Annotated in this window: 44 protein-coding genes and 1 pseudogene (1 of these 45 running past the window's edge); 23 read left to right on the forward strand and 22 right to left on the reverse strand. The window is 70.6% G+C overall.

Features of this window, described 5'->3' with window-relative positions; all coding sequences use genetic code 11:
* The 10 genes from ACH4YP_RS37950 to ACH4YP_RS37995 form a co-directional block, all read left to right on the forward strand.
* On the forward strand, nucleotides 1–287 hold the 3' portion of the coding sequence (locus ACH4YP_RS37950; protein ID WP_361059040.1) for a tripartite tricarboxylate transporter permease. The gene continues 1,207 nt to the left of window position 1, outside the view; the window shows 287 of its 1,494 coding nt (coding positions 1,208–1,494); its start codon lies beyond the left edge, outside the window; it ends in the stop codon at nucleotides 285–287.
* Nucleotides 288–494: 207 nt separating this feature from the next.
* Entirely contained in the window at nucleotides 495–1,262 is a 768-nt protein-coding gene (locus tag ACH4YP_RS37955; protein ID WP_398495521.1) for a class I SAM-dependent methyltransferase, read from the forward strand.
* An 81-nt stretch (nucleotides 1,263–1,343) separates the two neighbouring features.
* Nucleotides 1,344–2,489 carry a FecCD family ABC transporter permease gene (locus ACH4YP_RS37960; RefSeq protein WP_398495523.1) on the forward strand — a complete coding sequence of 382 codons (1,146 nt, stop codon included), beginning with the start codon at nucleotides 1,344–1,346 and terminating at the stop codon, nucleotides 2,487–2,489.
* A complete protein-coding gene (locus ACH4YP_RS37965) occupies nucleotides 2,490–3,272 on the forward strand; it encodes an ABC transporter ATP-binding protein (RefSeq protein ID WP_398495524.1) in 783 nt (260 codons plus the stop codon).
* 52 nt (nucleotides 3,273–3,324) lie between these two features.
* Complete coding sequence (locus ACH4YP_RS37970; protein WP_398495526.1) at nucleotides 3,325–4,332, forward strand: ABC transporter substrate-binding protein; 1,008 nt, start codon at nucleotides 3,325–3,327, stop codon at nucleotides 4,330–4,332.
* Nucleotides 4,333–4,397: 65 nt separating this feature from the next.
* Nucleotides 4,398–5,519 (forward strand): pyridoxal-phosphate dependent enzyme, encoded by a 1,122-nt coding sequence (locus tag ACH4YP_RS37975; RefSeq protein ID WP_361059070.1) that lies wholly within the window; start codon nucleotides 4,398–4,400, stop codon nucleotides 5,517–5,519.
* The gene (locus tag ACH4YP_RS37980) at nucleotides 5,516–6,787 is read left to right on the forward strand and encodes an argininosuccinate lyase (RefSeq protein ID WP_398495528.1); all 1,272 of its coding nucleotides are present in this window, start codon (nucleotides 5,516–5,518) and stop codon (nucleotides 6,785–6,787) included. Before ACH4YP_RS37975 ends, ACH4YP_RS37980 begins: the two co-directional genes overlap by 4 nt.
* The gene (locus tag ACH4YP_RS37985) at nucleotides 6,784–8,010 is read left to right on the forward strand and encodes an MFS transporter (RefSeq protein WP_398495530.1); all 1,227 of its coding nucleotides are present in this window, start codon (nucleotides 6,784–6,786) and stop codon (nucleotides 8,008–8,010) included. Before ACH4YP_RS37980 ends, ACH4YP_RS37985 begins: the two co-directional genes overlap by 4 nt.
* A gap of 207 nt (nucleotides 8,011–8,217) precedes the next feature.
* Complete coding sequence (locus tag ACH4YP_RS37990; RefSeq protein WP_361059055.1) at nucleotides 8,218–8,829, forward strand: cinnamyl alcohol dehydrogenase; 612 nt, start codon at nucleotides 8,218–8,220, stop codon at nucleotides 8,827–8,829.
* Between the two features lie 29 nt (nucleotides 8,830–8,858).
* Entirely contained in the window at nucleotides 8,859–11,165 is a 2,307-nt protein-coding gene (locus ACH4YP_RS37995; RefSeq protein ID WP_398495532.1) for a glycosyl hydrolase family 95 catalytic domain-containing protein, read from the forward strand.
* A 125-nt stretch (nucleotides 11,166–11,290) separates the two neighbouring features.
* Here ACH4YP_RS37995 and ACH4YP_RS38000 read toward each other — a convergent pair whose 3' ends face one another.
* Together ACH4YP_RS38000 and ACH4YP_RS38005 are read right to left on the reverse strand one after the other, a co-directional pair.
* Entirely contained in the window at nucleotides 11,291–12,994 is a 1,704-nt protein-coding gene (locus ACH4YP_RS38000) for a thiamine pyrophosphate-binding protein (protein WP_398495534.1), read from the reverse strand.
* Entirely contained in the window at nucleotides 12,991–13,776 is a 786-nt protein-coding gene (locus ACH4YP_RS38005; RefSeq protein ID WP_361069355.1) for a cyclase family protein, read from the reverse strand. Before ACH4YP_RS38005 ends, ACH4YP_RS38000 begins: the two co-directional genes overlap by 4 nt.
* 367 nt (nucleotides 13,777–14,143) lie before the next feature.
* Between ACH4YP_RS38005 and ACH4YP_RS38010 the strand changes: the two genes are divergently transcribed.
* Both ACH4YP_RS38010 and ACH4YP_RS38015 read left to right on the forward strand, forming a co-directional pair.
* Nucleotides 14,144–14,494 (forward strand): hypothetical protein, encoded by a 351-nt coding sequence (locus ACH4YP_RS38010; protein WP_398495536.1) that lies wholly within the window; start codon nucleotides 14,144–14,146, stop codon nucleotides 14,492–14,494.
* A gap of 129 nt (nucleotides 14,495–14,623) precedes the next feature.
* Nucleotides 14,624–15,010, forward strand: coding sequence for a hypothetical protein (locus tag ACH4YP_RS38015; protein WP_398495538.1), 387 nt, complete (start codon nucleotides 14,624–14,626; stop codon nucleotides 15,008–15,010).
* Between the two features lie 51 nt (nucleotides 15,011–15,061).
* Here the strand turns inward: ACH4YP_RS38015 and ACH4YP_RS38020 are convergent, their stop codons facing one another.
* From ACH4YP_RS38020 to ACH4YP_RS38045, 6 genes are all read right to left on the reverse strand, one after another.
* Entirely contained in the window at nucleotides 15,062–15,475 is a 414-nt protein-coding gene (locus ACH4YP_RS38020) for a DUF3662 domain-containing protein (protein WP_398495773.1), read from the reverse strand.
* 149 nt (nucleotides 15,476–15,624) lie between these two features.
* Nucleotides 15,625–16,788 (reverse strand): MFS transporter, encoded by a 1,164-nt coding sequence (locus ACH4YP_RS38025; RefSeq protein WP_361069340.1) that lies wholly within the window; start codon nucleotides 16,786–16,788, stop codon nucleotides 15,625–15,627.
* The gene (locus ACH4YP_RS38030; protein WP_398495540.1) at nucleotides 16,766–17,377 is read right to left on the reverse strand and encodes a GNAT family N-acetyltransferase; all 612 of its coding nucleotides are present in this window, start codon (nucleotides 17,375–17,377) and stop codon (nucleotides 16,766–16,768) included. The genes ACH4YP_RS38025 and ACH4YP_RS38030 overlap by 23 nt, the downstream gene beginning before the upstream one ends.
* Nucleotides 17,374–18,645 (reverse strand): type III PLP-dependent enzyme, encoded by a 1,272-nt coding sequence (locus ACH4YP_RS38035; protein WP_398495542.1) that lies wholly within the window; start codon nucleotides 18,643–18,645, stop codon nucleotides 17,374–17,376. The genes ACH4YP_RS38030 and ACH4YP_RS38035 overlap by 4 nt, the downstream gene beginning before the upstream one ends.
* A gap of 8 nt (nucleotides 18,646–18,653) precedes the next feature.
* Nucleotides 18,654–19,973 carry a DUF6271 family protein gene (locus tag ACH4YP_RS38040; RefSeq protein ID WP_398495544.1) on the reverse strand — a complete coding sequence of 440 codons (1,320 nt, stop codon included), beginning with the start codon at nucleotides 19,971–19,973 and terminating at the stop codon, nucleotides 18,654–18,656.
* Nucleotides 19,955–21,022: a phytanoyl-CoA dioxygenase family protein gene (locus ACH4YP_RS38045; RefSeq protein ID WP_361069329.1), complete on the reverse strand. Its 1,068-nt coding sequence runs from the start codon at nucleotides 21,020–21,022 to the stop codon at nucleotides 19,955–19,957. The genes ACH4YP_RS38040 and ACH4YP_RS38045 overlap by 19 nt, the downstream gene beginning before the upstream one ends.
* 537 nt (nucleotides 21,023–21,559) lie before the next feature.
* On the opposite strand from ACH4YP_RS38045, the gene ACH4YP_RS38050 reads away from it, so the two are divergent.
* Nucleotides 21,560–23,080, forward strand: coding sequence for a glycoside hydrolase family 3 N-terminal domain-containing protein (locus ACH4YP_RS38050; protein WP_361069326.1), 1,521 nt, complete (start codon nucleotides 21,560–21,562; stop codon nucleotides 23,078–23,080).
* Nucleotides 23,081–23,110: 30 nt separating this feature from the next.
* Here the strand turns inward: ACH4YP_RS38050 and ACH4YP_RS38055 are convergent, their stop codons facing one another.
* Nucleotides 23,111–24,292 (reverse strand): epoxide hydrolase family protein, encoded by a 1,182-nt coding sequence (locus tag ACH4YP_RS38055; protein ID WP_398495546.1) that lies wholly within the window; start codon nucleotides 24,290–24,292, stop codon nucleotides 23,111–23,113.
* A 61-nt stretch (nucleotides 24,293–24,353) separates the two neighbouring features.
* Nucleotides 24,354–24,785 (reverse strand): helix-turn-helix domain-containing protein, encoded by a 432-nt coding sequence (locus ACH4YP_RS38060; RefSeq protein WP_398495548.1) that lies wholly within the window; start codon nucleotides 24,783–24,785, stop codon nucleotides 24,354–24,356.
* Between the two features lie 74 nt (nucleotides 24,786–24,859).
* Between ACH4YP_RS38060 and ACH4YP_RS38065 the strand changes: the two genes are divergently transcribed.
* Nucleotides 24,860–25,732 carry a methyltransferase domain-containing protein gene (locus tag ACH4YP_RS38065; RefSeq protein WP_361069317.1) on the forward strand — a complete coding sequence of 291 codons (873 nt, stop codon included), beginning with the start codon at nucleotides 24,860–24,862 and terminating at the stop codon, nucleotides 25,730–25,732.
* A 102-nt stretch (nucleotides 25,733–25,834) separates the two neighbouring features.
* On the opposite strand, the gene ACH4YP_RS38070 is transcribed toward ACH4YP_RS38065, so the two are convergent.
* Both ACH4YP_RS38070 and ACH4YP_RS38075 read right to left on the reverse strand, forming a co-directional pair.
* Entirely contained in the window at nucleotides 25,835–26,749 is a 915-nt protein-coding gene (locus ACH4YP_RS38070) for an expansin EXLX1 family cellulose-binding protein (RefSeq protein WP_398495550.1), read from the reverse strand.
* Between the two features lie 115 nt (nucleotides 26,750–26,864).
* Nucleotides 26,865–27,380, reverse strand: coding sequence for a hypothetical protein (locus tag ACH4YP_RS38075; RefSeq protein ID WP_398495552.1), 516 nt, complete (start codon nucleotides 27,378–27,380; stop codon nucleotides 26,865–26,867).
* Between the two features lie 556 nt (nucleotides 27,381–27,936).
* Here ACH4YP_RS38075 and ACH4YP_RS38080 point away from each other — a divergent pair.
* Nucleotides 27,937–29,043 carry a M23 family metallopeptidase gene (locus tag ACH4YP_RS38080; RefSeq protein WP_398495775.1) on the forward strand — a complete coding sequence of 369 codons (1,107 nt, stop codon included), beginning with the start codon at nucleotides 27,937–27,939 and terminating at the stop codon, nucleotides 29,041–29,043.
* 77 nt (nucleotides 29,044–29,120) lie between these two features.
* Here ACH4YP_RS38080 and ACH4YP_RS38085 read toward each other — a convergent pair whose 3' ends face one another.
* Entirely contained in the window at nucleotides 29,121–29,906 is a 786-nt protein-coding gene (locus ACH4YP_RS38085; protein ID WP_361069305.1) for a carbonic anhydrase, read from the reverse strand.
* 184 nt (nucleotides 29,907–30,090) lie between these two features.
* Entirely contained in the window at nucleotides 30,091–30,441 is a 351-nt protein-coding gene (locus ACH4YP_RS38090) for a hypothetical protein (protein ID WP_361069302.1), read from the reverse strand.
* Nucleotides 30,442–30,869: 428 nt separating this feature from the next.
* On the opposite strand from ACH4YP_RS38090, the gene ACH4YP_RS38095 reads away from it, so the two are divergent.
* Nucleotides 30,870–32,375 (forward strand): metallophosphoesterase, encoded by a 1,506-nt coding sequence (locus tag ACH4YP_RS38095; RefSeq protein ID WP_398495554.1) that lies wholly within the window; start codon nucleotides 30,870–30,872, stop codon nucleotides 32,373–32,375.
* Here ACH4YP_RS38095 and ACH4YP_RS38100 read toward each other — a convergent pair.
* From ACH4YP_RS38100 to ACH4YP_RS38135, 8 genes and pseudogenes are all read right to left on the reverse strand, one after another.
* Nucleotides 32,370–34,913 carry a DUF4118 domain-containing protein gene (locus ACH4YP_RS38100; protein WP_398495556.1) on the reverse strand — a complete coding sequence of 848 codons (2,544 nt, stop codon included), beginning with the start codon at nucleotides 34,911–34,913 and terminating at the stop codon, nucleotides 32,370–32,372. The two genes, ACH4YP_RS38095 and ACH4YP_RS38100, sit on opposite strands and share 6 nt — an antisense overlap.
* A 27-nt stretch (nucleotides 34,914–34,940) precedes the next feature.
* Entirely contained in the window at nucleotides 34,941–35,624 is a 684-nt protein-coding gene (locus ACH4YP_RS38105; protein ID WP_398495557.1) for a response regulator, read from the reverse strand.
* Between the two features lie 124 nt (nucleotides 35,625–35,748).
* Nucleotides 35,749–36,381: a potassium-transporting ATPase subunit C gene (locus ACH4YP_RS38110; RefSeq protein WP_361060603.1), complete on the reverse strand. Its 633-nt coding sequence runs from the start codon at nucleotides 36,379–36,381 to the stop codon at nucleotides 35,749–35,751.
* A 5-nt stretch (nucleotides 36,382–36,386) separates the two neighbouring features.
* Nucleotides 36,387–38,540, reverse strand: coding sequence for a potassium-transporting ATPase subunit KdpB (gene kdpB / locus ACH4YP_RS38115; RefSeq protein WP_398495559.1), 2,154 nt, complete (start codon nucleotides 38,538–38,540; stop codon nucleotides 36,387–36,389).
* On the reverse strand, nucleotides 38,537–40,201 hold the full coding sequence (gene kdpA / locus ACH4YP_RS38120) for a potassium-transporting ATPase subunit KdpA (protein WP_398495561.1): 1,665 nt from the start codon (nucleotides 40,199–40,201) through the stop codon (nucleotides 38,537–38,539). Before kdpA ends, kdpB begins: the two co-directional genes overlap by 4 nt.
* A 7-nt stretch (nucleotides 40,202–40,208) precedes the next feature.
* The gene (gene kdpF, locus ACH4YP_RS38125) at nucleotides 40,209–40,298 is read right to left on the reverse strand and encodes a K(+)-transporting ATPase subunit F (RefSeq protein WP_037659531.1); all 90 of its coding nucleotides are present in this window, start codon (nucleotides 40,296–40,298) and stop codon (nucleotides 40,209–40,211) included.
* 296 nt (nucleotides 40,299–40,594) lie between these two features.
* Nucleotides 40,595–40,902, reverse strand: a pseudogene (locus ACH4YP_RS38130) (amino acid permease); the annotation flags it as partial.
* A gap of 23 nt (nucleotides 40,903–40,925) precedes the next feature.
* Complete coding sequence (locus ACH4YP_RS38135; protein WP_398495563.1) at nucleotides 40,926–41,657, reverse strand: MerR family transcriptional regulator; 732 nt, start codon at nucleotides 41,655–41,657, stop codon at nucleotides 40,926–40,928.
* A gap of 54 nt (nucleotides 41,658–41,711) precedes the next feature.
* Between ACH4YP_RS38135 and ACH4YP_RS38140 the strand changes: the two genes are divergently transcribed.
* The 7 genes from ACH4YP_RS38140 (at nucleotide 41,712) to ACH4YP_RS38170 (ending at nucleotide 49,712) form a co-directional block, all read left to right on the forward strand.
* Nucleotides 41,712–41,999, forward strand: coding sequence for a hypothetical protein (locus ACH4YP_RS38140; protein WP_361060611.1), 288 nt, complete (start codon nucleotides 41,712–41,714; stop codon nucleotides 41,997–41,999).
* Nucleotides 42,000–42,284: 285 nt separating this feature from the next.
* Nucleotides 42,285–43,301 (forward strand): LacI family DNA-binding transcriptional regulator, encoded by a 1,017-nt coding sequence (locus tag ACH4YP_RS38145; RefSeq protein WP_398495565.1) that lies wholly within the window; start codon nucleotides 42,285–42,287, stop codon nucleotides 43,299–43,301.
* Entirely contained in the window at nucleotides 43,298–44,320 is a 1,023-nt protein-coding gene (locus tag ACH4YP_RS38150; protein WP_398495567.1) for a 2-hydroxyacid dehydrogenase, read from the forward strand. The genes ACH4YP_RS38145 and ACH4YP_RS38150 overlap by 4 nt, the downstream gene beginning before the upstream one ends.
* The gene (gene manD / locus ACH4YP_RS38155) at nucleotides 44,317–45,540 is read left to right on the forward strand and encodes a D-mannonate dehydratase ManD (protein WP_398495569.1); all 1,224 of its coding nucleotides are present in this window, start codon (nucleotides 44,317–44,319) and stop codon (nucleotides 45,538–45,540) included. The genes ACH4YP_RS38150 and manD overlap by 4 nt, the downstream gene beginning before the upstream one ends.
* Before the next feature lies 1 nt (nucleotide 45,541).
* Complete coding sequence (locus ACH4YP_RS38160) at nucleotides 45,542–47,062, forward strand: mannitol dehydrogenase family protein (RefSeq protein WP_398495570.1); 1,521 nt, start codon at nucleotides 45,542–45,544, stop codon at nucleotides 47,060–47,062.
* Between the two features lie 36 nt (nucleotides 47,063–47,098).
* Entirely contained in the window at nucleotides 47,099–48,142 is a 1,044-nt protein-coding gene (locus tag ACH4YP_RS38165) for an alcohol dehydrogenase catalytic domain-containing protein (protein ID WP_398495572.1), read from the forward strand.
* Nucleotides 48,143–48,317: 175 nt separating this feature from the next.
* Complete coding sequence (locus ACH4YP_RS38170; RefSeq protein WP_361060623.1) at nucleotides 48,318–49,712, forward strand: MFS transporter; 1,395 nt, start codon at nucleotides 48,318–48,320, stop codon at nucleotides 49,710–49,712.
* Nucleotides 49,713–49,895 lie beyond the last annotated feature (183 nt).

Here is a 49,895-nt window from a genome sequence, read left to right on the forward strand (position 1 = left end):
CGTACGCGGTCGGCGGCGAGGTCATCGACCTGGTGATCCTCCTGATCATCGGCCTGATCGGCTTCGGCATGCGGCGCTACGGCCTGCCGGTGCTGCCCGCCGTCATCGGCGTCATCCTCGGCCCGAACGCCGAACAACAGCTCCGCCGCGCCCTGCAGATCAGCGACGGCAGCGTCTCGGGCCTGGTCAACACGCCCTTCTCGGTGACCGTGTACGCGGTGATCGTGCTGCTGCTCGCCTGGCCGCTCCTGAAGAAGCTCGTGATACGCGGCCGCGCGAAGGCCTGATCGATCCGTCCACGGTGCCCGTCGGGGGCGGGACGAACCATCCGCCCCCGACGGGCACCGTCATGTCCCCTTCTCCGAGTTGATCTCCTGCTCGTCGGGAACTCCAGGGCCTCCGCGTCCGACCACTGCAACAACAAGCCCCGCACAGACGAGGCCGTTGCGCTGTGGTGTGCGGCTCGTCCGGCCCTGGATCGAGGTTGCAGCTGTATGCACTGGTACGAGGACGACGGATTCTGGTCGGACTTCTCCGAGACCATGTTCTCCGGGCGCAGGCGTACGGAGACGGAGGGCGTCGTCGCCAAGTCGCCGCTGCTGGAGTTCCCGCCCGGGAGCCGGGTGCTGGACCTGTGCTGCGGGCCCGGTGTGTATCTGGTGCCCCTGGCCCGTCGCGGCTACGCGGTGACAGGAGTGGACCTCAGCCCGGTCATGCTTGAGCGGGCCGGTGCCGTCTGCGAGGAGGCCGGGGCCGAAGTCCGGCTCGTGCGGGCGGACATGCTGACCCACGTCGAGCCCGGCTCGTACGACGTGGTGCTCAACGTCTTCACGTCGTTCGGCTACTTCGACGCCCCGGACGACAACGAGCGGGTGCTGCGCAACGCGTACGACTCTCTGGTACCGGGTGGGCGACTGCTCATCGACGTGATGGGCAAGGAGGTCCTCGCGGGCTGGATCGGGCGGCCCCAGGTCGTCGAGCTCGACGGCGGCGCGTACGTGGTGCAGCGCGACACCGTGCTGGACAACTGGACGCGGCTGCGCACCGACTGGACGCTCGTGCGCGACGGCATCGCACGGGAGGCGTCGATCACCTCCTTCCTCTACAGCGCGGCCGAACTGCGCGCGCTGTTCGAGGCGGCCGGCTTCACCGACGTGTGCTGTTACGGCGACTTCGACGGCGGCCCGTACGACAACCACGCGAAGCGGCTGATCGTCCGAGGGACCCGTCCTGAACTATCCGCCGATGCGCGGGAACTCTGAGGCGGTCGCGGCCGACTACTGGTGAGCGGGCGGCATTTGGGGCTGCCCGCGCCCGAACTGCCGTACGGACAAAGGGATTTCATGGCCGAGGCCGTATCCGAGACACCCGCCGCCGAGTCCGGTACCGGCGCACCCTCGCGGGACGGACCGCGTCACGAGGAGCCGCGTCAGGAACCGGACCATCGTGGTGCGGGTCGCGGCAGGCTGCTGACCGCGCTGGTGGTGCTCTCCGTGACGCTGGTGGTCTCCGTCCTGGCGGGAATCGCGCTGGGGCCGACCGTCGTGCCGCCGGCCGATGTCGTGCACTTCCTGTGGGCGGCCCTCACCGGCGGCGGCATCGGGGCCGACGAGGTGACCGGGTACTCCATCGTGTGGCATGTGCGCACCCCGCGGGTGCTGCTCGCCGCGGTCGTCGGAGCCGGGCTGGCCGTCGTGGGAGTCGCCATCCAGGCGTTGGTGCGCAACGCGCTCGCGGACCCGTTCGTGCTGGGCATCTCGTCCGGCGCGTCCGTCGGGGCGACCGCCGTGGTGGTGTTCGGGGTCTTCGCGAGCCTCGGGATCTACGCGCTGTCGGCCGCCGCGTTCCTCGGCGCGCTCGGCGCCACGCTGCTGGTGTATCTGGCCGCGCGCGGCCCGCTGGGGCTGACACCGCTGCGGCTGGTGCTGACCGGAGTGGCGCTGGCGTACGGCTTCCAGGCGCTGATGAGCGTCCTGGTCTTCCTCTCCCCGAACGGTCAGGCCGCGCGGACCGTGCTGTTCTGGCTGCTGGGCAGCCTCGGATCGGCGTCCTGGGAGTCCTTGCCGCTGGTGACGGCGGCGGTTCTGGTGGCGGTCGTGGTGCTGCTGAGGCAGAGCCGGTCGCTGGACGTGCTGGCGCTCGGCGACGAGATCGCGGCCAGCCTGGGTGTGGACGCGGACGCGCTGCGGCGCGGCCTGTTCCTGCTCACCGCGGCCGTCACCGGCCTGATCGTCGCGGTCAGCGGCGCGATCGCCTTCGTCGGTCTCGTCCTGCCCCATGTGGTGCGGATCCTGGTCGGCTCCACGCACCGCAGGGTGCTGGCGGTCACGCCGCTCGCCGGGGCCTGCTTCATGGTGTGGGTCGACCTGGTGGCCCGTACCGCCTTCGCGCCCGAGGAGCTGCCGCTCGGGGTGATCACCGCGCTGATCGGGGTGCCGGTGTTCATCACGCTGATGCGCCGGCGCGGCTATCTGTTCGGAGGCCGGTAGATGGTCCTGTCCCTGCGCGACCTGTCGGTCGAGGCGGCCGGGCGTGCCCTGGTGGACCGGCTGAACATCGACGTGGAGGCCGGCCGGATCGTCGGACTCGTCGGCCCCAACGGCAGCGGAAAGTCGACCGCGCTGCGCTGCGTGTACCGGGCGTTGAAGCCGACGTCCGGGGCCGTCCTGCTCGACGGCACCGACCTGACGTCGCTGAAACCGCGCGACAGCGCCCGGTCGATCGCCGCCCTGACCCAGGAGAGCCAGACCGAACTCGACTTCACCGTCGAGGAGGTGGTGGCGCTCGGCCGCGCTCCGCACGCCCGGGGCAGTCACCCCCTCACCGCCCACGAGCGCGCCCTGTGCCGGAAGTCGATGGAACGGCTGGACGTCGCCCACCTCGCGGACCGCAGCGTGCTCACGCTCTCCGGCGGGGAGCGCCAACGCGTCCTCGTCGCACGCGCCCTGGTCCAGGAACCCCGAGTCCTGGTCCTCGACGAACCCACCAACCACCTGGACGTACGGCATCAGGTGGAGCTGCTGTCCTTCCTGCGCGGCTCCGGACTGACCGTGCTCACGGCCCTGCACGACCTCAACCTGGCGGCCGCCGCCTGCGACCGGATCGCCGTACTGAGCTCCGGCTCCCTGGTCTCCACCGGCAGCCCGGCGGAGGTCCTGACCCCCGAGCTGGTCCGCAAGGTGTTCGGCGTCGACGTCACGGTCGTCCACCACCCGCGCACCGGCGCACCCCACCTGATCTACGACCTGACCGCCACGGCCACCACGACCTGACCGCCGCGGCACCTTCCGCACTCCCCGACGACCCATCAGAAGGACGGCACTCATGATGCGACCACCGCTGCCCCGGGCCCTGGCCGCCGTTCTGCTCGCGGCGGGGCTCCTGACCACCGGCTGCGGCGCCGAGGTCGAGTCCGCTGCGAAGAACAAGAAGGACGACACCGTCACCGTCTCCAACTGCGGCGAGGACGTCACGTACACCCGCCCGAAGCGCGCGGTGGCCTACGACGTCAGCGGCGCGGAAAAGATGTTCTCCCTCGGGCTGGCCGACCGGATGCGCGGCTACGTCATGAACAAGCTCGGCGACCCGGCGATCAAGGGTTCGCCCTGGCGTGAGGACTACACCGGGGTCGAGCGACTGGGCACCGAGCGCATCACCCGGGAGATCGTCGTCGAGGCCAGAGCCGACTGGGTACTGGCCGGCTGGAACTCCGGCTTCAGCGAGGAACGGGGCATCACACCGGCCCTGTTGGAGAAGGTCGGCGTCGACAGTTATCTGCACACCGAGACCTGCTGGGACTACGGCGACAAGAGCGTGGACGCCGAACCGCTGGACGCGCTCTACACCGACCTGGAGAACCTGGGCCGGATCTTCGGCGTCGAGAAGCGGGCGGACGAGCTCGTCACCGACCTCAAGGACCGCGTCGCCGCGCTGAAGAAGTCCTGGCCCGAGAAGGGCGATCCCGCCAAGGTCTTCGTCTACGACTCCGGTACCGACCAGCCGTTCACCGCGGGCCGCCATGCCGCGCCGAACGACATCGTCACCGCCGCCGGAGCGACCAACGTCTTCGACGGACTCAACAAGGGCTGGACGACGGTCGGTTGGGAACCGGTGATCGAGGCGAAACCCGAAGTGATCGTGATCGTCGACTACGCCGACCAGCCCGCCAAGGACAAGATCGCCTACCTCAAGTCGCTCAAGAGCCTGAAGTCGGTACCGGCGGTGCGGGACAACCGCTTCTTCGTGATGTCCTACGGCGACGCCGTCAGCGGCCCCCGCAACGTCAAGGGCGCCGAGGACCTGGGCCGTTACCTGCGCTCGGTCGGGCGGTGAGGGTGACTCCGACGCGTACCGCACCCACCCCCGCTCCCCCGGTCCACGAGCACATCACCGACGCGATGAAGGCCCCCGACCTGCTGCGGCTGTCCGACAACGTGGTGCTCGCCCGCTTCGAGACGCTGAAGGTGTACGCCGCCCTCGGCGCGGTCCGCACGCTGCTGGAGCGCGGGACCGTCCAGCCGGGCCAGACCCTCGTCGACAGTTCCAGCGGCATCTACGCGCTGGCCCTGGCGATGGCCTGTCACCGCTACGGGCTGAACTGCCACATCGTCGCCTCCACCACCGTGGACGCCGCGATGCGCGCCCAACTGGAAATCCTCGGGGCGACCGTGGACCAGATGCCGCCCTCGCAGGATCTGAGGCTCGACCAGGAACGGCGGGTGCACCGGGTCCGGCAGTTGCTGGCCGAGCGGCCCGGGCTGCACTGGATGCGGCAGTACCACGACGCCGTCCACTACACGGGCTACCGCGAGTTCGCCGACCTGGTCGACCGTGCGCTGCCCGACACGCCGCTCACCGTCGTGGGTGCGGTGGGCACGGGATCGTCCACCGGCGGTCTGGTGGATTCGCTGCGCGAACGCGGCCGGGCCGTACGGCTGTTGGGGGTGCAGCCCTTCGGCAGCGTCACCTTCGGCAGCGAGGGGTTCAGCGACCCCGAGGCGATCATCGCGGGGATCGGCAGCTCGATCCCGTTCGACAACGTCCGCCACGACCTCTACGACACGCTGCACTGGCTCGACTTCCGGCATGCCATGGCCGGTGCCGTCGGTCTGCTGCGGGAACACGCCGTGTTCGCCGGCCTGTCCACCGGCGCCGCCCACCTCGTCGCCGGCTGGGAGGCCGCGCGCCACCCGGAGCGGGTGCACGTGGTGATCGGCGCCGACACCGGACACCGCTACACCGAGCGCGTCTTCGCCCGCCACCAGGAGGCCCTCGACCCGAGCGTCCTCAAGCCCCTCCAGATCACGGGCCTCGCCGAACTCGCCCCGCCCTGGTCGGTGATGGCCTGGGAACGGCGGCGCTACGACGTACGCCGGACCGCCGCGCCCGCACAGGTACCGGCACCGCTCGCCGCACCGACCGCCATATCGACCGCCGTATCGACATCGACTCAAATACCGGCCCACGTATCGGCTGACGTATCGACCGCCGCAGCGAACAAGGAGGACCGGGCATCGTGACCATCGCCGCCCTGGAAGCACTCACCTTCGGACTGGGCCGCCTGGCCGAGGCGGCAGGCGGCGCCGGGCACCGGTTGTGCCTGCTCACCGGCGACCGGGCCGTCTACCGCCACGAACTCGCCCACCTCACACCCGAAGCTCTCGCGGCGCTCGACATCGTCGACGTCGACACGTTCGACGAGTCGGCCTGCTCCGCCGTGCTGACCTCGGTGCCCGACCTGCGAGGGCTCGTCAACTCGACCGACACCTGGAGCGTTCCCGGCGCCGACCTGGCCGCCGAACTCGGCCTCCCCGGGCCGGACCCGGCCGCGGTCCGGCTGCTGCGCGACAAGAGCCGGGTGCGTACTCTCCTGCACGAGCGCGGTCTGAGCCGCGCCCGCGCCCTGACCGTCCCCACCGATCCCGCCGATCCCGCCCGTGCCTCCACGGCAGCCGCGGCCGCCGCGATCCTCCGCGAGATCGGGCTGCCTGCCGTCCTGAAGGACTCGGCGGGCACCTCCTCCCGCAACGTGTGGCCGGTGCGCGACGAACAGCAGCTGCACACCGCCCTCGCCGAGGCCGCCCAACGTCCCTTCGCCGGGCGGCTGTTCGCTGAGCCCTTCTTCTCCGGCCCCGTCTACAGCGCGGAAACCCTCAGTTGGGAGGGCGAGACGAGGCTGCTGGGCGTCCTCAGCCGCCAGCTGTCCCCCGAGCCTTCCGTCCGGGAGGAGGCAGCGGCCTTCCCCGTGGCCTTCCCGGATCCCGAACTCGGCCTGCTCCAGGACTGGGTGGGGTGCGTACTGGTGACCGCCGGCCATGACACCGGCTTCGCGCACGTGGAGTTCGTCCTCACCTCCGAGGGGCCGGAACTGGTGGAGATCAACCGCCGTATCGGCGGTGCCCTCGTCGGCGAGGCGCTGTGCCGGGCTCTGGGCACCAATGTCTACGAGGCCATGGTCGACACGGCTCTCGGCCGCCGCCCCGCACTGATGAACAGCCCTGTCGATTCCTCCTCGGGACCGGCCACCGGCTTCGTGCTCGTCTACCCTGACCGGCGCGGCACGCTCACCGGCTGGACCGGCCTCGACACCCTGTCCGCCTTCCCCGGCTCACCCGAGTGGTACCCAACCGCCGCTCCGGGAAGGCGCGTTGAGCACCTGGGCGATCAGCGAGGCTGTACGGGGATCGTGCTGGCCGAGGCCGCGACGGCCGAACTGGCCCTGCACCGGGCGCTCAGCGCGGCCGGGAGCGTACGTCCGGTCGTCGTCGCGGCCAACGACGAGGGGTGACGCCGCTGAAAGGGCTGACCGGTCTCAGTGGCCCGCAGTACTTCCTGCTGGCCGGATCGTTCCTCATCCCGCTGGGCAGTTTCGCGGTCCTGCCCTTCATGTCGGTGCTGCTGCACGAGCGGCTGGGGATGGGGCTCGGCGCCGTCGGCGTGGTGCTCGCCGTCGCCTCGTTCGTGCAGTTCGCCGGTGGCGTCGTGGGGGCCGTGGTCGCCGAGCGCATCGGACTCCAACGCACCATGCTGCTCGCCCTGTTGATCCGTACGGCGGGCTTCGCCGGCTTCGTGCCGGGGCTCGGGCATCCCGCCGCGGCCGTCACCGCGCTGTTCCTCGTCTCCTGTGGTGCCGCGCTCTATCTGCCCGCCAACAAGGCGTACTTGGTGCACCGCGTCGCGGACGAGCGGCGCCCGCTGCTGCTGTCGGCGAGCGGCTCCGCCCTCAACGCCGGTATCGCGCTGGGTCCGCTCGCCGCCGCCCCCTTCGTACTCAGCGCCTCCGCGGGACTCTTCACCGCGGTCGCCGTACTGTTCGCGGCCATCACCGTGGGCCACGCGCTGCTGCCCGTCGAAGCCTCCGACCACCACCCGGAGCAGCCGGAACGGCCGAAGGGAGGCGTCGACCCCCAACACCCGCCCCGCCGGCGGCAGAAGCCGTTCGCCGGACTGGCGGTCCTGCCCTTCGCGGTCACCGTCCTGAGCGTGTATGTGTTCATGTTCTTCCAGCACTACCTCGCGTTGTACGCGGTGCCCCGGACCTCGACGGAGTTCTACGGTCTGGTCCTCGCCCTCTACGCCGTGCTCCTGGTGGTGGCCCAGCCGCTCCTGTCGGACCGGACAGCCCGTATGCCGTATCCCCGTGCTCTGCGACTCGGCTTCGCCGCACTGGCGGCCGGCATGGCCACGCTCGCTCTCGGGCATCCCGCCGCCCTCCTCGCCGGAGCCCTGCTCGTCTGCCTGGGCGAGATCGTGCTCTTCCTCAAGAACGACCTCGAAGCCCTGGCCCGGTCTCCCCGCTCACCCGCCGTCGTCTTCGGCCATCAGCGGCTGGCCGCCGGAATCGGCGCGTTCGCCAGTGGCATCGCGGGAGGCGGGGGCTACGGACTGGCCGAGCGCTCGGGATATCCGGGTCTCTTCTGGGCCGCGGTCGCCGCGCAGTGCGCATTGCTGCCCCCGTTGCTGATCCGTGCACTGCGCCGTCTCCGCCCCGGCCCCAAGACCGACCTCTGAACCCTTCACATCGGATCTATCTTCGCCTCTTCACCATCATTGACGCCCTAAGCGGCCAGTTCTACCCTTCGACAGGAAATAGATCCGATGAATCGCTCGCATCACGCGTACCGCTCCGAGGATTGGATTGGCATGCCCACATCGCAACCATCCAGACGTACCGTTCTCGCCGCCGGAGGCTTACTCGCCGGAGGCGCCGCCTGGGCGATGACCCAGTCGACGTCCTCCGCCGCCGCCTCCGCCGCGTCGCCCACGGACGGCTGGAACAAGACCGCGTTCACCTACGGCATGCAGAAGCCGTGGAACCTCGACCTGGGCGACCGGTACAGCAACAGCGGCGGCGTCCATCGCATGTGGGTGTACGACACCGACGAGCCCATGTCGGAGGGCAGTTCCACCGACCCTCGTACCGAGATGCGCTGGCGCCAGGAGTACACCTCAGGACAGCACATGTGGGATGCCGACGTGTACCTTCCGTCCGGCACGAACGGCGCGACCTTCGTACAGATCCTCCGTGTGATCCACCCGTCGGGCACACCCGCCACGGACTTCATGCTCAACGCCTACAGCGCGAGCGGCGGCACCGTGAGGGCGTACGACAGCACGGTCCTCAAAACGAACGCCTACAACACGTGGTTCAACGTCAAGCTCGAACACAACGCCTCAAGTCGCAGCGTCAAGGTCTACTTCGACGACGACCTGGTCCTGACGACCCAGGACCGGGGGCCTGCCACCCGCCACTTCAAGAACGGTGTCTACCACCACGGCAGCGGCCGGGCCGAGGCGCGCTTCCGCAACATCACGTACTGGACGCGGTGAACCGTGTCGCACCTTGGAGGCACCCGCAAATGACCTCTAGAAGAGTTGTGCTCGGTTCGGTGCTGGGCGGCACGGCGGCCGCCGCACTGCCGGGAGTCGCCGAGGCGGCATCCGCCCAAGTCCCGGACGCCGTCGGCGAGAACCTCACGGCCGGTGCCGCCGACGGCCGTTGGAAGCTCCGCAACCGCATGGGCTCGGACGGCGCGTGGACCGACTTCCTACGCCGGCAGGACCTGGTGTGGCGCAGGATGCCCACGCTGTGGCACGAGGGGCCGTTCCTCGGTGACGGCCGGCTGGGCAGCATGGTCTACAAGGAGCCGGGTGCCAACAGCGTCCGGTTCACCGTCCAGCACGGCGAAGTGCAGGACCACCGGCCCGAGTTCGGCAGCGGCTGGGGCACCTGCCGACTGCCCGTCGGACATCTGACCCTCGATCCCGTCGGCACCATCGGTGCGGTCGACTGGCGCCTGAGCCTGTGGAACGCCGAACTCACCGGCACCATCACCACCGACAAGGGCACCCTGACGCTCTCCGCCCTCATCCACGACGGAATCCTCGCCGCACGCGCCACGGCCGACGGCGACGAGGAGGTCCGCTGGACGTTCCACCCCGAGGAGGCCGTCAGCCCCCGGAAGATCAGCGAGGCACCTCCGACGGGCTACGTCGCCAACCCGCCCTGGACCACGCGCACCACAGGTGACGTCGAGCAGGTGCTCCAGCCGCTGATCGGCGGCGGCCAGACCGCGACCGCCTACCGCCGCTCCGGCGACACCCTGCTGCTCAACGTGGCCCACAGCCACCCCTCGGACACCCGGGCCGGGGAAGCCTCGCTCAGGAAGATCCAGCGTGCGGCTCCCTACGGAGCGCTCCGTAAACAGCACACCCGCTGGTGGCACGCGTTCTACCGCAAGAGCTTCGTCTCGATCCCCGACGAACGGCTGCAGAGTTTCCACTGGATCCAGCTCTACAAGATCGCGTCGGCGAGCCGCGAGGGCGGCCCCCCGATGGCCACGTGCGGGCCCTGGCTCGAACCCACTCCCTGGCCCGCCGTGTGGTGGAACCTCAACATCCAGCTGGAGTACTGGCTCATCCACGGCTCCAACCACCTGGAACTCGACTCGCTCGCCAGCACCCTGAGGCAGAACCAGGAACAGCTGATCGCGAACGTGCCCGCCGCGTACCGGGCGGACAGCGCCGGAGTCGGCCGCAGTTCCGACATGTTCGCGAACCGCGGCGTCCCCCTTCCGGGCACCGGCGGCGAGGCGGGCAATCTGACCTGGGCCCTGCACAACGTATGGCTGAGCTACCGGCACAGCATGGACGAGGACCTGCTGCGCGACACGGTGTACCCGCTGCTGCGCCGCGCGATCAACTACTACCTGCACTTCCTCCAGCCGGGCGACGACGGCAAGCTGCATCTGCCCTCCACGCTGTCCCCGGAGTATCCGGTGGTCCCGCCGAAGGACACCAACTACGATCTGGCGCTGATCCGTTGGGGCTGCGGCGCGCTGCTTGAGGCGTCCGAGCGCCTGGGCGTCGACGACCCGCTGAAGGCTCGCTGGCAGGAGGTGCTGGCCAGGCTGACGCCGTATCCGGTGGACGACAACGGCTTCATGATCGGCGCGGACACGCCGTACGCGCAGTCCCACCGCCACTACTCGCACCTGCTGATGGTCTATCCGCTGTATCTCGTGAACTGGGAGCAGCCGGAGCAGCGCGAGCTGATCGAGAAGTCGGTCGTCCACTGGCACGCGCTGACCGGCTCCCACCGCGGCTACAGCTACACGGGCGCCGCGTCGCTGTACGCGATGATGGGCCGCGGCGACACGGCACTCACGTACCTGAAGAAGTTCTTCGACACCAGCACCCGCTATCCCTGCCGGGCCAACACCCACTACACCGAGGCCGGGCCGGTCATCGAGACACCGCTGTCGGCGTCCCAGTCCCTGCACGACATGCTCTGCCAGAGCTGGAACGGCGTCGTACGGGTCTTTCCCGCCGTGCCCGACTCCTGGGCCGATGTCACCCTGCACGACTTCCGCACCCAGGGCGCCTTCCTGGTCAGCGCGGTCCGCAGCGACGGCGTCACCCGCTTCGTACGCGTGCGGAGTCTGGCGGGCGAGCCGCTGCGCCTCCGGCACGGTCTGACCGGCGGGCGGGTGACCGCGGTCCTGGACGACGGCAGGCCGGCCCGCACCCACACGACGGCCGACGGAGTCCTCGCCGTCGAACTGCCCAAGGGACGCGAGGTGTTGCTGTACGCGGGCGAGCGACCCGACCTCGTCATCGCCCCGGTCTCCCCGAGCGAGCCGGGAGAGCCCTGGGGACTGCCGTAGCCGGAAGCCGGATCGGCGTGGCCGGGCGGCGCGCGAGCAACACCGGCAACTCCGCTGCCCGGCCGCGCCGATACCCCGCATGCGGTGGCCGCGCCCCCTGTCGGTCGGGGGGGCGCGGCCACCGCTCAGTGCCCGCGGAACGCCTCCTCAAGCCACCAGGCTCCCCGGTCCGCGACCACCTTGGCGTCGATGAGCAGTGGCGCGGAGCGCGGCCCGGCGAGCCAGTCCTCGACGGCCTTCAGGTCCGCCCGCGTGCGTACGGTCACCGCCTCGAAACCGTAGCCCCGGGCCACGGCGGCGATGTCCGTCGGCGGGAACTCGACGGTGTCCAGGGGATGCCCGTCCGGTCCGAAGTGGTGGACCTCCGCCCCGTAGGCGTCGTCGTTGTAGACGACGACCACCATCGGCAGTCCGAGCCTGCGTACGGTGTCGAGTTCCGCGGCGCCCATCATCGCGCCGCCGTCCCCGAGCGCGGCCACGGGAAGCCGGTCCGGCCGTGCCAGTGCCGCGCCGATCGCGGTCGCGAGACCGAGGCCGATCGACTGGAACGCCTGAGTGAAGCACAGGCCGTTCTCGTCCGGCACCGACAGGTACATGCTCGGGTAGCCCATGAAGTTGCCGGAGTCCACGCCGATCACCCGCTCCGCGGGGAGGACGTCGTCGAGCGCGATGCTCAGTGTGCGCGGGTCGATGCGCTCGCGGCTGCTCGTGTCCTCGTACGGCACGTCCCGCCAGCGCACGCGTGCGGCGATGGCCACGCCGATGTCGGCGGTCCGAAAACCCTCACTGGCCTTTTGGCCTTGTTCAGCCAGTTGCCCTTGCCGCGCCTGCCGGTTCGCGTCGTCCGTCTCCAGCGCGCGCCGGGCCGTGAGTGCCACGTCGCCGGTGACTCCGAGGTGCACCTCCCGGTGCGCGCCGAGGGCCGAGGCGTCGTCGTCGACCTGTACGACGGTGGTGTCCGGGCCGATCAGCCGGCCGTGCCGCATGGTCCACATGTTCAGCGCGCAGCCCCAGCCGACGATCAGGTCGGCTGCCTGGATCAGTTCGGCCGCCAGGGGCGACGCGAAGCCTCCGGACACGTCGAGCGACCATGGGTCGCCGTGGAACAGGCCGCGAGCGACGGCCGAGGTCGCCAGCAGCGCACCATGGCGTTCGGCGAGCGCCGCCAGGGCGTCCCGGGCGGCGGGCGAACGCGCTCCCCGCCCGGCCACGAAGACCGGCCGCCGGGACGTCTCCAGCACCCGCGCCAGCGCCTCCACTTCGACCGACTCCGGTTCCACCGGGGCCCGTTCGGGCGGTACCACGGCAGGGATCGACGCGTCGTCGAGTGCGCCGGCTACGTCAGGTACGTCGAGGGCCTGGACGGCCAGCGGGAGGTTGAGCAGGACGGTCCGCCGCTCGCACACGGCTCGCCGAACGGCGTCGAGGGCCTGCGCGACGGCGTTCTCCGCCGACGTGACACGTGCCGTGACCGCGCCCACCGATCGCGCCAACGCCTCCTGGTCGACGTAGAAGTTGGAGCGCGGCTCGGTCACCTCGGGCGCGAGCACGAGCAGCGGCGTACGGCTCTTGGCGGCCTCGGCGATGCCGGTCATGGCGTTCGTCAGGCCGGGTCCCTGATGAACGCTCAGCGCGGCGACCTCGCCGCTCATCCGGGCGTACGCGTCGGCCATGGTCGCCGCGCCGCCTTCATGGCGTGCGGCCACGAACCGCGAACCCGCCGCGACCAAGGCGTTGGTGAGATGGAAGTTGCCCGAGCCGACCACGCCGAAGACCTGACCGACCCCGGCCGAGTGCAGCGCCCGTCCGACGGCCTCGGCGACCTTCACGGACGTTCCACCAGGGCGAGCACACGCGCGGGGGACCCGGACCCCGTGACGATGGGCAGCGGCCCGGCGACGACGACGGAGCCGGTCGCGGGCAGCGCCGCCAGGTTCTGCAACTGGGTCAGTCCGTACTTGTCGCTGCCCATGAGGTACGAGTGGCACGGGAAGGCCGGGTCGAACGAGTGCGCCCCGCCGGCGTCGGTGCCCACCGTCTCGACGCCGAGGCCGATGACGGGCGACTCCTGAGCGACCCAACGGGCGCATTCCGGCGACAGGCCGGGGGTGTGCGGGCCGTTCTCGTCCGCGTTCAGGAACGGCTCCTGCGCATGGGAGCGCGCGTCCCAGCCGGTGCGCACCAACAGCCAGCCGCCGTCGGGGAGCGGCCCGTGCTCCGCCTCCCACGCCTTCACATGGTCGACCTCGACGAGGAAGTCCGGGTTCTCCCGCGCCTCAGCGGTGAAGTCCAGCACGGCGGCGGGTGCGACCAGCCGGTTCACCGGTACGGACGCCACGTCGGCCAGGTCCTTCCCGGTCACCCAGTGGTTCGGGGCGTCGAAGTGGGTGCCGGTGTGCTCGCCGCTGCGGAAGTTGTTCCAGTACCAGGCCGGGCCCCGGTCGTCGTACCTGCTGATCTCGTCCAGCTCGAACGCCGCCGTCTGGCCGAACTCGGGCGGCAACTGGAGTACCGGTGTCGACGACGACAACGGCGCCGTCAGGTCGACGACTTCGATCGCCCCGCTCCGCAGCGCGGACACCAGCGAGGCGAGGACGGACGGCTCGGGCATGAAGACCTCCATGGGGCAGCGCGGAACTGACAGCATGGCACCGGACATGACTACTGCGGTTCCGTGGTACTCACAGTCCGGTCGAGTCGGTCGACGGGTGACGGGCGGGGGCACGATGTTCGGAAGGCGTACGGGCGCGATGGCGGCGTCGGTGGTCGCGGTCGGAGCACTCGGGGTACTGGGACTGACCGGCTGCACGTCCGGGTCGGGCGGCGGTTCGGCGGAGTCACCGGACGCGGCACGTACGGCGGTCAGTACCGCGCCGTCTCCCTCCACCTCACCGCCGGTCTCACCCACGCCCTCCCTCTCCGAGTCCGCTGCGGCCTCGGGCTCGGCTTCGGCCTCTGATTCGAGGAGCGCGTCGCCTGTGCCCGTCACCGGGCCCAAGCAGAGGCTGGTGACCATGACGGTCACCGGCGGCTTCGCGGGCGTCAACCAGAAGGTGGTTCTCCGGGGCGACGGCAGCGTCCTCGCCGACGACAAGGGCGACGCCGTAGTGCGCCGTACGAACGCGGCCCAGTTCACCGAACTGCGCACGCTGCTCGGCGATCCGGCGCTCGCCGACGTCCCCGAGTTCACGATCGACACGGGAGCGGCCGACATGTTCCAGTACGCGCTGCAGTTCAACGGCCGCACTGTCATGACGGACCGCTCCGCCGACCAGCCCGCGCTCGACCGCCTCATCGACGCGCTCAGCGAATGGCTGCCGGGGCACTGACCTCGCAAACCGGGCGGGCCGAGCGGGGCAAGGGTACGTAACTCATGATCATGGCCCTCGTTGGTCCCGCGATGTATGACACGACCCGACGCCCGGTCGGGCCCGGAAGACTGCTTGAGGTCGCTTCACATGCGCTGCATCACCAAGAAGATCACTGCGGGAATCGGCACCCTTGCCGCGGCACTCGGCTGTGTCATCGTCGCGGGGCCTCCCGCGGCGGCGGACGGCAGGTGGTGCAACAACTCCGTCTGCATCGAGACGTACGACACGGGCACCTACCTGGGCAGGGTCGAGGTCTCGGTCGTCAACACCAACCAGCCGCACCGCATCAGCGCCCGCGTCTGGACCACCAACGGCTGGAGCGCCAACACCAAGGTGGAGGACGTCTCCGCGTTCAGGACCTACCGGGACCAGGCGTACCCCCAGCGCCACTTCCCCGCGGGCACCCGGCTCTGCGCGGAGGGCTTCCGTGGCGGCGCGAGCGTGGGACTGCCCTGCGTCACGCTCACCGACTGACGGGGCCGGACGCCTAGTTGGACACCTTGGGACGGACGCCCCGGGCCGGGATCAGCCGTGGAACGCCTCGGCCCGCACGTGCCGCATCACACTGCTCGTCACCCGGTATCGGCCGTTCGGCACGGAGGGCGACTTGGTGACATGCACCACGAGCGGTCCGGCCCATGCGTAGCCCCGGCTCTCGCCGTGCCGGAGCAGGCTGTCGGTGAGCACCTGGTCGACGCGACCGCCGTTCCGTTCGAGTTCCTGATGGACGGACTCGGGCAGTTCGACGCCGTAGGCGTTGGGGACGACGACCAGGCTCTCGCTGCACACGACGGCGTGGTCGTCGCACTCCCTGCGCAGCGCGGCGAGCAGTTCGACCGGTTCCTTGTGGCGGAACTGTGCGAGCAGCGACGCTCCGAAGCGCTCCAGCGCTCGCTCCAGACCGGTGAGTCCGCTCGCGTCCTCTGGCTTCTCCGGCACCGGCTCGCTGCTCGCGGTCCTACGGCGTTGCTCTTCGGGGGCGGTCACGGCGGGCGGGACTCCTCGGTCGTGTGAGTTCGTGTCGTTGTGCTCCATTCGTCTCCAGGTTCCCCGTAAGGGAAGAACGAACCGACAACCGGCGCGACGGGTCAGCTGCTGACCGGTGTCCAGCGGATCCGGGTGCTGCACAGGGACACCACGACCGCCGCGGCCGCGACCACCCCCAGCCCCCACACCAGGCTGCTGGCGTTCGCCACGAAGCCGATGAACGGCGGGCCCGCCAGCAGGCCCGTCGTGCCCGTGGCGGCGACGAGGGCCAGCGCGTCCGAGCCCTGTCCGGCCGCGGCCACGTAGACGCACGGGGTCACGGCCGCGCATCCCAGTCCGACGCAGGCGAACCCGATGAGGGCAGGCACCACTCCCCCGCTCACCAGGGCGAAGGCAAGCCCGGCGGCGGCCAGCGCGCTGCCGAGGAGGACGATACGTCCGTCGCCCCAGCGGCTGCGCCAGCCGTCGGCGAAGAGGCGGGCCACCACCATCATTCCCGAGACCACGGCGATGCCCATGGGCGCCAGTTCCGCCGACGCCTTGGCCACATCCTTCATGTAGAGGGCGGACCAGTCGGTCATGGCGCCCTCGGTCACGGTGCCGAACGCCATGGCGCAGCACATCCACAGCGTCATACGGGACGGAAGGTTCCATCTGCCGCGGGTCTTCTGCTCCTTCTCTTCGGCGGGCGCGTCCTCGGCGAGAAGACCGGGGCGTGCGGCGGCAGTCAGCAGGACGAGGATCACGGCCGCCACGCCGAAGTGGGCCGCGACCGACGAGGTCCCCGCGTTCATGCCGGAGGCGAGCAGCGCGGCGAGCAGGGAACCGCCGCTGAAGGTCGCGTGCAGTCTGGCCATGGTGTTGCGTTCGTACCGTGTCTCAAGGGCCGCGCCCTGCGCGTTCATGGCGACGTTCAGGCATCCCACGAAGACGCCGTCGGCGCACATGACCAGCAGCGCGACCGGATAGTTGGGCGCCGCGGCCAGCGCCAGGAGCAGGAGGGTCAGGCAGAGGGCCGACAGGAGCCCGAGCCGTGCCGAACCCAGCCGCTTCATGAGCACCGGGACCACGGGGAACGACGCCACCGCGCCGATCCCCGCCGCCATCAGCAGCACACCCACCTCGGCCGCGGTCAGACCGAGATCCGCCTTGATGGCGGGGATCCGCGCGGCCCAGGTGGCGTACTGGAAGCCGAGGGAGCAGAACAGTGCGGCGATCGCCAACTGGCCGCGGAGGAAGGGGTCATGGACACGGGACACGCGCATCAGCTCGCTTCGTGGGGACGGAGGGGCCGCGCGGCACCACGCCGGTCGGCTCAGGCTGTGCACCCGGGTCGGTCGGCACCGCCTTGGACATGTAGACGGCGTCCGCGCCGTAGCCGCCGGGCGAGACTCCCGGGTGTGTGGTGTAGCCGCGGGCCGACCAGAATGTGTCGCTGCGGCCGACGGCGATGAGCGAGATCCGCTCGTACCCGCGCGACCGGGCCGTCAGGGTGAAGTGGTGAAGAAGTCGCTGCCCCAGTCCCCTGCCGCGAAGCCCCTCTGCGACAACGATGTCATGCAGGTGAAGATTGCCGGAGCCGGGTCCGGGCACGGGGTGCGGCGGGGCCGCCGTCTCCTCCGTCCGTTCCAGGTCCGGGTACCGGAAGGCCGGATAGGGCAGCGCCAGGAGGTAGCCGGCCGGCCCGGAGCCGACGTCCAGGACGAAGCACGTACTCGGTGAGATCTCCGCCCGGGACCTAAGCGCCGCGCGGCCTTCCGACAGGCCGAGTCCGGCGTAGGCACGGGACTCGATCGCCACGATGCCGTCCCAGTCGCCTTCGGTGATGTGGCGTACGTGTACGACGTCGGTCACGGGCGGCCCGCCCCCGTCCAGGTGTACGGGAGTGGATCGAAACCGTTGAAGCCCTGGGTCATGTAACTGATCGCGTAGGCGCCGCTGGACATCACCCACACCGGATCCCCGGACGCAAGGTCCCTTGGTACGTGGACAAGGCCGCCGTGTTCATGGAGGTAGGCGTCGTCGCTGTCGCAGGTGGGTCCCGCCACGACGGCGGGAACGCACTCGGCGTCGGGGTGTGTCGGAAACACCAGCCTGTACTGCAGCGCGTCCATCTCGTAGAGGCCGTTGAACTTGCCGCAGCTCAGATAGAGCCAGTGCTGCCGCTCGCCGTCCGGTCCCCGCCGCTCGGCGAGCCGGGCCACCTGGGCACGGATGGCTCCCTGGTCGGCGACCAGATGGCGCCCCGGCTCCATGACGAACCGGAGGTGGTCGCCGTGAACACCCCTCAGATACCGCATCCCCTCGCGGATCACGGCGAAGATCTTGTCCAGCGGCGGATCCAGGGGCATGCCGAACCTGTCGAGGTAGCCGAGTGCCGGAAGACCGCCGCCGAGGTTGACATGGTCCAGGGTCATCCCGCGCCGGCCCAGGGCGGTCAGGACGTCCGCCAGGGATTCGACGGCACTGTGCCAGGCGTCCGCCGTCATCTGCTGGGACCCCACGTGCACGGACAGCCCTGACGGTGTCAGGCCCTGTGCCCGTGCCGCCTCCAGTACCTGTACGGCGTCGGCGGGCGAGCAGCCGAACTTGTTGCTGAGGCCCCACAGCGCCCCTTCACCGCTGGTCGTCAGCCTGCAGAACACCCGGGCGCCCGGGGCATGGGCCGCGATCGCCGCCACGTCCTCCAGGCTGTCGGTCGCGAAGTCCCTGACACCGAGGCGATGGGCGTCCGCGATGTCCCGGTCGGACTTGACGGTGTTGCCGTAGTGCATGCGGTCGAGCGGCACCCCCGCCCGCAGCGCCTGCTCCAGTTCACGCGGACTCGCCCCGTCCACGCCGGCGCCCTTCGCCGCCAGGCACGCGAGCACCTCGTCCACCGGACAGGCCTTCATCGCGAACCGCACGAGGACTTCGGGCAGTTCGCGCCGCAGCGTCTCGTAGCGGTCCTCGATACCGGTCAGGTCGAAGACGATCCGGTCCTCGCCGGTGGCCGCCAGCGCGGCGAGCAGGGCCGCGGACTCATGCGTTGCGGAGTCATGCCTCGCGGACCCATGTGTTGCTGACCCAAGTGTTGCGGAGCCATGCGTTGCTGGCTCACGCGTTGCTGACTCATGCGTCATGGCCGCCCTCACACCGGCCGCCCCGGTGAGGGGTGTACGGGGGTGTGCCGAGCCGCGTGCACCAGCGGTCCCCACGCCTCGGTCAGCAGGGCGAAGTCCTCCATGTCGCCGCGGGCTTCGTCGAGAAGGCGTTCGCGGCGCGTGGCCAGGAGGTCGGCGAACTCGGCGTACGCGCCGCCCAGTTTCCGGTACGCCGTGTCGAGGGCGTCCAGCCGCTGGACGTTCTCGGTGCGGTCGAGCCGCGTGCTCTCGCGCACCAGCCGGGCGATGACGGACGCGCGCACCTGTCCCCGCTCGCCGGTCAACTCCGGGCCGGCCTCGGCCATCCCGTCGTAGACGACGTTGAAGTAGAGCATCGACAGCAGGAACTTGACGTAGCGCATCTGGTACGCCGTGAAGCCCGCGTCCGTTCTGCGTTCGCCGGTGTAGAAGTTGACGATGTTCCGGTTGTGCAGCACACCGGGCAGCGCGGCGTCGTGGACCAGGTGGATCAGGAAGTAGTCGCTGCCGATGGTGTCGGTGGCGGGTGGCAGCGGCACGTGTTCGTGCACCCCGTGGAAGCTGATGTTGCACATGTCCACGCGCATGGGGTCGACCAGGGCGAGCGTCGAGTGATCCCGGACGAACGGGTCCGTGCCCGCGCCGCGGAAGGACTCGTCGACGAGTTCCCTCTTCTGCTCGCCCGACCAGTGGCCGGGTGCCCACAGGCTGACCAGGTCGTAGTAGACGTCGCGGTCGATCCGGAGGATCTCGCCGATGTCCACGGACAGTTCGCCCACGAAGGAGCTGCCCACCATCGCGACCCGCTGGTCCGCGTGCTGTGCGCCGAGCGCGTTCTCGGTGACGTCGTGCGCGGCGTCGGCCGCTCGTCTGCCGAGCGAGGTGAGTTCGTGATGGATGGGGAAGACGGTCTCGCCGTTCAGGACCTGGTACCGGCTGTCGGAGTCCCTGCGGTGCACGGACTCGCAGTCGAGTGCGGCGGCGATGAGGAAGGCCCGGTTGGTGCAGGCGCCGTAGGAGAGGCCCGCGGGGAGCATCAGTTCCAGCAGGAGGTCGGGCTTCGTGGCTCCGGCCCGGCCGATCGCCCGCCGGAGGAAGTCCCGCTGCCGCGCCTCGTCCAGGTGGTGCACGACGATCCGCGGGCCGGCGGGAAGGCGGCGCACGGTCTCGGCGTGTTCCGCGTAGGCGGGTGCGTCGCAGGAGTCCAGGATCAGCAGGTGCACCTCGGTGTCGAAGTGCTCGGCCGCGTAGGCCGCTTCCTCACCGATGGCCTCGATCGTCGCGGAGCACGGCCTGTTGGTGGGAAGGGTCAGACATATTCTGCGCATGCCGCTTCTCCGACCGGCTCGTCCAGTTCCGCACTGTTCCAGGACGCGAGGCCCAGCAACTTGGCGCCCAGGTCGCTGAGTTCGGCCCTGCCGTACCGCAGGGACTCGTGTCGCACTGCGTCGCCGAGCAGGGTCGCGTTCCAGTCCGGTGTGCTGAGGGTGCGCCATGAGTCGACCCGTGAGTCCCTGAGGGCCTGGTGGGTCTCCAGCGCCGGCATCATCGACAGGTACTGCACCGCCCGCACGCCGTTGCGCGTCGAGGTGTTGGGGGCCACTCCGTGTGCCAGGAGGCCGTTGAAGATCAGCAGGTCGCCGGCCTCCAGTTCCGGTCGTACGACGGGGAGTTCGGCCCGGTCGATCCTCGGGCGGATCGGGTCACGGTCGTCCGGCTGGAGTGCCTTCCACCGGTCCAGCTGACGGAACAGCTCGGGGCAGCACTGGAAGCCGCCGAGTTCCGGACTGGTGTCGTTGAGCGCGATGATCCCCTGGACCCGCTGCGGCGGTATGCCGAGCGTGGTGTCGACGTCCCAGTGCAGCTCGATGTCGAAGCCCTCGTCCGTGCTCGGGATGAGGGCCCGGTCGCGGTTCCTGACGTTGGGCGGGTTCAGGTTGAGCCGGTCGAGGGTCACCCACAGCTCTTCGCAGTCCCATACGTCGACGAAGGCGTCGTAGACCCGCTGCGCCTGGCGGCTGTCCCAGAGGAGTTGGTGCTGGTAGGCCTCGACGAACCCGTAGATGTGCAGGTCGCGGTCAATGTCCGAGCGGTACTCGCGGTCCTCGTACCAGGTGTCCGGGCGCTCGGGGTCGAGTCCCTGGAAGTCCCAGGCGAAGTCCAGCAGGCTCCGGGCGGCGGAGGCGGGGATGGCCTGCTTCACCACGACGTAGCCGTAGGTCTGCCATAAGACGAGGTCTTCCTCGGACAGCACCCTGAGCGGGACGGTCTTCTTCAGGTCGCGCAGCGGGGTCCGCGCCAGATAGGTCTCGCCGTCCGAACTGAAGTAGGGGACGCGAGACGCGGATCGATGGAGATAGTCGTCAGGCATGGGCATATGCGGTGCTCCGAACCTCGGGTTTCCCCGTCGACGGAGATGTCGATGAGGACGACAAACGCGGTCACCGGTGGCTCGCGGCACGCGAATCGCGTGGATCCGGACGGGCGGCGGTCTGCGCAGCTCGCTCCCGGACGCGCACCGGCGCCGTACGACGGCGCCGGAAGCAGCGCACGTCGCACGGCATGAGGAGAGACGGTCGGCCTTGCAGGGTCACTGCATCGGGTGCCGCGCCAGCCCCCTCGAACTCGCGTGCCACTAACCTGGACTAGACCAACCGCCCTGTCAAACACGGCCGTTGACTGCGTGTCGCACCCAACTCGCCTGTACCGAAGGCCGGTTGAGGACAGCTGGAACGCGGCCACCTGGCACAACGACCCCGAGGCGACGCCTTCACGGCGACCCGACCCGCCTCTTGACAAGAGCGGTTAGCCTGAGCGGAGACTCATTGGTCTGTACCAAGTTGTGTCGTGGTGTCGATCCGCCGTCATCGGTGGCACCGACGCACGGGCCCTACCCGAAAGGCGAACGCACTCGATGGTCTCCAGCAAGCACAGCAAGGAGTTGCGGCGGCTGGCGCTCTCCGTCCTGCAGCCGGGGTTCGTGGGTACCGAGGCACCGGACTGGGTTCTGCGCGAGATCGGCGACGGACTGGCATCCGTCGTGCTCTTCTCCCGCAACATCGTCTCGCTGGACCAGGTCGCCCGGCTGACCGGCCAACTCCGCGCGGAGAAGCCCGAGTTGATCATCGCCATCGACGAGGAGGCCGGCGACGTCACCCGGATCGAGTCCGCGACCGGCTCCACCCGGCCGGGTAACTTCGCCCTCGGAACCGTCGACGACACCGAGCTGACCGAGTCCGTCGCCGCCGGCCTCGGCCGCCAGCTGCGCGCCATCGGCGTGAGCCTCGACTACGCGCCCAGCGCGGACGTCAACTCCAACCCCGACAACCCGATCATCGGGGTCAGGTCGTTCGGCGTCGACCCGAAGGTGGTGTCCCGGCACACCGCCGCGTGGATCCGGGGGCTGCAGTCGGCAGGGGTCGCCGCCTGCGCCAAGCACTTCCCCGGCCACGGCGACGTCGCCGTCGACTCCCACCACGGCCTGCCCACGTACGGCGCCGACCGCGAGGAGATCGCCGCCCAGGCCCTGCCGCCGTTCCGGGCCGCCCTGGACGCGGGAGTTCGCGCGGTGATGAGCGGCCACCTCCTGGTGCCCGCGTACGATCCCGACCTGCCCGCCACTCTCAGCCCGCGCATCCTGGGCGACCTGCTCCGCGGGGAGCTCGGGTTCCAGGGGATGACGGTCACCGACGCCATCGAGATGGGTGCCGTCACCGACCGCTACGGGATCGACGGCGCCACGGTGAGAGCGGTCGCCGCCGGTGCCGACGCGGTCTGTGTCGGTGGCGAGAACGCCGAGGAGGCGACCGTCGGCCTCCTCGCCGGCGCTCTCGCGGACGCCGTGGACCGCGGTGACCTCACCCGGGAACGGCTGGAGGAAGCGGCCGGGCGCGTACGGGCGTTCGCCGACTGGTCGGCCGGCCTGGTCCAGGCCGACACCGTCGACACGATCAGCAACGACATCGGCTTCACGGCCGCCCGCCGCGCCATCCGGCTGGCCGGAACGGCACGGGACGCCCTGCCACTGTCCGCCGCGCCGCACGTGGTGGAGTTCGTGGCCACCACCAACCTGGCCATCGGCAAGGAGACCCCTTGGGGTGTCGCCGCCCCGCTGAGCGAGCGGCTGCCCGGCACGACCACCGTCCGGGTGCGGCACCAGGAGCTGGACTCACGGACCGCCGCCATGAGCGCCCTGAAGACCTACGCGCTGGAACCGGCCGCCGGGCGCCCCCTGGTCGTGGTCGTCAGGGACGCCTCCCGGCACGAGTGGATGGCCCGCGCCCTCGCGGACCTCGTCGCGGCGCGTCCCGACGCGATCGTCGTGGAGATGGGCCTGCCGAGTGCCGCCGTTCCAGGCGCGGTACAGATCTTCACCCACGGCGCCACCGCCGCCTCCGGGGTGGCCGCCGCGGAGGTGTTGGCGGGGGCTCGGTAGGACGCTGGGCGGGGCCGGCCGGCCTCGCCGTCAGCCCGTTGCCGTCGCCGCTGCCCGGAAGGGGCGGAAGAACTCGCGCAGCTCTTCCGCGTACAGCTCAGGCTCCTCGAAGGGTGCGAAGTGGCCGCCGCGCGGGGGTTCGGTCACGCGCACGAGGTTCGTGGTGCGTTCGAGCCAGGCCCGCGGCGGGCGGACGACGTCGCCGCGGAAGAGCGAGAAACCGGACGGCACCTCGACCCGGCGGGCGAGCTGCGCGGGCGGGATCGCGCCGTTCGCGTTGTATATGCGCATCGACGACCCGATCGTCCCAGTGAGCCAGTAGAGCGTGACGTTCGTGAGGATCTCGTCCTTGGTGAAGGCCCGCTCCACGTCGCCGTCGCAGTCGCTCCACGCCCGGAGCTTCTCGACGATCCAGGCGGCGAGACCGGCCGGCGAGTCGGTGAGCCCGACGGCGGCGGTCTGGGGCTTCGTGCGGTGCATGGCGGCGTAGGCGCCCTCGGTCGCGCTCCAGGCCCCGACGCCCTCGATCCATGCGCGTTCCTCGGGCGCGAGGTCCGCCGGGTCGCCGGTGAAGACGGGCAGGCCGCCGTCCGTGCGGTGGACGGCCACGACCCGGTCGGGGTGGTCGAGCGCGAGGTAGCGGCTCACATGACTGCCGATGTCCCCGCCCGCCGCACCGAACCGCTCGTAACCGAGGACAGCCATGAGCTCGGCCCACAGTCCGGCCACGGCGATGGAGTCGAGCGGCGGGCCCGTGGGGCGGTCGGAGTACCCGAAGCCCGGCACGTCGGGAACGACCACGTCGAACGCGTCGGCGGGGTCGGCGCCGTGCGCGCCGGGATCGGTGAGGAGCGGGACGACCTTCGTGTAGCGCCAGAACGAGTCCGGCCAGCCGTGGCTGAGGACGAGCGGCAGGACCGGCCCGGTCGGTGCGACGGCCCGGGCGTGTACGAAGTGGATGCCCAGGCCGCCGAGCGGGACACGGAAACGGGGCAGCCGGGCGAGCGCCGCCTCCTGCGCGGGCCAGTCGAACCCGTCCGCCCAGTGAGCCATGAGCTCGCGGAGGTAGCCGATGTCGGTGCCGAGCGACCACCCGGCGTGCTCGGGCGCATCCGGCCAGCGCGTCGCCCGCAGCCGCGTACGGAGGTCGTCGAGCACCGAGGGATCGGTGTGCGGTACGAACGGCTCGGGGCGGGGCGAAACGTCCGACATGGGGCGCAGCCTACAAGTCACGCCCCTGCGCGTTCGCGCTGCGTCCACGGGGTGCCGGGGGTCACGGTGGCCCCGAAGCCCGCTTCCTCTCGACTTCCACGACGCCGGACACGGCGGCCTTGAGAATGCGGCGGAAGGTGGGGCATTCCATATGGCTCGGCGCGGGGCAGGCGGCGGCGTGCCGCAGGGAATCGCGCAGGACGCCCAGTTCGCGGATCGTCCTGTCCAGCTCATCCGCCTTGGCCGTGAGCATCTGCCGGTCGATGCGCGGCTGTCCGTCGGGAGCGATCATGCGCGCGATCTCGTCGAGCGAGAAACCGGCGGTCCGCCCCAGCGCGATCAGCGCCAGGCGCTCCAGTACGCCGGGATCGTACTGACGGCGCAGGCCCCGTCTGCCGACCGGGGTGATCAGCCCCTTCTCCTCGTAGAACCGCAGCGTCGAGGCGGGAAGCCCGGCGCGGTGCGCCACCTCGGAGATGTCCAGGTCTGTCATTCTCTTGACCTCAAGTCGACTTGAAGTAGCACGCTTTCACCCAGGACCGTCGAAGGCAAGCACAGGAGACGAACATGGACGTCACGCGCAGGACCGATGACGAGCAGACGACCCGTTGGAACGGGCCCGCCGGCAGTGCCTGGGTAGAGGCCCAGCCCCTGGTGGACGGGGTGCTCAAGCCCTTTGAAGACCTCCTAGTCGAAGCGCTGGCCGCCGGTCACGCGGGCCAGGTGCTCGACGACGACAGCTGTGTGCTCGACGTGGGCTGCGGCACCGGAACCACCACTCTGGCCGTGGCGCGGCGGCTCGGGGCGGCGGGTCACATCGTCGGCGTCGACATCTCCGAGCCGATGATCGGCGCCGCTCGGGCGCGCGCCGAGCAGGCGGATTCACCGGCGTCCTTCATCCACGCCGACGCACAGGAGTACGCCTTCGAACCCGCCACCTACGACGTGGTCATGTCGCGCTTCGGCGTCATGTTCTTCAACGACTCCGTCCGAGCCTTCGCGAACCTGCGGCGTGCCGCGAAGGACGGGGCCGAGCTCCGGTTCGTCGCGTGGCGCGGCCCGGCGGAGAATCCCTTCATGACGACGGCCGAACGCGCCGCGGCACCGCTCCTTCCGAACCTCCCCGCCCGCCGGCCGGACGAGCCGGGGCAGTTCGCCTTCGCGGACGCGGACAAAGTCCGGCGCATCCTGGCGGAGGCCGGTTGGACCGGGATCGACATCCAGCCGAAGGACGTGACCTGCACGCTCCCCGAGAGCGAGTTGATCCGCTACTTCTCCCGGTTCGGTCCGCTCGGCCTGATCCTGGGCGGGGCGGACGAGCAGACCCGCGCGCGGGTCGTCGAAACGGTCCGCGCCGCCTTCGAGCCCTTTGTGCAAGGCGCGGAAGTCCGCTTCACAGCGGCCAGTTGGCTGGTCGGCGCCCGAGCATCGTCCGCGTGAACGGGTGCCCGAAGGACCGGCCAAGCCCGGCCCGGCCCGCTCCCGAGCGGCGGTCCATGGCCCCGGCCGTCGCTTCGGGCGTCGATTCGACGACGTCCCGGGTCAGCGCCTGGCGAACTGAGCCCCGGTCGACTGCACGGCGTTCGCCGTCAACGCGACCCCGTTGAGCGTGAGTTGCTCTCCGAAGATGTCCGTGACCCTGATCGCGCCGCCGCACCCGCTGCCGTCGTCGGAGACGAAGTAGTTGTATTCGGCGCGCGACAGCTGACGCCAGCCGCTCCCCGCGCGTACTTCGAGCCGCGCCACCGGATTGCGGTGTCCGATGACCTGGATGCCGCACCAGTAGCGGCTGGACCCGGTCTTGTACCGGATCGAGACCGCGCCGGCGGCGCTCGGGCTCGCCAGCGTCCAGGTGATCGGGATCAGGCCGGCCGAGGGCTGGGCGAGTTTGGCGAAGGCCTCCGCGCTGAGGTCGATCTGACCGGGAGCGCAGTCCCCCGGGCACTCGTTGGTGATGCGGACCGTGATGGAGGCCCCGTTGGCCGCGCGGACGAGTACGTACGCCCCACACGCCTTGGCGGTCTCGTAGTCGGTGCTGTTCATCGCCCCGGTCAGTACGTCGCCGCTCGCGTCGTACATGCAGGCGCCCGAGCCGTCCGAGTCGTAGAACGTGGCGACTCCCCGGTACGTGGCACCGGGCCGTATGCGTCCCGCCAGCGGCGCGGACGCGGAACCGGTTCGCGGGGCGTCCGCGGCCGACGGCTTCGCCCGCGTGGCGGTCGGGCGGGCGGACTCCTTCCGCGGAGTCCTCTTGGCCGACGGCTTCACCGATGCTTCGGTCGCGCTGACGGACGCGGTCGGAGACACCGTCGCGGGCGGGACATCCCCCTGGGTGCCGGCGGCGGGCTTGGCCTCGGCGCCCCCGGTGTCGCCCTGGTGGTCGACAACCAGCCCCACGATCAAGGAGACGACGATCAGCGCCCCGGCCACCGCGATGAACAGCCACCGTCTGTGCACCGGACCTCCTTGACTGCCGCGACCTGCTTGCCGCGGGCGCGGGGTCAGCGATCGTCGCAGACCCGGGAGCAGTGCGGCAAGGATGAGTTTGTGGGGTGGTTGGGGCGCTGCCCCGTCAGATGGAGGTCCAGCGCCACGCCTTCGCGCTGAACGCGCACTTGATCCGCGCGCCGGCGGCGGTAGTGGTTGTCGCCCCGTGGTCGCTGTTCCGGCAGAACTGTCCCGCCGAGTAGCAGTTCCCCGAGTTGGAGACGACCGAGCATGTGCCGACGCTGTCCTGGCTGCCGCCACCACTGCCGCTGTCACTGTCACTGGCTGCGGCCTTGGCGGCCGCGGTCTTGGTCACGGTGACCGTGGGGCGGGGCTGCGTCTTGGTCTTGACGGTCTCGGTGACCGTCGGCGCGGGCTCGGGAGTGGCCGTCACGGTCGCGGTGATGGTCGTCGCGGGCTTGACTCTGGTCTCGACGGACTCCTGCCCGTCGCTGCCGCTGGCCGCGATGAGAGCGCCCGCGATGAACAGACCCGAGCCACCGACCCACATCAGAACGCGCTTGTGGAGCGGGCGGGAGTCGGGCGGGCGCGGCACCGGCGGTGCAGGCGGTGGTGTGGGTGTGTTGTACGGGCTGACCATCTCGTCCCCCAGGGCGTTTCAGGTGGAGTGACCGTAGTGCCCGACTGGTGATGCGTGGAGGACGTGTACGAGATGTGGCCATTCCGTGACCAGTGGCCCACCGGTACTCGTGTGCGGGATGGTGCCCCCAGGCCGCGATCGCGTGCAGTCCCCCTGGTCGTGGGGAGGGGCGGGTAACACCTGTTGCGGGAACGGCGAGGGGTATCGGTCCACGCTCTCCGCGATACCGACCCGTGACTCCGGCCCGATCGAGACTGCCCCTTCGGGCACGCCACTGTGCCTCGACGACCGGTGACGTCCGGCAGGTGGACCGCTAACGTCCGGGCGTGAGCCTGAACATCCCGCCGACACCACGCCCCGCCGCGCTGCCTCCGTACAGCCAGCCCGGCACGTGACCGAGGAGAGGGACGGCACGGCGTCCGTCCACGAGGCGGCCGGTCCGGCCGAACGAGTCGGCGGCGAAACCGCGTTCCGTCGGCACCGGACACGTACGGGATCGGCAGACCACGCCGGGCCGGACGGACCGACGGTCGCCGCGGCGCCCGAGGACGTCGTCATCGGCGAACCGCCGGGCCACGAACACTCTCGGACGACGCCGACCACGCCCACCGCGGACGAGAATCAACGGCCGCGACGCCGCGGCCCCGGACCCTTCACCCTGATCGTGGCGCCCAGTCTGCTGGCGCTGATCGGGGTGTCGGGATACCTGGCTCTGTCCGGCGGCTTCTCCCCCGAGCAGTCCCAGGGGCCGGATCCGGCGCAGACGTCCGTCGGCAACGTCGACGCCTCCTTCGTCCCTTGGCTGCGCAAGGCGGCCGATGCCTGCACGGTCGTCACCCCCTCCCTCCTCGCCGCCCAGATCGATCAGCTCTCCGGGTGGAGCAACGACAGCGCCAGCCTGTCGCAGCAGGGAATCGCAGGCTTCACGGACGCCCAATGGCGGACCTGGGGCCGGGACGACAACGCCAACGGCCGTTCCTCACCGCGCGATCCGGAGGACGCCATCATGGCCCTCGGCCGGCAGGACTGCTCTCTCGCCGAGAAGGTGACCGACCTCAGGACCGAGGGAACCGTCAGCGGCGACCTCGTGGACCTCACGCTCGCGGCGTACACGGTCGGAACGGACACAGTGAAGCAGGCCGGCCGCGTGCCCACGGACGCCCGCGCGTTCCTCAAGCAGGTCAAGGCGCGGCTTCCGCGGTACGACGCGCTCGTCCGTCGGACCCCCGACCAGAACGGCGGCCAGAACGCCTCCGCCGTACTGACCCATCCCGTCGGCACACTCACGGTCACCTCGTCCTTCGGATCGCGTACGCATCCGCTGACCGGGGTCACCAAGCTCCACACGGGAGTGGACTTCGGCGCACCTCAAGGGGCACAGGTGTCCGCCGCGCGCGACGGCCGGATCGAGTTCGCGGGCACGACCACGGCGTACGGCATCCGTGTGGTGATCGACCACGGCTCGATCGGCGGCAAGCGGCTGCAGACGACCTACAGCCACCTGTCCGCCCTTCAGGTCACGGCGGGCCAGACCGTGACCGCCGGCACCCCGGTCGGGATCGTCGGCTCCACGGGCCTGTCCACGGGACCCCATCTGCACTTCGAGGTACTGCTCGACGGCCAGTACATGGACCCGTTGCCCTGGCTCAGCACGGCCCGCTGAACCTTCACGCAGGCAGAAACGCAGGGGAGGCGACCGCAGCGGCTGTCCACCGCGGTCGCCTCCCCTGCGTACGAGGTTCAGCCGATGCGGTGCACCCGCTGGGTGGTGAGTTCGTAGCGGGCGCCGACGATGGCCAGCGCGCCCGAGTCCACCTTGGCGGCGAGGTCGGGCTCGGCCGCGAGGCGTGACCGTATGAGACGTATGTTGGCGTCGATCGTCGCGTCGATGCGCGCGTCGCCCTCCTTGCTCCGGTCGATGGCCGGGCTGATCTGGTCGGCCAAGTACTGGATGTGGGCGGGCAGTTCGTCGCCCGACTCGTCCGCCTGGACCGTGGCCTTCACGGCTCCGCACGACTGGTGGCCGAGCACCATGAGCAGCGGGATCCCCAGTTCGAGCACCCCGTACGCGAGGCTGCCGAGCACGGCCTCGTCGAGGACCTGGCCCGCGCTGCGTATGGTCATCAGGTCTCCGAGGCCCTGGTCGAAGACCAGCTCCGGAGGCACCCGGGAGTCGATGCAGCCGAGCACAAGGGCGAAGGGGTGCTGAGCGGTCGTCAGCGACTGCCGGACGGCGGGAGCCTCGTCGGGATGCCGCTCACGGAAAGTGCTCCAGCGGCGGTTGCCCGCGGCCAGCTCGCGCAGGGCCTCCTCGGCGGTGGTGGGCCGCTTGCGCGCGGCGGCGGTGGGGGGTGCGGCGGCCGCGGGTGCGGCGCCGACGGCCAGGCCGGCGCCGAGGACCGCGGTCCCGGTGAGCGCGGCGCGCAGGAGGGAGCGCCGGGCGGGGGGTGTCGCGCCGGAGAGCGGGGCGACGGATGCCGTCCGCGACGCGCGGACAGCTCTGTGGGGTGCTGGGTCAGAGATCACGAACGGGAACGTACGTCCGACCCGACACCCCTCCGTTCAGCTTGCCGAATCATGGACGGGCATCGACGAGCCATGATCAAGTGTTGAACCGTTCTTGGGTACTCCGAGGTGAGCCGTTGGCCAGAGTTCGGGTGGCGGAACAGCCGGACCCGAGCAGACGCCTACGACGTACACCGAGCGTGGGTCAGGAAGCGCTGTCGCGCACGTCCAGGTGGGACCACAGGTCCTCGACCGGCGGCTCCCCGGCGGCCTCTTCCGCGGCGACCGCCGCGGCGGCCTCCATCTCGGCACGCTTCGAGAACGCGACGGCACGGCGGGCCTTGGCGATGACCTCGGCCTGCTCCGCACCGAACCTCGCGGAATCGAGCCGGGCGTTGAAAGCCGTCAGCACCTCGGGGTTCATCACCTCGAGCGCGGCGCGCAACTCGGCGAGCGTCTGCGGGCCCTCGGCGAATTCAAGCTGGTACGGGTCCGATTCGAGCTGGTACGGATCCGAGTCGGCCTGCGGGCTCGGCTCGTGCGGTAGCGCGGACATGTGCGTGACCTCCGGTCTTGATGGCTCCACGGTACGCGGTTGATGTTCCCCGCCGTGCACGGGTACGAACGATCAGCAGCCCCCTGGCGACTCATTGACTCTGAGGCACGAGATGAGCGCGGAGCGTGACATCGACGAGAGATCCGGTCACGAAAGCCCCTCGTCGCGCCGGAGGTGGCGAAGAACACGTCTGAGCGAAATGCGCGGCCCGCCCGCCTGGAAGCCGCTCCGCCTCAGTGCGACTGACGCATCATCACACTCCCGCCAAATCCCTTGCGGCACAACCCCGTTGGGCCCGCCGACAAGAGTGCGGGACCACGGAGAAAGATCAAGTATGTCCATGATCAGGCGGCGATGTCGCTTTCCATACCGGGCGCCGCATTCGAGACCACCACTGGCGTTCACCGCGCGCGGGCACATACTCAGTCATGCGCTGCTGCTTCTCGGCTCCCCTCGCGGCCATGTCGGCCCTGCCCTCTCCCTGTGAAGTCCTACGTTCCGGCGCCCTCCTCGCCCCCACGCTGCTGCGGGCCGCCGCCGGAGCCCTCCACGGGTCCGTACGCAAGAGCCACGCCCATCACCCGGACGCCCTGGCTGCCGTCCATCTGGAACTGGTCACCCTGACCGAGGACCGCGCCGTCATCACCTGGTACACCGGGGTGCCCGGCACCAACGACGGGCTGGGCCACATGCTCCCCGCCGTCACGGAGGGTGAGGTCGTCTACGGCACCCACCCCGCCCGGCTGGACCGCAGCGCGGCGGAGGACCGGGCCACGGCGCACCACCATGTCGAGCTCACGGACCTGGAGCCGGGGCAGACGTACTACTACCAGGCCCGCTCACGGGGCGCGGCGGCCACGCCCACGCCGCTGCACCTCATCCGCGGCAACGCCGTCGGCACCAACCGCTACGGGCTCGGTTCGAGCGGGGGTCCGTACTCCTTCACCACACCGCAGCCCCCGCCGGGGCGGCATCTGCTGTCGATAGCGCTCTGCAACGACTTCCACATCGGGGAGACCACCGCCGGTCTGATGGCCGGCCTGCCCCTGCTGCGTGGCGTGGCGCAGGAGCCCGGGCTCGCGCCGTATCCGGAGATCATGAGCCGGGCCCTCGTCGAGGAGGCCCGGCGGCGCGGGGCGGATCTGCTGCTGGCCGCGGGGGACATCTCGGCCGGCGGCGCGCCGCGGGACCTGGCGGAGGCCAAGCGGATCCTGGACGGCTTCGGCAGTCACGGACAGGACTACTTCGTCGTACGCGGAAACCACGACCGGCCCCGTCACCGGGACGCGGGCGACTCCTTCCGCGAGAGGTTCCTCGGCGGCGGGGGGCCCGCGTACTTCGCCCGCGACCTCGGCGGACTGCGGATCATCGGGCTCGACACGTACGAGAAGGACGGCAACGGCGCCGACGCCGGCGGGCTCGGTGACGAGCAACTGTCCTGGTTCCGGGCCCGGTTGAAGGAGCGCGGGGACCAGCCCACCGTCGTGTTCGGCCACCATCCGCTGACCGTGCGGGACTCCCTCTTCCCCGTGGGCGGCGGGCAGCGTCTCGGCCGCCGCCAGGCCCGCGCCATCCTCGACGCCTACGCCTCCGCGCCCGGTGTCTTCCTCCACCACGCGGGCCACACCCACCGCAACAAGCGCACCCTCCTGCCACAGGCCCCGCACGTCACGTTGCAGGAGGTCAGTGCCGCCAAGGACTATCCCGGCGGTTTCTGCCTGCTCCGGATCCACTCCGGCGGCTACGCTCTCAACCACTACAAGACCAGCAGCGCCCCGGCCCGCGAATGGGGCGAGCGCAGCCGCCGGGTGGCCGGGGGGCTGTGGCCGCACCACGCCCTGGGCCGCGCGGTCGCCGACCGCAACAGCGTGACCGCCCACGACCTGTCCGGCGTCAGCCCTCTCAGCCTTCCGGCCCCGGCCCGAGCGCTATGAGGTCGCGGTCGCCGGGAGGTCGGGGCGGATCGGGTGGGCGTCGGGGGCGGCCGGGAGGGTGAGGACCATGGTGAGGCCGCCGCCGGGGGTGTCCTCGGCGGTGAGGGTGCCGCGCATCGCCTCCGCGAAACCGCGGGCGACCGCGAGGCCGAGGCCCACTCCGGCGCCGCGCGGGGCGTCGCCGTGGCGCTGGAAGGGTTCGAAGATACGGTCCTTGGCCGCGTCCGGGACGCCCGGGCCGCGGTCCACCACCCGGACCTCCACACGGTCGGCCATGGCACTCGCCGACACCAGGACCCGTTCCTCGGCGGCGCTGTACTTCACCGCGTTCTCGACGAGGTTGGCGACCGACCGCTCCAGCAGGCCGGGGTCGACGGCGACCATCGGCAGCGTCTCGGGGATGTCCAGTTCCACGCTGTCCTCGGGGATTCCGCCGAGGGCCATCGGGACGACCTCGTCGAGGTCGATCTCGCGGATCAGCGGCGAGACCGTGCCGGTCTGGAGCCTGGACATGTCCAGCAGATTGCCCACGAGGTTGTCCAGGCGGTCGGCGCCCTCCTCGATGCCTTCGAGCAGCTCCGCCTGATCCTCCTCCGACCAGGCCACGTCCTCCGAACGGAGCGAGGAGACCGCGGCCTTGATGCCGGCGAGCGGGGTGCGCAGATCATGGCTGACGGCGGCGAGGAGGGCGGTGCGGATGCGGTTGCCCTCGGCCAGCGCACGTGACTGGTCTGCCTGGGACTGCAGCCGCTGGCGGTCCAGGACCACCGCGGCCTGCGCGGCGAACGCGGCGAGCACCCGCCGGTCCTCCGCGGGCAGTACCCGCCCCGACAGCGCGAGGGCCATGTGGTCGCCGACCGGCATGTCGACGTCCGCGTCCTCGGGGCTCCGACAGGGCCGCGGGCCCACGCTGCCCGCACAGGTCCACGGATCGACGTCGCTGTCCCGTTCCAGCAGGGCGACCGACTCCATGCCGAACGTCTCCCGGACCCGCTCCAACAACGCCTCCAGGCTGGTCTCCCCGCGCAGCACGCTGCCCGCCAGGACCGAGAGGATCTCCGACTCGGCCCGCAGCCGGGCCGCCTGATGCGTACGCCGGGCCGCGAGGTCCACCACGGAGGCGACCGACACGGCGACACCTATGAAGATGGCGATGGCGACGATGTTCTCGGGGTCGGCGATCGTCAGGGTGTGCACGGGCGGGGTGAAGAACCAGTTCAGCAACAGTGAGCCCACCACGGCCGAGGCCAGCGCCGGGTGGAGTCCGCCGAGCAGGGCCGCCGCCACCGTGAGCGTCAGGAACAGCAGCATGTCGTTGGCCAGGCCGACCGAGGGCGTGACGCCGGTGAGCAGCAGTGTCAGGAGGGCGGGGCCGCCCACACCCACCACCCAGCCCCAGACGACCCGGGACCGGCCGAGCCGCGCGCTCCGGGCGACGGGCAGACCACGCCCTTTGCCCGCCTCGCCGTGGGTGATCAGGTGGACGTCGAGGTCGGGCCCCGACTCCCGGGCGACCGTGGCTCCGACGCCCGGGCCGAACACGTACTGCCATCCCTTGCGACGCGACACCCCGAGGACTATCTGCGTGGCGTTCACCCCGCGCGCGAAGTCCAGGAGGGCCGTCGGTATGTCCTCCCCTATGACGTGGTGGAAGGTGCCGCCCAGGTCCTCCACGAGGGTGCGCTGGACGGCGAGTTCCTTCGGGGAGGCGGAGGTCAGTCCGTCGCTGCGGGCGATGTAGACGGCCAGTACCTCGCCCCCGGCGCCCTTCTCCGCCAGCCGGGCGGCCCGGCGGATCAGCGTACGGCCCTCGGGACCGCCGGTCAGACCGACGACGATCCGCTCGCGGGAGCCCCAGATCTTCGACACCCGGTGCTCGTTGCGGTACTCGGTCAGGTACTCGTCCACCCGGTCCGCCACCCACAGCAGCGCCAACTCCCGCAGGGCGGTCAGGTTTCCGGGGCGGAAGTAGTTGGACAGTGCCGCGTCGACCTTGTCCGGCTTGTAGATGTTGCCGTGCGCCATCCGGCGGCGCAGCGCCTGCGGAGACATGTCGACCAGCTCGATCTGGTCGGCCCGCCGCACGACCTCGTCCGGCACGGTCTCCTGCTGTCGTACGCCGGTGATGGACTCGACGACGTCGCCCAGCGACTCCAGGTGCTGGATGTTGACCGTCGTGATCACGTCGATGCCGGCCGCGAGGAGTTCCTCGACGTCCTGCCAGCGCTTGGTGTTGCGCGAGCCGGGGATGTTGGTGTGGGGCAGCTCGTCGACGAGGGCCACCTGGGGGTGCCGGGCGAGCACCGCGTCCACGTCCATCTCGGTGAAGACCGTGCCCCGGTACTCCAGTTCCCTGCGGGGTGTCTGCTCCAGGCCGTGCAGCATCACTTCCGTACGCGGCCGGTTGTGGTGCTCCACGAACGCGACCACGCAGTCGGTGCCCCGCTCCACACGGCGATGCGCCTCGGAGAGCATCGCGTACGTCTTGCCGACGCCCGGCGCCGCACCGAGGTAGATCCGAAGCTTGCCGCGTGCCATCGTCTCGTCTCTTCGTCTCCACGGGCTTCAGCCTTCGAAGCGGTAGCCCATGCCCGGTTCCGTGATCAGGTAGCGGGGGTGGGAGGGGTCCGTCTCCAACTTGCGGCGCAGTTGCGCCATGTAGACCCGGAGATAGTTGGTCTTGTTGCTCTGGGAGACGCCCCACACCTCCTGGAGCAGGTGCTTCTGCGTGATGAGCCGCCCGGGGCTGGTGACCAGGATCTCCAGCAGGTGCCATTCGGTCGGCGTGAGGCGTATGTCGTGGCCGGCCCGGGTGGCCCTCTTGGCCAGCAGGTCGATGGTGAAGTCGTCCGTCGTGACCATGGCGGTCTCCCGGGCGAGCGGTGCGGTCTCGGTCCGGCGGACGGCGGCCCGCAGCCGGGCCAGCAGTTCGTCCATGCTGAACGGCTTGGTCACGTAGTCGTCGGCACCCGCGTCCAGCGCCGCCACCTTCTCGTCGGAGGCCCGGCGGGCGGACAGCACCAGGATCGGTACGCGGGTCCAGCCGCGCAGGGCCCTGATGACGTCCACACCGTCCATGTCCGGCAGGCCCAGGTCGAGGACGACCACGTCGGGCCGGCGCGCGACGGCGAGACGGAGCGCGGTGGCGCCGTCGGGTGCCGGGTCCACTCCGTACTTGCGGGCCTGAAGGTTGATCACCAGGGCCCGGACGAGCTGAGGGTCGTCCTCCACCACCAGTACCCGGGTCATCGGCGTACACCTTTCCTGTTGGGCGGAGGGCCGGGATCGTGCCGAACAAGCCTCACGGCTACGGGAGTTGACGAGACGAGGTACCGGCCAGGCCGCCAACTCCCGCATGGTGCGCGTAAGGCCATCAGCTCTTCGCCACAAGTTCCTTGAGCGCGATGTTGAGTTGGAGGACGTTGACCGTGGGCTCCCCGATGAAGCCGAGGGTGCGGCCGTCGGTGTGGTCGTCGACGAGCTTCTGCACCTCGGCGACGGGGAGGTTGTTCTTCTCCGCGACGCGGTGCACCTGGATGCCGGCGTACTGCGGGGAGATCGCCGGGTCCAGGCCGGAGCCGGAGGACGTCACCGCGTCGGCGGGTACGTCGGAGGGCTTGACCGTGTAGCCGGGCACCGAGTTGTCCTTGATGACCTTGGCCTTCGCCTCCGTGACCCACTTGATGAGGTCGGCGTTGTCACCCGAACGGTTGGTCGCGCCGGACAGGATCAGCTTGTACTGGGTGTTGACGGAGTTCGTCCCCAGACCGTTGGCGGGCCGCGGCTGGAAGTAGTCGAGGCTGTAGCCCTGTTGGCCGATCAGAGAGGAGCCGACGACCTGGCCGTTCGCCTTGATCTCCGAGCCGTTCGCCTTGCCGTTGAACAGGCCCTGGGCGACACCCGTGATCGCCAGCGGGTAGAGCGCCCCGCAGATCACGGTCAGGACGAGCAGGGCGCGCAGGCCCGCTCCCAGCAACCGGGCGGTGTTCGTGACGGAGTTGTTCATGAGGATCAACCGATTCCGGGGATCAGAGAGATGATCAGGTCAATGAGCTTGATGCCGATAAACGGGGCGACGAGCCCGCCGAGCCCGTAGATCCCCAAGTTGCGCCGCAGCAGGCGGTCCGCGCTCACCGGCCGGTACTGCACACCCCGTAGAGCGAGCGGCACCAGCGCGATGATGATCAGCGCGTTGAAGATGACCGCGGACAGGATCGCGGAGTCGGGCGAGGACAGCTGCATGATGTTGAGCTTGTCCAGGCCCGGATAGACCGCCGCGAACAGCGCCGGGATGATCGCGAAGTACTTCGCGACGTCGTTGGCGATGGAGAACGTCGTCAACGCGCCCCGGGTGATGAGGAGTTGCTTGCCGATCTCGACGATCTCGATGAGCTTGGTCGGGTTGGAGTCGAGGTCGACCATGTTGCCGGCCTCCTTCGCGGCCGACGTGCCCGTGTTCATCGCCACGCCGACGTCCGCCTGGGCCAGCGCGGGCGCGTCGTTCGTGCCGTCGCCGGTCATCGCGACGAGCTTGCCGCCCGCCTGCTCCCGCTTGATGAGGGCCATCTTGTCCTCGGGAGTGGCCTCCGCGAGGAAGTCGTCGACGCCGGCCTCGTCCGCGATCGCCTTGGCGGTCAGCGGGTTGTCACCCGTGATCATGACGGTCTTGATGCCCATGCGGCGCAACTCGTCGAACCGCTCGCGCATGCCGTCCTTGACGACGTCCTTGAGGTGGATCACGCCCAACACCCGGGCGCCATCGGCGTCTTCGACCGCCACGAGCAGCGGAGTGCCGCCCGCCTCGGAGATCCGGTTGGCCAGGGTGTCGGCGTCCTCGGACACCTCGCCGCCCTGCTCCCGGACCCAGGCCATGACCGAACCGGCCGCGCCCTTGCGGATCCTGCGTCCGTCGACGTCCACGCCCGACATCCGGGTCTGAGCGGTGAAGGCGATCCACCCGGCGCCGGACAGCTCGCCCTGGCTCCGCTCGCGCAGCCCGTACCTCTCCTTCGCCAGGACGACGATGGAGCGGCCCTCGGGCGTCTCGTCGGCCAGCGAGGAGAGCTGGGCGGCGTCGGCCAGGACGGCGTCTGCGGTACCACTCACCGGTACGAACTCGGCGGCCTGGCGGTTGCCGAGCGTGATGGTGCCGGTCTTGTCGAGAAGGAGGGTCGACACGTCGCCCGCTGCCTCGACTGCCCTTCCGGACATGGCGAGTACGTTCCGCTGCACCAGTCGGTCCATGCCAGCGATGCCGATCGCGGAGAGCAGCGCGCCGATCGTGGTCGGGATGAGACAGACAAGCAGGGCCACCAGGACGACCATGGTGAGGTGCGTGCCCGCGTAGTCCGCGAACGGCGGCAGCGTGGCGACGGCCAGCAGGAAGACGATCGTCAGCGAGGCGAGCAGGATGTTCAGCGCGATCTCGTTGGGTGTCTTCTGCCGGGCGGCGCCCTCGACCAGGGCGATCATGCGGTCGATGAAGGTCTCGCCCGGCTTCGTCGTGATCTTGATGACGATGCGGTCGGACAGCACCTTCGTACCGCCGGTGACCGCGGACCGGTCGCCGCCGGACTCGCGGATGACCGGGGCCGACTCACCGGTGATGGCCGACTCGTCCACGGACGCGACGCCCTCGACGACGTCACCGTCGCCGGGGATGATGTCGCCCGCCTCGCAGACGACCAGGTCGCCGACGCGCAGGTCGGTGCCGGGCACCTGCTCCTCGGAGCCACTGTCCTTGGACAGCCGGCGCGCGACGGTGTCGGTCTTGGCCTTGCGCAGGGTGTCCGCCTGGGCCTTGCCGCGGCCCTCGGCCACCGCCTCCGCCAGGTTGGCGAAGATGACGGTGAGCCAGAGCCAGGCGCTGATGGCCCAGCCGAACCAGTCGCCCGGATCCTTGAAGGAGAACACGGTCGTCAGGACCGAGCCCACCAACACCACGAACATCACGGGGGACTTGACCATCAGCCGCGGGTCGAGCTTGCGACAGGCGTCCGGCAGCGACCTCAGCAGCTGCTTCGGGTCGAAGAGACCCGCGCCGACGCGGCCCTCAGCGGACTTGTGCCCGGTGGGTACATCGCTGTGCGGCGCCCGGGTCGGAGTGGCTGTGGACATCGAGCCCTCTTGATCTTCTGAACGGGACTTGTCTGTGCGGGTGGTCATGACGCCAGCCCCTCGGCCAGCGGCCCCAGCGCTAGCGCCGGGAAGTAGGTCAGACCGGTGATGACGAGAATCGCGCCCACCAACAACCCGGTGAACAGCGGCTTTTCGGTGCGCAACGTGCCCGCGGTCGCGGGCACCGGCTTCTGCTCGGCGAGCGAGCCTGCCAGGGCGAGCACGAACACCATCGGCAGGAAACGGCCGAGCAGCATCGCCAGACCCAGCGTGCTGTTGAACCACTGCGTGTCCGCGTTCAGACCCGCGAAGGCCGAACCGTTGTTGTTCGAGGCCGAGGTGTAGGCGTACAGGATCTCGGAGAAGCCGTGCGCCCCGCTGTTGGTCATCGAGTTGCCCGGGGTCGGCAGGGCCATCGCCGCGGCGGTGAAGACGAGCACCAGTGCCGGGGTGATGAGGATGTAGCAGGCGGCGAACTTGATCTCGCGGGTGCCGATCTTCTTGCCCAGGTACTCGGGCGTACGGCCCACCATCAGACCGGCGATGAACACCGCGATGATCGCCATGATCAGCATGCCGTAGAGGCCGGATCCGGTACCGCCGGGCGCGATCTCGCCGAGCTGCATGCCGAGCATGGTGATGCCGCCGCCGAGTCCGGTGAACGAGGAGTGGAACGAGTTCACCGCGCCGGTCGAGGTCAGTGTCGTCGCCACCGCGAAGATCGACGAGGCGCCGACTCCGAAGCGGGTCTCCTTGCCCTCCATCGCCCCGCCCGCGACGTCGAACGCCGGGCCGTGGTGGGCGAACTCGGTCCACATCATCAGGGCCGTGAAGCCGATCCAGATGGTGACCATCGTGGCGAGGATCGCGTAACCCTGCTTGAGCGAGCCGACCATCCGGCCGAAGGTCCGCGTCAGCGCGAACGGGATCAACAGGAGCAGGAAGATCTCGAAGAGGTCGGAGAACGCGTTGGGGTTCTCGAAGGGGTGGGCGGAGTTGGCGTTGAAGTAGCCGCCGCCGTTGGTGCCCAGCTCCTTGATGGCCTCCTGGGAGGCGACCGCGCCGCCGTTCCACTGCTGCGAACCGCCGGTGAACTGGCCGACCTCGTGGATGCCGGAGAAGTTCTGGATCGCACCGCACGCGACGAGCACGATCGCGGCGATCACCGCGATCGGCAGCAGGATGCGGACGGTGCCGCGGACCAGGTCGGACCAGAAGTTGCCGAGCTCACCGGTGCGCGAGCGCGCGAAGCCGCGCACCAGCGCGACGGCCACCGCGATACCCACCGAGGCGGACAGGAAGTTCTGCACCGCCAGGCCGCCGGTCTGTACGACGTGGCCCATGGCCTGCTCGCCGTAGTACGACTGCCAGTTGGTGTTCGAGACGAACGACGCGGCGGTGTTGAACGCCTGGTCCGGGTCGATCGAGGAGAAGCCCAGCGAGCCGGGCAGGCTGCCCTGGAAGCGCTGCAGCAGGTACAGGAACAGCACACTCACCGCGGAGAAGGCGAGGACACCGCGCAGGTACGCGGGCCAGCGCATCTCCGTGTTGGGGTTGGCGCCGATGCCCTTGTAGATCCACTTCTCGACGCGCAGATGCTTGTCCGAGGAGTAGACCTTGGCCATGTAGTCGCCGAGGGGAACGTAGGCGAGGGCCAGTGCCCCTATGAGCGCCAGCAGCTGAAGGATGCCGGCAAGTACGGGACCCATATGTCTCTCAGAACCTCTCCGGGAAGATCAGGGCGAGGACGAGATAGCCCAGCAGGGCGACGGCCACGATCAGGCCGACGATGTTCTCGGCGGTCACAGCTTCGTCACCCCCTTGGCGACGAGAGCCACCAGCGCGAACACCGCGATCGTGGTGACGACGAAGGCCACGTCGGCCATCGCAAGCTCCTAGATGAGGTTCGAATCGAACGGACGATTAGAGGAAAGCGCCTCTCTGGCCGGATTCGAGCGCCGTTGACGGCTCCCATACGCAGGTTCGTACGGCCTTGACGGAACTCATACGGCGGGCTGATCCATCTGCGTGAAGCAATCCCCCCGGGCGCCTGAACAACGCCGGATCAGGCCCTCCGGGAGGATTGCCTCCGGCGTGCGGGATCAGATGCGGAACCGCAGCCGGCAGATCACCGCGTCCGCGCCCTTCTGGACGGCGTACGCGACCACGCCACCCGCTGGTTCCGCAGCAGCCGCTGCCACAGCCGGTCCGGCTCGACCTCGGGGATCAGCACGGTGACCCGGGTGCCGGGCCCGGCAGCGGCCGTCTCGCCCCCGGCGCGGTCCTCGGGGTCGGGGTGGCAGACGGTCGCCGCGCGCACCTCGTCGCCGAGCGAGGCGGCGGCGCTCAGGGCCTCCTTGACGCATCCTTGTCGCCGGTCACACGAGGACGTTGACACCGCCGTGACGGAACCATGTGCACGTACACACCGGGTCACATGTCCAGTTGCGCGCGGATGAGCGTGTCGATCCGCTGCCATGCCGGGGACGAGGCGTTGACCGTGCCCTGGATGAGGGCGGGGATCTCGGAGGCCGCGTCCAGCCCGGGCAGTTCGTCCGGGCCGTAGCGTTCCCGGGTCGCTTCGACGGCCCGGCGGGCCAGGTCGTCGATGCGGGGATCGTCGGCGTCGAGGCCGTACGCCTGGTCGTAGTCCAGGAAGAGCCGCCGCGGCGCCGGGTCGGCCAGGATCTCGGCCTGGTCGTGGAACAGTGCGAGCGCGCGGTCCGGGTGGGTGGCGAACACGAGGATCCACAGGTCGCGTTGCAGGTCCACCCACCGAGGCGTGAATCCCCAGCGGGCCAGGTCCGCCAGATGGGCGACGACCTCGGTGGGCAGCGGCGCCAGATCCCCGGCGGCGAGCCGGCGCAGGCGCCCCTGAGTTGCTTTCAGACCACGGATACGGCCGGTGAGCTCGTCGTCGATCTCGCGCAGCGCCTGCTGGAACTCCTCGTCGCCCGCCGATCTCAGGTCCCGGATACGGGCCAGCGGGACGCCGGCTTCGGCGAGCGTCCGGATCTTGATCAGGTCGATGACGTCGTTGGCGCCGTACCGCCGGTAGCCGGACGCGTCGCGGTCGGGCTCGGGGAGCAGGCCCTTGGCGTGGTACACGCGGATGGTCTTGACCGACACCCCGACGTGTCCGGCCAGCTGCCCGATGGTGATCACGCGGCCATCGTGCCACTTGACCCTGCCCCTGGGGCGGGGTTGCAGCATGGCCTCATGGCGAACACGAATGTCGATCGGGAGACCCTGCGCGAGTTGGCCGACGAGGGCAACGAGACCGCACTGGACCGGCTTGCCGACCTTGCCGACTCGGTCGGCGACCTCGGGGAGCTGAGCGAGCTGTTGGACGAGGGATCCATGCACGCGGGTTTCCTGCTCACCCGACGCGCGAAGGCGACCGGAGACCTGCGCGAGCTGCAACGCATCTCCGACGCCGGGTACGACGAGGCGGGGAACGAGCTGGACCGACTGCTGAAGGCTCCGGCCGACGGGCAGCACGACTAAGGAATCCGCCCCCGGCCGTTGCGGCCGATGCGGCTACGCTCCGGGCCTTGCGGCGATCGGCGCAAGGCCCCTGCCCATCCGCTCACCTGGCCGCGCACGCTGCACAGCGAGCGTCGCGCGCGGAGCGAGTGATCGGGTTTGCGGTCAGTCACCCGCGTGCCACGCCCGGCCCCCGAGTCACGTCGGGAATTCACCTCGCGGCAAGCATTGACAAGGTTGCGCAAGCTTGCCGACTATGGGCCACACAGAGTTCAGGCAGCGGTAACTGCGGAACGGAGTGGCAGCGTGGCCCCCACCTTGACCGACGTCGCGAAGCGCGCCGACGTGGCGCTTTCCACGGCCTCCCGGGCGTTCAACGACCCCCAGCGGCTGGGCCCGGAAACCTTGCGCAAGGTTCTGGAGGTTGCGCAAGAACTTGGCTACGAGCCACCGCCACCGCGTCCCGCCGAGTTGCCGTCCGACAGCGCCACCGTGGCCATGGTCGTGCCCGACATCGCCAACCCGGTCTTCGGTGCCTTCGTGAAGGCGGCGCAGAGCCAGGGCTGGCACCGCGGGCAGACCATCGTGCTCGCCGACACCGACTTCGATCCCGACCGGGAGCGGGAGGTGATCACGCAGCTGCGTGCCAGGTCGGCCGGGCTCGTCGTGTGCTCGCCCCGGCTCGACGCCGAGGACGTCCTCGCGCTCTGCGGCGACACCCCCGTCGTGCTCGTCAACCGCGAGACCACCACCGCGGACTGCGTCCTCGCGGACGCCGGTGACGGGCTGCGCCAGACCGTCGAGTACCTGGCGGCGCTGGGCCACCGTCACCTCGCGTACGTCCAGGGATCCCAGCACTCGTGGTCCAACAGCCACCGCGTCGACCTGGCTCGTGCCCAGGCCGAGCGGGTGGGCCTGGAGCTGGAGGTGCTCGGCTGGCAGTCCGAGACGGTGGCAGGCGGCACCGCCGCGGCGGCGGGCGTGATCGCGTCCGGCGCCTCCGCCGTCATCGCGCACAACGACCTCGTCGCCCTCGGTGTGATCGCCGGAGCGCGGCAGCTCGGAGTGCGCGTCCCGGACGACCTCAGCGTGGTCGGCATCGACGACATGCCGCTCGCCGCGACCGCGTACCCCGCGCTGAGCACCATCGCGGTCCCCATGGACCGGGCCGGGGCGCTCAGCCTGGAGATGCTCTCCCAGGCCATCGCCGACGAGCACCGGGAGCCGCGCACCCTGCGGCTGCCCACCCAGCTCGTGGTCCGCGGTTCCACCGGACCGGTCGCGACGACCCGCACACCTCCCGCCACCCGGGAGCACGCATGACGCACAAAGATCCGCCCCAGAACGACACCGCCGGTCTGAACGTCGTCGTCGCCGACCCCAATCTGGCACCCCTGCGGGACCAGTTCGAGGCCGACCTGCCCGGCCGGACCACCGTGAGCTGGCCCGACCCCGCGGACACCGGCGCCGTCGTCGAAGCGCTGCGCGACGCCGACGTGCTGGTGTCGGGGGTGTGCTCGCCCGAGATGGCGGCGGCGGGCAAGGGTCTGCGTCTGGTGCACGCCGCCGGCGCCGGCATCGACAAGATCGACGTCGCGGCGCTGCCGCCGGGCACCCTCGTCGCCAACACCTTCCATCACGAGGACTCGATCGCCGAGTACGTCGTGGCCGCCACGGTCCTGCTGCGGCGCGGATTCCTGCGTCAGGACGCGGCGCTGCGGCGGAGCACCTGGGACTCGCCCGCCCATTCGCCCGGCTCACCGTGGCCCGACGCGCTGGCGGACACCACGATCGGATTCGTCGGGTTCGGGCACATCGGCGCACGCACCTGGCAGCGTTTCCGGGCGTTCGGCGCCCGAGGCGTGGCCGTCACCCGACGCGGGGACGCCGACGCGGTGGCCGAGAGGCTCGTGTGGGCGGGGCGCGTCGACGATCTGGACGCGCTCCTGGACACCGCGGACGTGGTCGTGGTGTCGGTACCGCTCTCCGAGCGGACCACCGGGCTGATCGGCACGCCGGAACTGGCCCGCATGCGCGAGTCGGCCGTCCTGGTCAACGTCGGCCGCGGCCCGGTCGTCGACGAGGACGCGCTGTACGCCGCCCTGCGCGACGGCGTGATCGGGGGCGCCGCGATCGACGTCTGGTACGACTACCCGGCCTCGGGCAACACGGGGGCGCCGAGCCGCCACGCCTTCCACGAGCTGCCCAACGTGCTGATGACGCCGCACTCCTCGGGGCTCACCCGGCAGACCTTCGCCCGCCGGATGTCCGACATCACGGCCAACATCCGCCGGCTGGCGGCCGGCGAAGGGCTGCACAACATCGTGGAGAGGGTCCGATGAGCAAGCACGACACCATCGTCTCGGCGGACGTCATCGTGACCAGCCCCGGACGCAACTTCGTCACACTCAAGATCACCACCGCCGAGGGGCTGGTCGGCTGGGGCGACGCCACCCTCAACGGCCGCGAACTCGCCGTCGCCTCCTACCTCCGCGACCACGTCGCCCCGCTGCTGATCGGCCGCGACCCGGCGCGTATCGAGGACACCTGGCAGTACCTGTACCGCGGGGTGTACTGGCGGCGCGGCCCGGTCACCATGACCTCCATCGGCGCCGTCGACCTCGCCCTGTGGGACATCAAGGGCAAGGCCACCGACCAGCCCGTCTACCAGCTCCTCGGCGGCGCCGTCCGCGACCGCGTCCTCACCTACACCCACGCCACCGGCTGGGACGTCCCGCAGCTGCTCGACTCCCTCGACGCCCAGCGCGAGCGCGGCTTCCAGGCCATCCGGGCCCAGACGGGCGTGCCCGGCCTGGACATCGTCTACGGCGTCGGCAGCCGGGACGCCGAATACGAGCCGGCCGGCCGCGGCGCCGCCCCCGTCGAGGAGGTCTGGGACACCGCTGCCTATCTGCGGCACGCCCCCGGCGCGCTGGCCGCGGCCCGCGAGCACGTCGGGCCCGAGGTCAAGCTCCTCCACGACGCCCACCACCGCCTCACCCCGAACGAGGCCGCACGCCTGGGCCGCGCTCTGGAGGACGTCGACCTCTTCTGGCTGGAGGACGTCACCCCGGCCGAGAACCAGGAAGTGCTGCGCCATGTGCGCCGGCACACCACGACACCGTTGGCGATCGGTGAGGTCTTCAACACCGTCTGGGAATGCCAGACGCTCATCACCGAGCAGCTGATCGACTACATCCGCACCTGCGTCACGCACGCCGGCGGCATCAGTCACCTGCGCCGCATCGCCGCCCTGGCGGAGGTCTGGCAGGTGAAGCTGGGTCCGCACGGCCCCTCGGACGTCTCACCCGTCGCGCTGGCCGCGTCCCTGCAAGTCGGCCTGTCCACCCCGAACTTCGCCATCCAGGAGTACATGGGCTACGAGCCGCTGGTCCACGAGGTGTTCCGGCACGACTGGAGCTACGCCGACGGGTACCTGCACCCCGGCGACGCCCCCGGCCTCGGTGTCGAGGTCGACGAGGCGCTGGCCGCCCGGTATCCCTACGAACCCGCCTACCTGCCCGTGGCCCGCCGCCGCGACGGCTCGATGACGGACTGGTGAGATGACGACCACGGACCTTCCCACCCTCAACTCCCGTACGGTTCCCGCCTCTTCACTCCTGCACCGGCGCACGCTCGCCGAGACCGGCATCGTGCACCTGGGACTCGGCAACTTCCACCGCGCCCACCAGGCCGTCTACACCGCGGCCGCCCTCGACCACACCGACGGCCCCTGGGGGATCCTCGGAGTGGCGAGCCGCTCGGCGGCCGTGGCCGACGCGCTGCGGGCCCAGGACTTCCGCTACGGCGTGGTCGAGATCTCGCCGACGGGATCCCGCGTCACGGTTCCCGCCGTGCACACCGGAGCCCTGGTGGCCACGCGGCAGCCGGACGCCGTCCTCGACGCCGTCGCCGCCCCGGCCACCAGGATCGTCTCGCTCACCGTCACCGAGCACGGCTACACCTTCTCGCCGCGCACCGGGCACCTCGACACCGACCACGACGGCGTACGGTCCGACCTGCGCGGGGACACACCGCCGCGGACCACGATCGGCCTGATCGTACGAGGGCTGCAGCGCCGCCTGCGTTCGCACGCCACACCCGTCACCGTGCTCAGCTGCGACAACCTGGCCGGTAACGGAGGGCAGACCGAGCGCCTGGTGCGGGAGTTCACCGAGGCGCTGCCGGCCGCCGAGCGCGACGAACTCCTCCCGTGGCTGGCCGGCGCCGTGACGTTCCCGAACACCATGGTCGACCGGATCGTCCCGGCCACCACCGACGCGTACCGCCGAACCGTCGCCGACCACCTCGGCCTGCGGGACGAAGTCCCCGTGCCCGCCGAGCCGTTCACGATGTGGGTCCTGGAGGACCGCTTCGCCTCCGGCCGACCCGGCTGGGAGCACGGCGGGGCGCTGTTCACCGAGGACGTCGAACCGTACGAACTGCTCAAACTGCGGCTGCTGAACGGCACCCACTCGCTCATCGCCTACCTCGGCGCGCTCGACGGCCGGGCCACCATCCCGGACGCGATCGGCCGGCCCGTCGTCGCCGATGCCGCGCGCCGCGTCCTGCACGACGACTACCTGCCCAGCCTCACCGTCCCCACCGACCTGGACCTCGACGCCTACGTGGCGCAGCTCTTCGACCGCTGGGCCAACACGGCTCTCGGGCACCGCACCCAGCAGGTCGGCTCGGACGGGTCCGTCAAGCTGCGCCAGCGGGTGCCGGACCCGGCACTCAGGCAGCTGCGGGGTGGGCGGATGCCGCACCATCTCGCGCTGACCGTCGCGGCGTACCTGTGCTGCATGGCGCCGCCCACCGGCCTCGATCCCGGTCCGCACGCCGCCGCGATGGCGGACCCGGCACGCGAGGGGCTGCGGCGGGAGGCCGAACGCGCCACGTCCGTACGGGACTTCGTCACCGCCGTCATCAGCGGCGGGCTGCTCGGCGACGATCTCGCCGAGCACCCCGAATTCACCGAGCGGGTCGCCGAGTTCATCGGCATCCTCGCCCGGCACGGCACGGACGCGGCGGCGGGCGCCGCGGCCGAGGCCGCCGACTCGGAGCCGCTGCTGACGGCCTGAGCTCCAACCCAACCTCTCTCACAAGGATGTGAGACCGTGTCAGTTCCCCCGACGCCCACCAGAACCAGAGCCGCCGTACTCCACGGCCCGGACGACCTCCGCGTCGAAGAAGTCCCCCTGCGCCCCCTCGGCCCCGACGAGGTGCTCGTCGAGATCGACGCCGTGGGCGTCTGCGGCTCCGACATGCACTACTTCGCGAGCGGACGCAACGGCCAGAACGTGCTCAGGCAACCGACCGTCCTCGGCCACGAGGCATCCGGTGTCGTCACGGCGGCCGGCCCCCGGGCCGGTGTCGAGGCCGGTACCCCGGTCGCGATCGAACCCGCCCTCGGCTGCGGCACCTGCCAGACCTGCCGTTCGGGCCGCTACAACCTCTGTCCGCACGGCACCTGCCTCGGCTCACCGCCGACGCACGGCGTCCTCGCCGGACACGTCGTCGTCCCCGCCCGGGCCGTCCATCCGCTGCCGGACGGGGTTCCGCTGGAACTCGGTTCACTGATCGAGCCGTTGGCCGTCGCTGTCTGGGCCGTGCGGCGGGCCCAAGTCGCCTTCGGACACCGGGTCCTGATCACCGGAGCCGGACCGATCGGCATCCTCGTGGCCCAGGTGGCGCGAGCCGCGGGCGCCGCCGAGGTGATCGTCACCGATGTGATCGACGCCCGGCTCGACCGGGCCCGCAAGCTCGGCGCCACGGCGGTGGTCAACACCGCCACGCAGGAACTCGAACTCACCGGCATGGACCGGCTGTTGGAGTGCTCGGCCCACCCCGCCGCACTCTGGCAGGGGCTTCGTACCCTGAAGCCCGCCGCACGCGCCACCGTCGTCGGTCAGGCCGCTCCCGCCGTCGACGGACTGCCGCTCGCGCACCTCCAGCGGTGGGAGATCGACCTCGTCACCGCGTTCCGCTACGCCCACGCGTTCCCCACCGCGCCGGCCCTGGCGGCCGACGGCCGGGTGGACCTCGCGTCCGTCCTCACGGGCCGCTTCCCGCTCGACCGTGCCGCCGACGCCCTGCGCGCACCGGTCATGGACCCGACGCACCTGAAGGTCGTCGTCCGGCCGCACGGCACCGCTGCCTGAACATCCAAGGCCGACAACCGCGTTGAGGCGGCCCGCCCGGTTCGCCGCACCCCTCCTACCACGACGCACCCATCCGTGCCGCGACGCGCTCCTTCCCTACCGCGACGTCCCCCTTCCCTACCGCGCTGTCCCCCTTTCGTCCCCGATGCCCATCCCGTTCAAGGAGGCATGGCTGATGGACACGTCCACCGGACCCATGGCAAGCGACTCCGCACCACCCGCTCCCACCAAGGACGCTCCCGCCGACCCGCGCGCCGTCCGCCGCGCCGCCTGGGCCGGCCTCGTCGGCACGGCGCTCGAACAGTACGACTTCGTCATCTACGGCACCGCGTCCGCCCTGGTCTTCGGCGACCTGTTCTTCCCCAACGCCACACCTGCGGTCGCCCTCCTGGCCAGCTTCGCGGCCTACGCCGTCGGGTTCGCCGCCCGGCCCCTCGGCGGCCTGTTCTTCTCCCGTTACGGCGACCGGCTCGGCCGTAAATGGGTACTGGTCACCACGCTCTTCCTGATGGGCGTCTCGACGTTCGCCATCGGGCTGCTGCCGACGTATTCCCAAGTCGGCCTGCTCGCCCCGGCGTTGCTCGTCCTGTGCCGTTTCTTCCAGGGCTTCGGAGCCGGTGCCGAACAGTCCGGCGGCGCCACCCTGCTCACCGAGACGGCGGTGGTCGGACGGCGCGGCAGGCTCGCCTCACTCGTCATGACCGGCGCCGCCCTGGGCACCGTACTGGGCGCCCTCGCCTGGATCCTCGCCCAGACGCTGTCCGAGGAAGCCCTGATGAGCTGGGGCTGGCGGGTCGTCTTCGCCAGCAGCCTGGTCGTCACGGTCGTGGCCGTCCTCATCCGGCGCAGGCTCAGCGAGAGCCCGGTCTTCCAGGAGCTGAAGGAGCAGCACGAGAAGCCCAAGTCGCCGGTGGCGGAGGTGTTCCAGCACGGCCGCAAGCCCATGCTCCTGGTGCTGTTCATGAACGTCGGCATCAGCGCGCAGTCGTACACCTACCAGGTCTTCATGGCCTCGTACCTGGTCTCCACGGTCGGCGTCGACCCCTCGTTCGTGCCCAAGGTGCTGATGATCGGGGCGACCTGCGGCGGTATCGCGGCGATCGGATTCGGCATCCTCTCTGACCGCGTCGGGCGCAGGCCCGTGTACATGGCGATCCTGGCCGCCCTCGTGCTGCTGCCCGGACCGACCTTCATCGCGCTCAACACCGGGTCGCCGTACGCCATCACCGTGGCGATCGTCATCGGCTTCGTGCTGGCCGGACAGGGCGCGGTCGGTGTGCAGATGAGCTACTTCCCCGAACTGTTCGGCAGCCGCTACCGCTACGCCGGAGTCACCCTGGGCCGGGAGTTCTCCTCGGTGCTGGGCGGCGGTGTCGCCCCGCTGATCTGCGCCTCCCTGCTCACCGCGTTCTCCGGTTCGTGGGTGCCGGTCGCCGCCTACATGACCCTGATGATGATCATCAGCCTGGTCGCGGCCCGGATGGCGCCGGAGACCCGCGACCGGGACCTCACCCTCCTCACCGACGCGACGGCCCCGCAGAAACCCGCGGCCGGAACGAACACCCCGTGACCCACCCCCTCTCCGCCCACCGGGCCGAACCCACCGACGCACTGCTGCACACCGGAGTCGTGGGGGGGGGGGGGCGCCCCCCCCCCCCCCCGCCCGGCCCCCCCCCCCCCCCGGGGGCGGGGGGGGGGGGGGGGCGGCGCGGGGGGCACGGCGTGAAGTCGGCGACAACCCCCACCCCGGACA

It is taken from the genome of Streptomyces sp. NPDC020747 (assembly GCF_044334695.1).
Classification (GTDB): Bacteria; Actinomycetota; Actinomycetes; order Streptomycetales; family Streptomycetaceae; genus Streptomyces.

What these genes read in the sequence shown, in the direction of transcription:
- ACH4YP_RS37955 (WP_398495521.1), top strand. Translation starts at nt 495, where the DNA reads ATGCACTGGTACGAGGACGACGGATTCTGGTCGGACTTCTCCGAGACC.
- ACH4YP_RS38150 (WP_398495567.1), top strand. Translation starts at nt 43,298, where the DNA reads ATGACGCACAAAGATCCGCCCCAGAACGACACCGCCGGTCTGAACGTC.
- ACH4YP_RS38035 (WP_398495542.1), bottom strand. Translation starts at nt 18,645, where the DNA reads ATGACGCATGAGTCAGCAACGCGTGAGCCAGCAACGCATGGCTCCGCA.
- ACH4YP_RS38045 (WP_361069329.1), bottom strand. Translation starts at nt 21,022, where the DNA reads ATGCCCATGCCTGACGACTATCTCCATCGATCCGCGTCTCGCGTCCCC.
- ACH4YP_RS38160 (WP_398495570.1), top strand. Translation starts at nt 45,542, where the DNA reads ATGACGACCACGGACCTTCCCACCCTCAACTCCCGTACGGTTCCCGCC.
- ACH4YP_RS37990 (WP_361059055.1), top strand. Translation starts at nt 8,218, where the DNA reads ATGACCCAGTCGACGTCCTCCGCCGCCGCCTCCGCCGCGTCGCCCACG.
- kdpA (WP_398495561.1), bottom strand. Translation starts at nt 40,201, where the DNA reads ATGGGTCCCGTACTTGCCGGCATCCTTCAGCTGCTGGCGCTCATAGGG.
- ACH4YP_RS38060 (WP_398495548.1), bottom strand. Translation starts at nt 24,785, where the DNA reads ATGACAGACCTGGACATCTCCGAGGTGGCGCACCGCGCCGGGCTTCCC.
- ACH4YP_RS38075 (WP_398495552.1), bottom strand. Translation starts at nt 27,380, where the DNA reads ATGGTCAGCCCGTACAACACACCCACACCACCGCCTGCACCGCCGGTG.
- ACH4YP_RS38105 (WP_398495557.1), bottom strand. Translation starts at nt 35,624, where the DNA reads ATGACCCGGGTACTGGTGGTGGAGGACGACCCTCAGCTCGTCCGGGCC.
- manD (WP_398495569.1), top strand. Translation starts at nt 44,317, where the DNA reads ATGAGCAAGCACGACACCATCGTCTCGGCGGACGTCATCGTGACCAGC.
- ACH4YP_RS38170 (WP_361060623.1), top strand. Translation starts at nt 48,318, where the DNA reads ATGGACACGTCCACCGGACCCATGGCAAGCGACTCCGCACCACCCGCT.
- ACH4YP_RS38055 (WP_398495546.1), bottom strand. Translation starts at nt 24,292, where the DNA reads ATGTCGGACGTTTCGCCCCGCCCCGAGCCGTTCGTACCGCACACCGAT.
- ACH4YP_RS38040 (WP_398495544.1), bottom strand. Translation starts at nt 19,973, where the DNA reads ATGCGCAGAATATGTCTGACCCTTCCCACCAACAGGCCGTGCTCCGCG.
- ACH4YP_RS38110 (WP_361060603.1), bottom strand. Translation starts at nt 36,381, where the DNA reads ATGAACAACTCCGTCACGAACACCGCCCGGTTGCTGGGAGCGGGCCTG.
- ACH4YP_RS38090 (WP_361069302.1), bottom strand. Translation starts at nt 30,441, where the DNA reads ATGTCCGCGCTACCGCACGAGCCGAGCCCGCAGGCCGACTCGGATCCG.
- kdpB (WP_398495559.1), bottom strand. Translation starts at nt 38,540, where the DNA reads ATGACCACCCGCACAGACAAGTCCCGTTCAGAAGATCAAGAGGGCTCG.
- ACH4YP_RS38005 (WP_361069355.1), bottom strand. Translation starts at nt 13,776, where the DNA reads ATGCCCGAGCCGTCCGTCCTCGCCTCGCTGGTGTCCGCGCTGCGGAGC.
- ACH4YP_RS38015 (WP_398495538.1), top strand. Translation starts at nt 14,624, where the DNA reads ATGCGCTGCATCACCAAGAAGATCACTGCGGGAATCGGCACCCTTGCC.
- ACH4YP_RS37975 (WP_361059070.1), top strand. Translation starts at nt 4,398, where the DNA reads ATGAAGGCCCCCGACCTGCTGCGGCTGTCCGACAACGTGGTGCTCGCC.
- ACH4YP_RS38025 (WP_361069340.1), bottom strand. Translation starts at nt 16,788, where the DNA reads ATGCGCGTGTCCCGTGTCCATGACCCCTTCCTCCGCGGCCAGTTGGCG.
- ACH4YP_RS38100 (WP_398495556.1), bottom strand. Translation starts at nt 34,913, where the DNA reads ATGGCACGCGGCAAGCTTCGGATCTACCTCGGTGCGGCGCCGGGCGTC.
- ACH4YP_RS37960 (WP_398495523.1), top strand. Translation starts at nt 1,344, where the DNA reads ATGGCCGAGGCCGTATCCGAGACACCCGCCGCCGAGTCCGGTACCGGC.
- ACH4YP_RS37970 (WP_398495526.1), top strand. Translation starts at nt 3,325, where the DNA reads ATGATGCGACCACCGCTGCCCCGGGCCCTGGCCGCCGTTCTGCTCGCG.
- ACH4YP_RS38050 (WP_361069326.1), top strand. Translation starts at nt 21,560, where the DNA reads ATGGTCTCCAGCAAGCACAGCAAGGAGTTGCGGCGGCTGGCGCTCTCC.
- ACH4YP_RS37995 (WP_398495532.1), top strand. Translation starts at nt 8,859, where the DNA reads ATGACCTCTAGAAGAGTTGTGCTCGGTTCGGTGCTGGGCGGCACGGCG.
- ACH4YP_RS38065 (WP_361069317.1), top strand. Translation starts at nt 24,860, where the DNA reads ATGGACGTCACGCGCAGGACCGATGACGAGCAGACGACCCGTTGGAAC.
- ACH4YP_RS38140 (WP_361060611.1), top strand. Translation starts at nt 41,712, where the DNA reads ATGGCGAACACGAATGTCGATCGGGAGACCCTGCGCGAGTTGGCCGAC.
- ACH4YP_RS37965 (WP_398495524.1), top strand. Translation starts at nt 2,490, where the DNA reads ATGGTCCTGTCCCTGCGCGACCTGTCGGTCGAGGCGGCCGGGCGTGCC.
- ACH4YP_RS38095 (WP_398495554.1), top strand. Translation starts at nt 30,870, where the DNA reads ATGCGCTGCTGCTTCTCGGCTCCCCTCGCGGCCATGTCGGCCCTGCCC.